Origin of the sequence: Rhodococcus sp. NPDC078407 (assembly GCF_044542515.1) — a bacterium.
Taxonomy (GTDB): Bacteria; Actinomycetota; Actinomycetes; order Mycobacteriales; family Mycobacteriaceae; genus Rhodococcoides.
Genome location: NZ_JBITUQ010000010.1, coordinates 54,319 through 110,874 on the forward strand (window position 1 = coordinate 54,319; position 56,556 = coordinate 110,874).

The 56,556-nt window shown below is 64.8% G+C and carries 56 protein-coding genes (2 of these 56 cut by a window edge); 31 read left to right on the plus strand and 25 right to left on the minus strand.

Going from position 1 to position 56,556, the window contains the following annotated elements; translation table 11 throughout:
- Both ACIGGF_RS12530 and ACIGGF_RS12535 read right to left on the minus strand, forming a co-directional pair.
- Positions 1-207, minus strand: the beginning of a protein-coding gene (locus ACIGGF_RS12530) for an ABC transporter ATP-binding protein (protein ID WP_397521637.1). Its footprint begins 729 nt before the window's first position; only the first 207 of its 936 coding nucleotides appear in the window; its start codon is at positions 205-207; its stop codon lies off the left edge, out of view.
- Positions 204-431, minus strand: a complete 228-nt coding sequence (locus ACIGGF_RS12535; RefSeq protein ID WP_397521638.1) for a hypothetical protein — start codon at positions 429-431, stop codon at positions 204-206. Before ACIGGF_RS12535 ends, ACIGGF_RS12530 begins: the two co-directional genes overlap by 4 nt.
- Before the next feature lie 122 nt (positions 432-553).
- Here ACIGGF_RS12535 and ACIGGF_RS12540 point away from each other — a divergent pair, with 122 nt between their 5' ends.
- Positions 554-1,867 carry an MFS transporter gene (locus ACIGGF_RS12540; protein WP_397521639.1) on the plus strand — a complete coding sequence of 438 codons (1,314 nt, stop codon included), beginning with the start codon at positions 554-556 and terminating at the stop codon, positions 1,865-1,867.
- Here ACIGGF_RS12540 and ACIGGF_RS12545 read toward each other — a convergent pair.
- Positions 1,864-3,063 carry a GNAT family N-acetyltransferase gene (locus tag ACIGGF_RS12545; RefSeq protein ID WP_397521640.1) on the minus strand — a complete coding sequence of 400 codons (1,200 nt, stop codon included), beginning with the start codon at positions 3,061-3,063 and terminating at the stop codon, positions 1,864-1,866. The genes ACIGGF_RS12540 and ACIGGF_RS12545 overlap by 4 nt on opposite strands.
- A gap of 76 nt (positions 3,064-3,139) precedes the next feature.
- Here ACIGGF_RS12545 and ACIGGF_RS12550 point away from each other — a divergent pair, with 76 nt between their 5' ends.
- Both ACIGGF_RS12550 and ACIGGF_RS12555 read left to right on the plus strand, forming a co-directional pair.
- Entirely contained in the window at positions 3,140-3,943 is an 804-nt protein-coding gene (locus tag ACIGGF_RS12550; protein ID WP_397521641.1) for a TrmH family RNA methyltransferase, read from the plus strand.
- Entirely contained in the window at positions 3,940-4,209 is a 270-nt protein-coding gene (locus ACIGGF_RS12555; protein WP_397521642.1) for a DUF2537 domain-containing protein, read from the plus strand. Before ACIGGF_RS12550 ends, ACIGGF_RS12555 begins: the two co-directional genes overlap by 4 nt.
- Before the next feature lie 107 nt (positions 4,210-4,316).
- Here the strand turns inward: ACIGGF_RS12555 and ACIGGF_RS12560 are convergent, their stop codons facing one another.
- The 4 genes from ACIGGF_RS12560 to ACIGGF_RS12575 form a co-directional block, all read right to left on the minus strand.
- Positions 4,317-5,063: a DUF6928 family protein gene (locus ACIGGF_RS12560; protein WP_397521643.1), complete on the minus strand. Its 747-nt coding sequence runs from the start codon at positions 5,061-5,063 to the stop codon at positions 4,317-4,319.
- A gap of 84 nt (positions 5,064-5,147) precedes the next feature.
- Positions 5,148-6,029, minus strand: a complete 882-nt coding sequence (gene sepH, locus ACIGGF_RS12565; RefSeq protein ID WP_397521644.1) for a septation protein SepH — start codon at positions 6,027-6,029, stop codon at positions 5,148-5,150.
- Positions 6,030-6,302: 273 nt separating this feature from the next.
- Positions 6,303-7,424: a phosphoserine transaminase gene (gene serC / locus ACIGGF_RS12570; protein WP_397521645.1), complete on the minus strand. Its 1,122-nt coding sequence runs from the start codon at positions 7,422-7,424 to the stop codon at positions 6,303-6,305.
- A 69-nt stretch (positions 7,425-7,493) separates the two neighbouring features.
- A complete protein-coding gene (locus ACIGGF_RS12575) occupies positions 7,494-8,612 on the minus strand; it encodes a citrate synthase 2 (RefSeq protein WP_397521646.1) in 1,119 nt (372 codons plus the stop codon).
- Positions 8,613-8,690: 78 nt separating this feature from the next.
- Here ACIGGF_RS12575 and pdxH point away from each other — a divergent pair, with 78 nt between their 5' ends.
- The 5 genes from pdxH to ACIGGF_RS12600 all read left to right on the plus strand — a co-directional run bounded on the left by pdxH (position 8,691) and on the right by ACIGGF_RS12600 (position 13,871).
- A complete protein-coding gene (gene pdxH, locus ACIGGF_RS12580; RefSeq protein ID WP_397521647.1) occupies positions 8,691-9,365 on the plus strand; it encodes a pyridoxamine 5'-phosphate oxidase in 675 nt (224 codons plus the stop codon).
- Between the two features lie 5 nt (positions 9,366-9,370).
- Complete coding sequence (locus ACIGGF_RS12585) at positions 9,371-10,654, plus strand: MFS transporter (protein ID WP_397521741.1); 1,284 nt, start codon at positions 9,371-9,373, stop codon at positions 10,652-10,654.
- Positions 10,638-11,567: an aldose 1-epimerase family protein gene (locus ACIGGF_RS12590; protein WP_397521648.1), complete on the plus strand. Its 930-nt coding sequence runs from the start codon at positions 10,638-10,640 to the stop codon at positions 11,565-11,567. The genes ACIGGF_RS12585 and ACIGGF_RS12590 overlap by 17 nt, the downstream gene beginning before the upstream one ends.
- Entirely contained in the window at positions 11,564-12,502 is a 939-nt protein-coding gene (locus ACIGGF_RS12595) for a carbohydrate kinase (protein ID WP_397521649.1), read from the plus strand. The genes ACIGGF_RS12590 and ACIGGF_RS12595 overlap by 4 nt, the downstream gene beginning before the upstream one ends.
- 70 nt (positions 12,503-12,572) lie before the next feature.
- Positions 12,573-13,871 carry a citrate synthase gene (locus tag ACIGGF_RS12600; RefSeq protein WP_082521158.1) on the plus strand — a complete coding sequence of 433 codons (1,299 nt, stop codon included), beginning with the start codon at positions 12,573-12,575 and terminating at the stop codon, positions 13,869-13,871.
- 167 nt (positions 13,872-14,038) lie between these two features.
- On the opposite strand, the gene ACIGGF_RS12605 is transcribed toward ACIGGF_RS12600, so the two are convergent.
- Complete coding sequence (locus ACIGGF_RS12605; protein ID WP_397521650.1) at positions 14,039-14,674, minus strand: TetR/AcrR family transcriptional regulator; 636 nt, start codon at positions 14,672-14,674, stop codon at positions 14,039-14,041.
- 47 nt (positions 14,675-14,721) lie between these two features.
- Here ACIGGF_RS12605 and ACIGGF_RS12610 point away from each other — a divergent pair, with 47 nt between their 5' ends.
- Positions 14,722-15,561: an alpha/beta fold hydrolase gene (locus ACIGGF_RS12610; RefSeq protein WP_397521651.1), complete on the plus strand. Its 840-nt coding sequence runs from the start codon at positions 14,722-14,724 to the stop codon at positions 15,559-15,561.
- A 49-nt stretch (positions 15,562-15,610) separates the two neighbouring features.
- Here ACIGGF_RS12610 and ACIGGF_RS12615 read toward each other — a convergent pair whose 3' ends face one another.
- Positions 15,611-16,411: a carbon-nitrogen hydrolase family protein gene (locus ACIGGF_RS12615; protein ID WP_397521652.1), complete on the minus strand. Its 801-nt coding sequence runs from the start codon at positions 16,409-16,411 to the stop codon at positions 15,611-15,613.
- 168 nt (positions 16,412-16,579) lie between these two features.
- Here ACIGGF_RS12615 and ACIGGF_RS12620 point away from each other — a divergent pair, with 168 nt between their 5' ends.
- Positions 16,580-16,939, plus strand: coding sequence for an FKBP-type peptidyl-prolyl cis-trans isomerase (locus ACIGGF_RS12620; RefSeq protein WP_032377394.1), 360 nt, complete (start codon positions 16,580-16,582; stop codon positions 16,937-16,939).
- 60 nt (positions 16,940-16,999) lie between these two features.
- On the opposite strand, the gene ACIGGF_RS12625 is transcribed toward ACIGGF_RS12620, so the two are convergent.
- Genes ACIGGF_RS12625 through ACIGGF_RS12635 form a run of 3 tightly spaced genes read right to left on the minus strand, consistent with a single transcriptional unit; the run spans position 17,000 to position 19,243 of the window.
- Positions 17,000-18,301 carry a sensor histidine kinase gene (locus ACIGGF_RS12625; RefSeq protein WP_397521653.1) on the minus strand — a complete coding sequence of 434 codons (1,302 nt, stop codon included), beginning with the start codon at positions 18,299-18,301 and terminating at the stop codon, positions 17,000-17,002.
- Positions 18,298-19,026: a response regulator transcription factor gene (locus tag ACIGGF_RS12630; protein WP_397521654.1), complete on the minus strand. Its 729-nt coding sequence runs from the start codon at positions 19,024-19,026 to the stop codon at positions 18,298-18,300. The genes ACIGGF_RS12625 and ACIGGF_RS12630 overlap by 4 nt, the downstream gene beginning before the upstream one ends.
- 10 nt (positions 19,027-19,036) lie before the next feature.
- Complete coding sequence (locus ACIGGF_RS12635) at positions 19,037-19,243, minus strand: hypothetical protein (protein ID WP_397521655.1); 207 nt, start codon at positions 19,241-19,243, stop codon at positions 19,037-19,039.
- A 139-nt stretch (positions 19,244-19,382) separates the two neighbouring features.
- Between ACIGGF_RS12635 and ACIGGF_RS12640 the strand changes: the two genes are divergently transcribed.
- Positions 19,383-20,711, plus strand: coding sequence for a cryptochrome/photolyase family protein (locus tag ACIGGF_RS12640; RefSeq protein WP_397521656.1), 1,329 nt, complete (start codon positions 19,383-19,385; stop codon positions 20,709-20,711).
- A gap of 6 nt (positions 20,712-20,717) precedes the next feature.
- Here ACIGGF_RS12640 and ACIGGF_RS12645 read toward each other — a convergent pair whose 3' ends face one another.
- Together ACIGGF_RS12645 and ACIGGF_RS12650 are read right to left on the minus strand one after the other, a co-directional pair.
- Positions 20,718-21,620, minus strand: a complete 903-nt coding sequence (locus tag ACIGGF_RS12645; protein WP_397521657.1) for a DMT family transporter — start codon at positions 21,618-21,620, stop codon at positions 20,718-20,720.
- Positions 21,621-21,756: 136 nt separating this feature from the next.
- On the minus strand, positions 21,757-23,613 hold the full coding sequence (locus ACIGGF_RS12650) for a propionyl-CoA synthetase (protein ID WP_397521658.1): 1,857 nt from the start codon (positions 23,611-23,613) through the stop codon (positions 21,757-21,759).
- A gap of 193 nt (positions 23,614-23,806) precedes the next feature.
- On the opposite strand from ACIGGF_RS12650, the gene ACIGGF_RS12655 reads away from it, so the two are divergent.
- Complete coding sequence (locus tag ACIGGF_RS12655) at positions 23,807-24,238, plus strand: hypothetical protein (RefSeq protein ID WP_397521659.1); 432 nt, start codon at positions 23,807-23,809, stop codon at positions 24,236-24,238.
- A 17-nt stretch (positions 24,239-24,255) separates the two neighbouring features.
- Here ACIGGF_RS12655 and ACIGGF_RS12660 read toward each other — a convergent pair whose 3' ends face one another.
- The 7 genes from ACIGGF_RS12660 to ACIGGF_RS12690 all read right to left on the minus strand — a co-directional run bounded on the left by ACIGGF_RS12660 (position 24,256) and on the right by ACIGGF_RS12690 (position 29,727).
- Positions 24,256-25,746, minus strand: a complete 1,491-nt coding sequence (locus ACIGGF_RS12660) for a carboxyl transferase domain-containing protein (RefSeq protein WP_397521660.1) — start codon at positions 25,744-25,746, stop codon at positions 24,256-24,258.
- Between the two features lie 9 nt (positions 25,747-25,755).
- On the minus strand, positions 25,756-26,955 hold the full coding sequence (locus ACIGGF_RS12665; RefSeq protein ID WP_397521661.1) for an ABC transporter permease: 1,200 nt from the start codon (positions 26,953-26,955) through the stop codon (positions 25,756-25,758).
- Entirely contained in the window at positions 26,952-27,845 is an 894-nt protein-coding gene (locus ACIGGF_RS12670; RefSeq protein WP_397521662.1) for an ABC transporter ATP-binding protein, read from the minus strand. Before ACIGGF_RS12670 ends, ACIGGF_RS12665 begins: the two co-directional genes overlap by 4 nt.
- A gap of 47 nt (positions 27,846-27,892) precedes the next feature.
- Complete coding sequence (locus ACIGGF_RS12675) at positions 27,893-28,405, minus strand: hypothetical protein (RefSeq protein WP_397521663.1); 513 nt, start codon at positions 28,403-28,405, stop codon at positions 27,893-27,895.
- 4 nt (positions 28,406-28,409) lie between these two features.
- Positions 28,410-28,937 (minus strand): hypothetical protein, encoded by a 528-nt coding sequence (locus ACIGGF_RS12680; protein ID WP_397521664.1) that lies wholly within the window; start codon positions 28,935-28,937, stop codon positions 28,410-28,412.
- Positions 28,934-29,206, minus strand: coding sequence for a helix-turn-helix transcriptional regulator (locus ACIGGF_RS12685; RefSeq protein WP_222092278.1), 273 nt, complete (start codon positions 29,204-29,206; stop codon positions 28,934-28,936). Before ACIGGF_RS12685 ends, ACIGGF_RS12680 begins: the two co-directional genes overlap by 4 nt.
- A 65-nt stretch (positions 29,207-29,271) precedes the next feature.
- A complete protein-coding gene (locus tag ACIGGF_RS12690) occupies positions 29,272-29,727 on the minus strand; it encodes a MarR family winged helix-turn-helix transcriptional regulator (protein WP_397521665.1) in 456 nt (151 codons plus the stop codon).
- A gap of 80 nt (positions 29,728-29,807) precedes the next feature.
- On the opposite strand from ACIGGF_RS12690, the gene ACIGGF_RS12695 reads away from it, so the two are divergent.
- On the plus strand, positions 29,808-30,638 hold the full coding sequence (locus tag ACIGGF_RS12695) for an alpha/beta fold hydrolase (protein WP_397521666.1): 831 nt from the start codon (positions 29,808-29,810) through the stop codon (positions 30,636-30,638).
- Positions 30,639-30,698: 60 nt separating this feature from the next.
- Here ACIGGF_RS12695 and ACIGGF_RS12700 read toward each other — a convergent pair whose 3' ends face one another.
- On the minus strand, positions 30,699-32,330 hold the full coding sequence (locus ACIGGF_RS12700) for an ABC-F family ATP-binding cassette domain-containing protein (RefSeq protein WP_397521667.1): 1,632 nt from the start codon (positions 32,328-32,330) through the stop codon (positions 30,699-30,701).
- A 53-nt stretch (positions 32,331-32,383) separates the two neighbouring features.
- On the opposite strand from ACIGGF_RS12700, the gene ACIGGF_RS12705 reads away from it, so the two are divergent.
- Together ACIGGF_RS12705 and ACIGGF_RS12710 are read left to right on the plus strand one after the other, a co-directional pair.
- Positions 32,384-33,232, plus strand: coding sequence for an aldo/keto reductase (locus ACIGGF_RS12705; RefSeq protein ID WP_397521668.1), 849 nt, complete (start codon positions 32,384-32,386; stop codon positions 33,230-33,232).
- Positions 33,233-33,272: 40 nt separating this feature from the next.
- Positions 33,273-34,094, plus strand: a complete 822-nt coding sequence (locus tag ACIGGF_RS12710; protein ID WP_397521669.1) for a uroporphyrinogen-III synthase — start codon at positions 33,273-33,275, stop codon at positions 34,092-34,094.
- Here ACIGGF_RS12710 and ACIGGF_RS12715 read toward each other — a convergent pair.
- Positions 34,091-35,158 (minus strand): NAD(P)-binding domain-containing protein, encoded by a 1,068-nt coding sequence (locus ACIGGF_RS12715; protein WP_397521670.1) that lies wholly within the window; start codon positions 35,156-35,158, stop codon positions 34,091-34,093. The two genes, ACIGGF_RS12710 and ACIGGF_RS12715, sit on opposite strands and share 4 nt — an antisense overlap.
- Before the next feature lie 62 nt (positions 35,159-35,220).
- On the opposite strand from ACIGGF_RS12715, the gene ACIGGF_RS12720 reads away from it, so the two are divergent.
- The 3 genes from ACIGGF_RS12720 to ACIGGF_RS12730 all read left to right on the plus strand — a co-directional run bounded on the left by ACIGGF_RS12720 (position 35,221) and on the right by ACIGGF_RS12730 (position 38,139).
- On the plus strand, positions 35,221-35,952 hold the full coding sequence (locus ACIGGF_RS12720) for an enoyl-CoA hydratase (protein ID WP_397521671.1): 732 nt from the start codon (positions 35,221-35,223) through the stop codon (positions 35,950-35,952).
- The gene (locus ACIGGF_RS12725; RefSeq protein ID WP_397521672.1) at positions 35,949-37,283 is read left to right on the plus strand and encodes an ammonium transporter; all 1,335 of its coding nucleotides are present in this window, start codon (positions 35,949-35,951) and stop codon (positions 37,281-37,283) included. Before ACIGGF_RS12720 ends, ACIGGF_RS12725 begins: the two co-directional genes overlap by 4 nt.
- 181 nt (positions 37,284-37,464) lie before the next feature.
- Positions 37,465-38,139, plus strand: coding sequence for a hypothetical protein (locus ACIGGF_RS12730; protein WP_397521673.1), 675 nt, complete (start codon positions 37,465-37,467; stop codon positions 38,137-38,139).
- 63 nt (positions 38,140-38,202) lie between these two features.
- On the opposite strand, the gene ACIGGF_RS12735 is transcribed toward ACIGGF_RS12730, so the two are convergent.
- On the minus strand, positions 38,203-39,150 hold the full coding sequence (locus tag ACIGGF_RS12735; protein ID WP_397521674.1) for an alpha/beta fold hydrolase: 948 nt from the start codon (positions 39,148-39,150) through the stop codon (positions 38,203-38,205).
- 196 nt (positions 39,151-39,346) lie between these two features.
- On the opposite strand from ACIGGF_RS12735, the gene shbA reads away from it, so the two are divergent.
- Both shbA and ACIGGF_RS12745 read left to right on the plus strand, forming a co-directional pair.
- Positions 39,347-39,928, plus strand: coding sequence for an RNA polymerase sigma factor ShbA (shbA, locus tag ACIGGF_RS12740; protein ID WP_397521675.1), 582 nt, complete (start codon positions 39,347-39,349; stop codon positions 39,926-39,928).
- 113 nt (positions 39,929-40,041) lie between these two features.
- Complete coding sequence (locus tag ACIGGF_RS12745) at positions 40,042-41,688, plus strand: purine-cytosine permease family protein (protein WP_397521676.1); 1,647 nt, start codon at positions 40,042-40,044, stop codon at positions 41,686-41,688.
- Between the two features lie 70 nt (positions 41,689-41,758).
- On the opposite strand, the gene htpG is transcribed toward ACIGGF_RS12745, so the two are convergent.
- Positions 41,759-43,684 (minus strand): molecular chaperone HtpG, encoded by a 1,926-nt coding sequence (gene htpG, locus ACIGGF_RS12750; protein WP_397521677.1) that lies wholly within the window; start codon positions 43,682-43,684, stop codon positions 41,759-41,761.
- 94 nt (positions 43,685-43,778) lie between these two features.
- On the opposite strand from htpG, the gene ACIGGF_RS12755 reads away from it, so the two are divergent.
- From ACIGGF_RS12755 to ACIGGF_RS12805, 11 genes are all read left to right on the plus strand, one after another.
- Entirely contained in the window at positions 43,779-44,894 is a 1,116-nt protein-coding gene (locus ACIGGF_RS12755) for an MBL fold metallo-hydrolase (RefSeq protein ID WP_397521678.1), read from the plus strand.
- A gap of 57 nt (positions 44,895-44,951) precedes the next feature.
- Positions 44,952-47,348, plus strand: a complete 2,397-nt coding sequence (locus tag ACIGGF_RS12760) for an HAD-IC family P-type ATPase (protein WP_397521679.1) — start codon at positions 44,952-44,954, stop codon at positions 47,346-47,348.
- 43 nt (positions 47,349-47,391) lie between these two features.
- On the plus strand, positions 47,392-47,580 hold the full coding sequence (locus tag ACIGGF_RS12765) for an antitoxin (protein WP_032395803.1): 189 nt from the start codon (positions 47,392-47,394) through the stop codon (positions 47,578-47,580).
- Between the two features lie 77 nt (positions 47,581-47,657).
- Complete coding sequence (locus tag ACIGGF_RS12770; protein ID WP_397521680.1) at positions 47,658-49,286, plus strand: Na+/H+ antiporter; 1,629 nt, start codon at positions 47,658-47,660, stop codon at positions 49,284-49,286.
- A 31-nt stretch (positions 49,287-49,317) separates the two neighbouring features.
- Complete coding sequence (locus ACIGGF_RS12775; protein WP_397521681.1) at positions 49,318-50,496, plus strand: lipase family protein; 1,179 nt, start codon at positions 49,318-49,320, stop codon at positions 50,494-50,496.
- Positions 50,497-50,509: 13 nt separating this feature from the next.
- The gene (locus tag ACIGGF_RS12780; protein WP_397521682.1) at positions 50,510-51,682 is read left to right on the plus strand and encodes a sensor histidine kinase; all 1,173 of its coding nucleotides are present in this window, start codon (positions 50,510-50,512) and stop codon (positions 51,680-51,682) included.
- On the plus strand, positions 51,679-52,479 hold the full coding sequence (locus tag ACIGGF_RS12785) for a LytR/AlgR family response regulator transcription factor (RefSeq protein WP_397521683.1): 801 nt from the start codon (positions 51,679-51,681) through the stop codon (positions 52,477-52,479). The genes ACIGGF_RS12780 and ACIGGF_RS12785 overlap by 4 nt, the downstream gene beginning before the upstream one ends.
- 67 nt (positions 52,480-52,546) lie before the next feature.
- Positions 52,547-52,852 carry a hypothetical protein gene (locus ACIGGF_RS12790; protein ID WP_397521742.1) on the plus strand — a complete coding sequence of 102 codons (306 nt, stop codon included), beginning with the start codon at positions 52,547-52,549 and terminating at the stop codon, positions 52,850-52,852.
- 6 nt (positions 52,853-52,858) lie between these two features.
- Positions 52,859-54,601, plus strand: coding sequence for a cation acetate symporter (locus ACIGGF_RS12795; RefSeq protein WP_397521684.1), 1,743 nt, complete (start codon positions 52,859-52,861; stop codon positions 54,599-54,601).
- 200 nt (positions 54,602-54,801) lie between these two features.
- Complete coding sequence (locus ACIGGF_RS12800; RefSeq protein ID WP_397521743.1) at positions 54,802-55,101, plus strand: DUF485 domain-containing protein; 300 nt, start codon at positions 54,802-54,804, stop codon at positions 55,099-55,101.
- Positions 55,101-56,556, plus strand: the 5' portion of a protein-coding gene (locus tag ACIGGF_RS12805; RefSeq protein WP_397521685.1) for a cation acetate symporter. Its footprint extends 212 nt past the window's final position; 1,456 of the gene's 1,668 nt are visible here — the first part of the coding sequence; its start codon is at positions 55,101-55,103; its stop codon lies beyond the right edge, outside the window. The genes ACIGGF_RS12800 and ACIGGF_RS12805 overlap by 1 nt, the downstream gene beginning before the upstream one ends.

Consider the following 56,556-nt stretch of genomic DNA (forward strand, 5'->3'; position numbering starts at 1 on the left):
CATTCCCATGATCCGTACCGTGCCCTTACTGGGCCGCGAAAGTCCTTGAATCACTTCCAGAGTGGATGTTTTCCCGGCACCGTTGGTGCCCAACAGCCCGAACAGCTCACCCTCGGCGACCTGCAGATCGAGGGACTTGACGGCCTCGTAGGCGTTCTTACCCGAACCATAGCGGCGAGTCATCCCGCTGACGTCGATGATGGTCATGAGCGCTTCTCCCAGTGCCTCAGTCCGATGACGAACCGGACGCCCATGAAGGCGACGATGACGCCGAGTGCGACGAACGCCGGAAGCGACGTACCGACGATCGCGAACAGCACGGCGACAATGGCGACGCTGATGACGATCACGACGATCTCCCGCGCCATTGTCGGGGCCGGTCCGATCTCCATCAGATCGGTGAACAGGTTTCCTTCGTCTGGTTGCTTCATGACTACGAGTCTGCTGCGCCGGAACCACCGAAAACAGTGCAGCGCATCATGACCTGAAGTGACACCGTCACGGTTCGACCATGACAAACGTCATGACAACGAAGTTCGGGTACCTTCAGCACGTGAATCGCGCAGAGTCGGCGAGCTCCGACCGTCGTACCCAGGTGCAGGTCATCCTGATGGGTTCGGTGCCGAACCTCGTGCAGTGGTTCAATCTGTACCTCTATGCGACCTTTGCGCCGTACTTTCGGACCGAGTTCTTCGATGCAGACTCGGCGAACTCTCTGGTCTATGTCTACGGACTCTTCGCGTTGACCTTCGTCGTACGCCCCCTCGGCTCGTGGCTGTTCGGCAGGCTCGCGGACGTACGGGGTCGACAGTTCGCGCTCGTCGCAGCAGTCACGCTGATGTCGGTCGGATCGGCCGCGTTGGCGGTGACTCCGACTGCGCACTCGATCGGTGCTTGGGCCGCGGTGATCCTCGCGGTCGTGAGCATCGTGCAGGGCATCGCGACCGGTGGTGAGTACGCGGCGGCCACGGTGCTGCTGTCCGAGTCCGGCACGCGGGGGCATCGCGGCTTCTTCGCGTCGTTCCAGGCCGCGACGATCGTAGGCGGGCTCGTACTCGCGCAGACGTGTCTATTGGTGCTGCTCGCGAGCACCGACCGCGCGGCAATCTCCGAGTGGGGTTGGCGGTTGGCGTTCGCCGCAGGAGGCGTGGCCGGCCTGGCATCTCTGTGGTGGGCGCGCGGACTCGATCGAGCCCCGCAGAAAACGACAGTGCCACAAGCAGACCGGGAGGCCACGATGCACGCGCTGTTTCGCGATCACTGGCGTCCGCTGGTGTGGGTGTTCCTGCTGACCGCAGGCGGGAGCGCGGCGTTCTACACCTATACCGTCACGGTTCCCTCGATCGTTCGCGAGACGTTCTTCGCTGCCGACGGGTCTAGGGGGGAGCTCACCGCGTCCGGTCTCGTGCTCGCCGCGTTCGTGGTGCTGATGGTTCTGCAGCCGGTCGGCGGCGCGCTGAGCGACCGCGTCGGGAGGAAAAATCCCCTCGTTGTCTTCGGCGCACTGGGATTGCCGGCCACCGGATCGCTGGTGCTGGCGACGGGCAGGGTGACGTCCCCGATTGCAGTCTTCGGCATCCTGGTGACCGCGTTCGTCGTACTCACGTGCTATCTGTCGGTGAACGGCATCGCGAAGGCGGAAGTGTTCCCCGCTCACATCAGGGCGCTCGGCGTCGGATTCGGTTACGCCGTCGCGAACTCCCTCTTCGGGGGCACAGCACCGTTGATCTACCACGCGACGAGCGCCGAACACAGTGTGGAATTCGTCGCGTACATGACAGTGCTGGTCGCGGTGACGCTGGGTGCAGCCCTCTGGATGAAGGGCGGCTCCGCCACCGCGCTCGATGCGCCGAACAACCCGCGCTAGAAACCCCAACCCATAACGGCGGGACGGTCCGTACCGAATGTCTGATCCAATGCATGCAGCGATTCTTCGTTGCGGGCGGTGAGGCGGCTCGCTGCGGCGAACAGGCGAGCCCGATGGGTGCCGAAGTAGATGCTGGCGAGGACGTCGATGTCGAGTTCGATGTCCGGTTCCGATTCGACCTTGGTGCAGGTCGCTCTGCCGTCGGTGACGGTCAGCGAGTACGTGCCGCCGGCATCGAGGAACGGATCTCGAACGGCGAGCACCAGCGACGTGTCCAGAGCGTACGTTCTGGCCTCGAGGGCGGCTTCGACATGCATGATCCGAGCCCACAGGGTGTCGTGGTGAGCGGTCACTTTCGGCAGGCGGTAGTCGGTCAGGAGGAACGGCAACGCCTCGTCCAGAGACTGCTGCACCTCGATGGTGTCGGCCAGATCCACACCGACGAGAACCTGCCACAGCGACGAATATGCCTCGTCGGTGATCGCGATGAATTCCTGCACCACGACGCGGTTGGGGTTCCGGCCGCGCCGATAGGCGACGTACCCGTCGGGATGAACCATGAAGAACAACGCCGTCAATCCGCCCCGCCGATTTTCGCGATCTGCGAAGAAGCGCTCCCACCGAATCGGCGGCTTGGGCTGCGCTCCCGCAGTCTGCTGCTGCCACCGGTGGTAGATGTCGGGAAGCAGTCCAGGTGCCTCGGCCGTTTCGATGAGGCGTACTCCGGTAGTCGGCGCAACTTCTGGTCGGAAGCGCGCGAACCGACGGTCGAGCGAGATGCTCACTTCCTCGGTCACGGGCCCATATCCGAAGCGTCCGTAGATCGTCGCTTCGCTCGCGGTCAACAGTGACAGCGGTGCTCCTGCGTCGTGCAACGCCCGGTGCTGCTGGGTGAACATCGAGCGCAGGATGCCACGCCTGCGATGAGTGGGAGCCACCGATACCCAGGAGACCCCGGACGCGTCGAGCTGCGCGCCCCCGGGAACGGTGACCGACATCGGGAAGTGCATGGCCACGCCTACGGGGGTCTCACCGTCCCACGCCAGGTAGAAATGCTCGGAATTGGTCAGAATCTGCGTCTCGGCCAGGTCCTCGGCGTTCTGGTGTTCACCGAACGCATGAGCGTCGAGCAGCGCGACGGCATTCCAGTCGTCGTCTGTGGCAGTGCGGATGGTGATCGATTCGTCGGTAGTCATCGCTCTTTACTTTTCCATATAGAAGCAGGCCTTCGCCGAGGGAGTCTCGAAATCGTTCGGGTGACAAGATGAGCGCGTGGTTCATGTAATCGACGTCGACGATCCCCTCGACCCCCGGCTGGACGATTTTCGCGACCTCAACTCCTCGGATCGTCGACCCGACCTACCCGAGGGCAAGGGATTGGTGATCGCCGAGGGTGTGTTGGTGGCGCAGCGCCTGTTGACCTCGCGTTTTCCGATGATCAGCCTGCTCGGTGTGGATCGACGCCTCGACGCCTTGCGCGAGGACCTCGCGGATTCGGATGTCCCGTTCTATCGGACGTCGGCGGAGGTGATGGCCGAGGTCGTCGGCTTCCATCTCAACCGTGGAGTCTTGGCGGCGGCGAACCGGCCCCCTGCCCTCGATTTGGACGAGGTGCTGGCAGGTGCAAGCACGGTCGCGATTCTCGAGGGCGTCAACGATCACGAGAATCTCGGGTCGATGTTCCGCAACGCGGCCGGCCTCGGCGTGGACGCCGTGCTCTTCGGTGCCGCGTGTGCGGATCCGCTGTACCGGCGCTCGGTGCGAGTGTCGATGGGGCATGTGCTCCGCGTGCCGTTCGCGAAAGTGCCCGAGTGGCCGCGTGGCCTCGATCGTGTTCGCGCGCACGGTTTTCAGCTGATCTCACTGACGCCGAATCCGGAGGCTGTGTCGCTGGCCACCGCAATGACGGGGGACAAGGTTGCCCTGTTGCTCGGCGCGGAGGGCCCCGGCTTGACCGAACACGCGATGCGCGCCACCGACATTCGCGCTCGGATACCGATGGCACCGGGCACCGACTCACTCAACGTGGCGACGGCCGCAGCAATGGGATTCTACGAACGCGTGCGCCTGACGTGAGCAACGTCGACCCGGGCGTCCGCTGGACCGGCATTCCGGTTGCCGTGATCTCGGCGATACTGGTGGCAGTGGCGTTGACGGCGTTCGGGCTGGAGTTGGCACGAATACATCCACTGCTCGCGATCGGCCTGAACATCGTCATCGTGGCAGGCGCAGCCCCGACAGTCCTGCGGTGGCTCGTCGCCCCGGTGTGGCGTTGGGCCGTCTACGGCTCGAGTGCCGGCGCGTTGTTGAGCTTCGTGGCATTGGCTGCACTGGCTTTCTGAAGCTCGCCGGGCATCAACTGCGGGCAAGGTTGCACGCTACAGGCGACGATCGGCGGAAACCCGTCGACCGGCGATCGTTGTGTGCAACGGTGCCCACACCGAGCCAACTATTTGCGCGAGAACCAACGCTTCTTCGGTCGCGGCGCCGGCTCGGTCGATTCCGGGGCGGGCGGGTTCATGGCCTGCATATTCCGAGGCTGCGGTTCCTGCCCGGGAACGTACATCGTGAAGCCGCAGACCGGGAGCGAGGCCGGATCGAACTCCTCGGCGTGCGGAGCACCGGTGTAGCGAAATCCGAGCCATTCGGCGTTGGCGGCCTCGGCGAATTCCTGCGGGTGAAACGGCAGAGACTGCGGATCCGGCATCACGCCGGGGGGATAGACCAGCGGATGCTCGCCGGCCCAGAAAGATCGCTCCCACACCAGCGGTAGGCCCGCATCTTCGTAGATGTAGACCGGAGTGGCGCTGAACGAACGCCGGAATTCACCGCGTTCCCAGTAGGCGAATGCGCCCCACGCGTGCTGGGGATCGGAGGCGACGAGGTAGGTGTGCTCCGACGCGAGGGGACGAGTGATCGATTCGGGCAGCGTCGACGGTGTGGGCACCGACAGATTGGACCCGCACACCACGGTGACGCCCGGGTAGCAGCCGATGAAGACATGATCGTCGTCCACCCCTGCGGATGTCGATATCGGTGCCTGGTCGAAGGGCACCGCGGTCAGGTGGGGGTACAGACGGCCGACGAGGGCTGTCGCAGCGTTCCAGTCCGAGGTGGTTGCCTCTCGGAGGACAGAAATTGGATCAGGTGTGTCCACGTACCAGATCGTTGACGCTTTGGCCCCCACTACCGGCACCTCTCTCTCCGTAAGCTCCGTCGAAAGCCTACGGTGTGAGCGTCGGCGATTTGTCACCGAGCGGTGAATCGGTCATCGGTGGAGTCAGTTGTGACCGCTGCTGCGTACGCCGAGCAGGACGTCTTCCCAGGATGGCATGGCCGGCTTGCCGCGCTTGTCCTTGCCGCCCTGATGAGGTGCAGCCTTGGGTGCAGGCTTCGGTTCTCTGGCCGCCGGCTCGCGTGGCTGCTCGACTTCGGGGGCCGGAGCCTCGTCCACCTCGATGGTCTCGGACTCCAGCTCGCTGTCGGAGGTGGTGCCGTAGTACTCGTCGAAGCTCTGCTGAGAGGCTTCGTCGTCTGCGGACGTCAGGGCCCGCACCGGAGCCAGACCGCGTAGTTGGCGTCCGAAGTCGGGATCGATCAGTTCGTGTGCGGTGTCGTCGAGCGGTGCGATGGTGCCGCCGTGCCCGTCGGGCAAAAACTGCCAGTGGGCCTTGTTGGTGGTGCGTCCGGCCTGCCACTTGAGCTGCGCGACCCACTTGTTGTCCTCGTCGCGCCAGGCGTCCCACTCGGCGTCGTCGAGGTTGTGGCCCCGAGCGCGGAAGGCAAGCGTGACGATGTCTAGCAAAGTCTGAACGGCGGGACCGTCGTGGCGCAACGGATGGCCTGCCTGAGCCATCGACGCGGCCTGCGAGCGCTCGAGCAGAACGGGGTGAGCGAACACCTCGACGCGGCTGACGGCCATTCCGGAGTCGGCGGCGACCTGTTCGATGGTCGCTCCACTTCGGATTCGAGCCTGGATTTCTTTCGGACGAAGCAAGCTGTCCATTTCGATCTCAATCTGTCCTAGTCGAGCGATGTCGCCGCGGGAGGCTGCGCGGAGTTTGTCGTCGGCTGGAAGCCGGAATCTGTCGCCGGTCTTGGGATCTGCGCACACGACGAACTTTCCGTCGGCCTCGAGACCCACCACATGTAAGTCTCGCACTGTGACCTCCTCATCGCGCCGGCTCGCGATACCGTCGCCTTCGACCCTAGTTCACCGGCCGCATCCGGTGGGTGTTCGACACGCATCGCGTCCGCCGGTGATCGTTTCTCTCTCAGAGAGTAGACAGCTGCGCGCCGGGCTGCACCCGATCGGTCGAAGTTCAACCGAATCGATTGCGAGACAACCTCATTGCACGAACGCTCCCTCCGAGTCCGTGATGCTTGCTCGACAAACGGCAAGTGCAGGACTCGAAGGGAGCGCGAGAGCGGCAAGCTAGCCCAGCGTGGAGACGACCCAGTCGATGCTCTTGGTCAGCGCGGTGATGTCGTCCGGCTCGATGGCGGGGAACATACCGACACGAAGCTGATTGCGTCCGAGCTTGCGGTACGGCTCGGTGTCGACGACGCCGTTGGCGCGCAGGATCTTCGCAACCTGGGCCGCGTCGACCTTCTCGTCGAAGTCGATGGTTCCGACGACCTGGCTGCGGTGATCCGGGTTCGTCACGAACGGCGTCGCGAACTCGCTCTTCTCGGCCCAGTCGTACAGGCGTGACGAGGAATCGGCGGTGCGCGAGGTGGCCCAGTCCAGGCCACCCTTGCCGTTGAGCCACTCGATCTGGTCCGCGAACATCAGCAGTGTCGCCAACGCCGGGGTGTTGTAGGTCTGGTCCTTGCTGCTGTTGTCGACCGCGATCGGCAACGACAGGAAGTCCGGTACCCAACGTCCGCTGGACGCGATCTCGTCGACGCGAGCGAGCGCGGCCGGGCTCATCAGTGCGACCCACAGCCCGCCGTCGGCGGCGAAGCATTTCTGCGGAGCGAAGTAGTAGACGTCCGAATCGGCGACGTTCACCGGCAGACCGCCCGCACCGGACGTGGCGTCGATCGCGATGAGGGCGTTCTCCGAGCCGGCCGGACGGCTGACCGGAATGGCCACGCCCGTCGAGGTCTCGTTGTGGGCCCAGCCGATGAGGTCGACGGACGGGTCGGAGGTGGGCTCGGGTGCACTGCCCGGCTCGGCCTTGACGACGATCGGGTCACCGATGAACGGGTTGTTCTTGGCCACCGAAGCGAACTTGGAGCTGAACTCGCCGTTCGTCAGGTGCAGCGACTTCTCGCGAATGAGGCCAAACGCTGCGGCGTCCCAGAACGCCGTGGTGCCACCGTTGCCGAGAACGACCTGGTAGCCCTCGGGCAGCGAGAACAGGTCGTTCAAGCCGCTGCGGACGCGGCCGACGACGTCCTTGACGGGCTTCTGGCGATGGCTGGTGCCGAACACGGACGCACCGACGTCGACCAGGGACTGCAGCTGCTCGGGGCGAACCTTGGACGGGCCGCAACCGAAGCGTCCGTCGGCGGGCAGGAGATCGGCGGGAATGTTCGGCAAATCGGCCATGGAGTAGCGCGTCCTAGCGTCGAGGGAATATGGCATCCACAGGCTAGTCGGGTGTCATGACACCGTCGACTACCGGATCTGGTCCCAGCCGTCGACAGAGTCCGGGGTGCGCGGTTCTGGTCCGGTGTAGAGGGCGGCGGGGCGTACCAGCTTGCCCAGGCGCTTCTGCTCGAGAATGTGAGCGCACCAGCCGGCCGTGCGCCCGCAGGTGAACATCGCGGGCATCATGTGTGCGGGGACCTCGGCGAAGTCGAGGATCACCGCGGCCCAGAACTCCACGTTGGTCTCGATGGCTCGATCGGGGCGGCGCTCACGAAGTTCGGTCAAGGCGGCTTGTTCGAGAGCAGCGGCAACCTCGTAGCGGGGTGCGTTCAGCCGCTTTGCAGTAGCCCTCAGCACTCGGGCACGCGGGTCCTCGGCGCGGTACACGCGGTGCCCGAAGCCCATGAGCTTTTCCTTGCGGTCCAAGATGCCGGTGATCAGCGCGCGGGCGTCGCCTGTCTTTTCGACTTCCTCGATCATCGGCAGCACGCGGGCGGGCGCACCGCCGTGCAGCGGCCCGGACATCGCACCGATGGCTCCGGAGAGGCAGGCTGCGACGTCGGCTCCGGTAGAGGCGATGACGCGGGCGGTGAACGTCGATGCGTTCATGCCGTGCTCGGCGGCCGAGACCCAGTAGGCGTCGATTGCGGCGACGTGAGCGGGGTCGGGCTCACCCTTCCAGCGGACCATGAAGCGCTCGGTGACGGTGGCTGCCTGATCGATGCGGCTCTGCGGCACAGCGGGTTGGTAGATCCCGCGAGCGGACTGGGCAACGTAGGACAGTGCCATCACCGACGCGCGAGCAAGGTTGTCTCGTGCGGTGGAGTCGTCGATGTCGAGCACCGGCTGATACCCCCAGATGGGAGCGAGCATCGCCAGGCCGGCTTGGACGTCGACGCGGACGTCGCCGGTGTGGATGGGGAGGGGAAACGGCTCGGCCGGGGGCAGACCGCGTCCGAACTCGCCGTCGACGAGCAGGGCCCACACATCGCCGAAGGTGACGTTCTGCGCGACGAGTTCCTCGATGTCGACGCCGCGGTAGCGCAGTGCGCCGCCGTCCTTGTCGGGTTCGGCGATATCGGAGGTGAAGGCGACGACACCTTCGAGACCGGGCACGAAATCCTCGGGAACGTGTTGAACAGCCATGGCCTGTGGACTCCCTCGTCGCGTTTGCGCCCGGCTCTGCGCCGCATCCGGGCGTACTGTGCCAGAACCATAGCGAGCATGTACGCGGGAGTAGCGTCTGGGTTCGTGTCTGCAGATGAACAGCGCCTGGCGAATATGCGGGTCGATTACGGCGAGCCCGAAGACCTCGATGTCGACGCTCTGTCCGGCGGGTGGTTCCCGCTGGCACAGCAATGGTTGGCCGACGCGGTCGCGGCAGATCTGCCCGAGCCCAATGCCATCGTGTTGGGCACCGTCGACGAGGCAGGACGCCCCGCCACCCGCACCGTGCTGTGCAAGGGCCTCGACGCGGACGGCGTGGTGTTCTACACCAACTACGACTCGGACAAGGGCCGTGCGCTCTCGGTCAATCCCTACGCATCGGTGACCTTCCCGTGGATCGCCAGTGCCCGGCAACTCACGGTCCGCGGCTCGGTGGTCAAGGTCGACGCCGAGACCACCGAAACCTATTGGCGCACCAGACCGCGAGGCTCCCAGCTGGGGGCATGGGCGTCGGAACAGTCGCGACCCGTCGGCTCGCGAGAAAACCTGGCGGCCAAACTGGCCGAGGTCACCGCAACGTTCGACGGCGTCGACGTACCAGTACCGCCGAACTGGGGCGGCTTTCGCGTCGTACCGGACACGGTCGAATTCTGGCAGGGCCGAACCAGCCGCATGCACAACCGAATCCGCCTGACGGTGGCAAGTGGTGTGATCGAGCGCCTGCAACCGTGAGCGGATTGCGCGGCATTCTTGCCGACACGACGCCGCTGAAGACCCCGGCCTATCGCCGGTTGTGGTTGGCGAACATCGTCACGGTCATCGGCGCTCAGCTCTCCATAGTCGCTGTGCCGCAACAGGTATTCCAGATCACGCTGAGCTCGGCCTACGTGGGGCTGACGGGCGTGTTCGCTCTGGTTCCGCTCATCGTGTTCGGTCTGTGGGGCGGCGCGCTGGCCGATGTGATGGACCGCCGCACTCTGCTGATGATCACCACGTGCGGTCTGATCGGAACATCGGCACTGTTCTGGCTGCAGGCGTTCCTCGGCCTGAACAACGTGTGGATCATTCTGGTGCTCTTGGCCGTTCAGCAAGCCTTCTTCGCGGTGAATCAGCCCACCCGTAGCGCAATTCTCCCCAGAATTCTGCCTGCCGAACAGTTGCCCGCGGCGAACTCGCTGAACATGACGGTGTTCAACTTCGGTGCCATCGCCGGCCCGCTCAGTGCCGGCATTCTGATCTATTACATCGGGCTCGAAACCCTCTATCTGATCGACACCATCGCACTGTTCGCAACCCTGTGGGCCGTGATCCGACTGCCAGGAATTCCGCCGGCGACATCGGGGCAACGAGCCGGATTGCGTTCGGTGTTCGACGGTTTCGCCTATCTGGCCACGCAGAAGGTACTGCTGGCATCGTTCGTCGTCGACATCATCGCGATGGTGTTCGGCATGCCCCGTGCGCTCTTCCCGCAGATCGCACACGAGAGTTTCGGCGATCCGGTGTCGGGCGGGCCGGTGCTGGGCATGCTGTTCGCAGCGATGTCCGCGGGCGCGGTGGTGGGTGGAGTGTTCTCCGGTTGGCTCCCACGGGTGCGCAGGCAGGGCCTGGCGGTACTGATCTGCATCGTCGTGTGGGGTGCGGCGATGATCGGATTCGGCCTCGCAGTGGGCGCGGCGACCGCCGGGGCGACCTCGGTGGCCCTGTGGTTCGCGCTGGCGTTCCTGGCCCTCGGCGGCGGAGCCGACATGATCTCGGCGGCGTTCCGCAGCACGATGTTGCAGACGGTTGCCACCGACGAGATGCGCGGCCGACTGCAGGGTGTCTTCATCGTCGTCGTCGCGGGAGGACCCCGTATCGGCGACGTGCTGCACGGTGCCGCGGCCGCCTCGGTGGGGACGGCAGCCGCCGCGGCAGGCGGAGGCGTGCTGGTCGTCATCGGTGTCTCGATCGCTGCGCTGGCTCTTCCGGCATTCATCCGGTATCGAGTGGGTGCCGTAGTAAAGAATGGCTCCCATGGCTGACGCGCAGACCTACTCGTTGACGAGCGGCAAATATCGGGCAGACATCGCTGCCGTCGGAGCGGGCCTGCGGGTTCTCGAGTACGACGGCTCGCCGCTCACCGAGACCTGGGCGGCCGGTTCGAAGCCGCCGCTCTCGGCGGGGCTGGTGTTGGCCCCATGGCCCAATCGGACGGCCGACGGCACGTTCACGCTCGAAGGCGTCGAGCATCGGATGGAGATTTCCGAGCCGTCGCGTAACAACGCCAGCCACGGTTTCGTCCGACGCGCGTCGTGGACGCTGGTCGACCACACCGACAGTCGCGTCGAGCAGAGCGTCGAGGTGGGGCAGCACCCGGGATGGCCGTTCTCGTTGACCGTGACCGTGGTCCACGAGCTGTCGGCGGACGGTCTCACCGTGACCGCGACGGCCACCAACACCGGTGACACCGCCGCGCCGTACGGAATGGGTTTCCACACCTACGTCCGAGTGGGCGACGTGCCGCTCGACGAGTGCACGCTCGAACTGTCTGCGGGTACGCGGCTGCCGCTCGATCCGGAGCGCAACCTGCCCGTGGGCAATTCGGTGCCGACGGCCGATACCGAGTACGACTTCCGGGAGCCGCGCACGCTGCAGGGCGTGCAGTTGGACACCCCGTTCAGCGCGTCGCTGCCCGAGGCCGACGGGCGTGCGACGCACACTCTTCGGGGCCCCGATGGCACCGCGACGGTGCTGTGGACCGACAACAACTTCGGCTGGGTGCAGGTGTTCACCGCCGATCCGGCCAACGATCAGGCCTACCCGGACCGTGGGCGGGCGTTGGCGATCGAGCCGATGACGTGTCCGCCCGATGCGTTGAACTCCGAGATCGATCTGATCGTGCTTGGCCCGGGGCAAACCTGGTCCGGCACGTGGGGAATGAGGTACGAGAAGTGACGATTCTGGTGTGCGGCGAGGCATTGGTCGATCTGGTTCCGGTGCACGAGGGCCCGCTGCTCTCACCCAAGCTGGGCGGTGGACCGTTCAACGTGGCGGTGTCCATCGGCCGGTTGGGTTCTCCCGTGGCGTATCTGTCGCGCATCTCGCGCGACGGTTTCGGTGAGCAGATTCTGGCGAGTCTGCGCGATGCAGGCGTCGACACCTCCTGGGTGCAGCGCGGCGACGAGCCGACGACGCTGGCCATGACCACTCTCGCGGACGACGGCAGCGCCGAGTACTCGTTCTACGCCGACGGCACCGCCGACCGCCTCGTCGCCGACCCCGGTGACCTGCCCGACGAGATCAGCGTTCTGTCCTTCGGCACGTTGTCGTTGCTCTACGAGCCGGGTGCATCGATGTACGCGGGCTTGCTGCACCGGGCTCGGGCGGCGGGCAAGCTCACGATGCTCGACCCCAACATCCGACCGGCCGCCATCGACAGCACCAGTGGAGACATCACCGCCGACGGCTTCCGTGACCGCTTCCGCTCGTGGCTCCCGAGCATCGACATCCTCAAGGTGTCCGAGGACGACTCGTACTGGTTGGGGCTCGGAACCCAGGGCACCACGGTCGACGACTGGCTTGCTGCCGGAGTCACCGCGGTGGTGATGACCCGCGGCGGCGACGGCATCTCGGTGTTCACCTCGGCCGACGAAATCTCGGTACCGGGTGTGGCCGTCGACGTGGTCGACACGATCGGCGCTGGTGACACCGTGCACGGCGCATTGTTGAGCTACTTGGAAAAAGAGACCATCGTCACATCGAAAGCGGTACGCGGGATGACCGGGGAAGATTGGCGACACGCTCTTTCGTTCGCCGCAAGGGCTGCGGCAATCACGGTTTCGCGCCCCGGTGCCGACCCTCCCTGGGCGTCCGAGGCGTCGAGAGACTAGTTTCACTATCGACGTAAGAACTGTCCGTTTTAAGTACGTGTCCGTTACACGAGTTCGAGAGGGACCATTCGTGCCCGCTGAGAATGATGCCAAAGCCACCCTCACCTATCCCGGTGGCGAATACTCCATGTCGATTGCCGAGGCCTCCGAAGGCAACAACGGCATCGAACTGGGAAAGTTGCTGGCTACCACCGGTTATACGACGCTGGACGGCGGGTTCGTCAACACCGCGTCCACCAAGTCGGCCATCACCTACATCGACGGTGACGCGGGCATCCTGCGCTACCGCGGGTACCCGATCGAACAGCTTGCGGGCAAGTCGTCGTTCATCGAGGTCAGCTACCTGTTGATCTACGGGGAGCTGCCGTCCGCAGATGAGCTCGAGACGTTCACCGACCGCATCCGTCGCCACACGCTTTTGCACGAGGACCTCAAGCGGTTCTTCGACGGCTTCCCGCGCAACGCGCACCCGATGCCGGTGCTGTCCAGTGCGGTCAACGCACTGTCGGCGTACTACCAGGATTCGCTGGAGCCCAACGATCCCGAGCAGGTCGAGCTCTCCACGATTCGTCTGCTGGCAAAGTTGCCGACCATTGCGGCCTACGCCTACAAGAAGTCGGTCGGTCAGCCGTTCCTGTACCCGGACAACTCGAAGAGCCTGGTCGAGAACTTCCTGCGCATGACGTTCGGCTTCCCGGCCGAGCCGTACGAGGTCGATCCCGAGATCGTCAAGGCACTCGACATGCTGCTGATCCTGCATGCCGATCATGAGCAGAACTGCTCGACCTCGACGGTCCGCCTCGTCGGATCCTCGCAGGCCAACCTCTTCACCTCGATCTCCGGCGGCATCAACGCGCTGTGGGGCCCGCTGCACGGCGGAGCCAACCAGGCCGTGCTCGAGATGCTCGACAAGATCAAGGCCGAGGGCGGCGACGCCACCGACTTCCTGCGTCGAGTGAAGAACAAGGAAGACGGCGTCAAGCTCATGGGCTTCGGACACCGTGTGTACAAGAACTTCGATCCGCGCGCGACGCTGGTCAAGGAAACGGCGCACACGATCCTCGGCAAGCTGGGCAACGGCGACGAGCTGCTCGAGATCGCCCTCAAGCTCGAAGAGACCGCTTTGACCGACGACTATTTCGTCGAGCGCAAGCTCTACCCCAACGTGGACTTCTACACCGGCCTGATCTACCGCGCGATGGGCTTCCCGCCGCGCATGTTCACGGTGTTGTTCGCGATGGGCCGTCTCCCGGGTTGGATCGCGCACTGGCGCGAGCAGAACGAGGACACGACCGGCAAGATCGGCCGTCCCCGTCAGATCTACACCGGCTACACCGAGCGCGACTACCAGGACGTCAGCTCCCGCTAGCCTTCGCTTCACGACAACGCCGCCGAGCCCATCAGGGTTCGGCGGCGTTGTTGTTTCCGTTGCCCCGCCGAACTCGAAGTTATGGACGTAATTCGGCCGGAATCCATCCCCAACTTCGAGTTCGCGCACCGAGTTCGCAGTTACGCGGGCGATCTGGCCACATTCGGCTACGTAACTGCAATCTCGGGATTTGCGGCCCGCGGCCAGAGTTCTGTCCGAGCGTGCGCGATGAACCACTGCTCCCATTGCTCGGAGGTCCATCCGCGCTCGCGGGTCAATCTCAACCACACCGAACGAGCCGTGAGCAGCCACATGGCGTCGACCACCGCGTCCGGCGGAGGGCTGCCGAGGATGAGCCCGGCTGCCCACCGGTTCTCGTCCCATCGCGTCTGCTCTCGGACCGTGAGTCGTTGCGCAGCAACAGGATCCACCACTGCAGCCTCGTCGAGCACATGTTGGATCGCCGCGGATCGTTCGTGGGCGCCGCGGAGCCAGGCCGCGCCCGCGGCGAGTCGTTCGTCGAAGGTTCCGGTGCCCATCTTCTCGTAGTCCGGCATCTCGCGGACGGGCGAGTCCAGGCCGTTCGAGAGCGCACTGTCGATGCATCCGTCCAACAATGCGAGTTTTCCGTCGAATTGCTGATAGACGGTCTGCCGGGTCAGGCCGGCCGCCGATGCCACGTCGGCCATCGTCGTGGCGACCCACCCTCGGCTCAGGAACATCGTGTGGGCAGCGTCGATCACTGCTGCGCGGTTGAGTCGAGCGCGCTCGGTGCGCACGTCCGACGAGTAAGTCCTGGCCATGAAGTGCAGTCTAGACAGAATTGAAATTACACTGTGTAATGTCAAATATGAACGGACTCCACATCGATACGCGTCTCGGTCGGCTGCACGTCAGGGTCACGGGAACAGGACCACCGGTTGTGCTGTGGCACAGCATGTTCGTCGACTCGTCGAGCTGGGACCGCGTGGTGCCGATGCTCGCCGCCGACCGCACGCTGTATCTCGTCGACGCACCGTCCTGCGGGTCGCGCGATCCGCTGCGTGCGGCCACGGACATCTCCGGTTGTGCAGATGCGGCTGTCGACCTACTCGAAGAGATGCAGCGACGATGGGGAATCGGCAGCGTCGACTGGGTCGGTAACGCCTGGGGCGGTCATGTCGGCATGGAGGTCGCTGCCCGACGGCCGGATCTGATCGCGAGCCTCGTCGCGATCAGCGCGCCGACGCATCCGATCGATACGGCGTTGCGTCGCAAGGTTCGAATGCTGCTGCCGCTGTACCGCCTCATCGGTCCTCGCGGCCCGGTGCGATCGGCCATCGAGGAGACGATCTTCACCGATCACGCGCGGGCACACGACCCCGAGGCCGTGCAGTTGTTGCGCGATGCGCTCGGACGCGCAGGCCGACGAGCGACGATACTGGCCATCGAGACGGCGATCCTGAATCGAACGGACTTGAATTGGGCTGCACAGGCTTTGATGTGCCCGACGCTGTTCGTCACCACCGACGACCGGGGTGAGTGGACGCCGGAGGAAGCGCGTGCCGTCGTGGCCACGATGACAGATGCGCGCGAGGCGACGGTCCGAGGTGCGCGAGTGATACCGGCATTGGAGCAGCCCGAGCAAGTGGCCGAAGTGGTCCACCAATTCTGGTCCACCCGCGCAGATCTTCGCCGAGCTCGAAGTTAGGGACGTTTTTCGGTCGGAATCCATCCCCAACTTCGAGTTCGCGGCTGCGTCAGGCGTCGAAGTGCTTGCGATTCTGCAGCACCGGCAGGCTTTTGCGCACGGCGTCGACCAACTCGGTGTGGATGTCGATGGTCAGCATGCCGGGCGTGGCATCGAGTTGACCGAGGATCTGGCCGGTGGGGGAGCACACGATGCTGTGGCCCACGCCCAGGGGTGCACTGCCCTCGGCGGCAGCGGGTTCGGCCTGATCGCAGGCCGCAACGAAGGTGGTGGAATCCAACGCGCGGGCGCGGGCCAGCAGGGTCCACTGATCGATCTTTCCGTCACCCGATCCCCACGATGCCGGAATTACGACGAGTTGCGCGCCGAGGTCGCCCAGTTTCTGGAACAGCGCCGGGAATCGAATGTCATAGCAGGTCGCGAAGCCCACTCGTACGCCGGAGATGTCTACCATCAGCGGGTCCGAACCCGGTGCGACGGTGTCGGATTCGGCGAACCCGAAGGCATCGAACAGGTGAATCTTGTCGTAGCTCGCCTCGACGCCGGGTCCGGTGACGAGCAAGGTGTTGGTGATCTTGTCGTTCGCGGCGGGAGTGAACATGCCTGCGACGACCGTGATTCCGACATCCGACGCGATCTCTCGGACGGCGTTCGCCCATTCGCCGTCGAGGGGTTGGGCGAACTTTCGGATCGGCCCGCCGAAGCACCTCATCGTTGCTTCGGGAAACACGACCAGACTCGATCCTGCGTCGGCGGCAGCGCGGGCATGAGTATCGATGAGTTCGAGATTCTCGGCGGGGTCTTCGCCGCTGGTGATCTGGGCGAGACTGACGCGGATGGTGTCGCTCATGTATTACATCGTATGCCCCGCGCTGTGGGCCTCTCCGACCAGCGGATATGTGTCATTTTCGGGTGCCAGCGCCCGTCGGCCCCCGTCTACGACGTAAAGTCGGGCTGGAACATGCCCAGAGCACCACAGTCGGCGTCGGCGGGCCGGCATCAACCGCAGGAGACTTCAGTGACGAAGCCAGTGATCGAATTTCAGGCCGGACCGGCTCCCTTGGACTTGGTGACGGTCGACCTCGTCGAGGGTGACGGCGCAGAGGCAGTAGCAGGCGGCACCGTCGAGGTGCACTACGTCGGCGTCGAGTTCGATTCGGGCGAAGAGTTCGATTCGTCCTGGAACCGCGGCGAGTCCATTCAGTTCCCGCTGCGGGGTCTGATCCAGGGATGGCAGGACGGCATTCCCGGAATGAAGGTCGGCGGACGTCGCCAGCTCACCATCCCGCCGGAGCTCGCCTACGGTCCCGCCGGCGCAGGTCATCGCCTCTCCGGCAAGACGCTCGTGTTCGTCATCGATCTGCTCGACGTCAAGTAATCGCGCGAGCGACTTCGCGGGACCCCGCGAGGTCGGTGCGGCTGGGCCGGGAGCCGCTGGTCAGCGTGTCTGCAACTCCAGCACCAGGCGCGCGCCGCCCAGTGGACTGTCGGTCAGATAGACACGGCCACCGTGCAATTCGGCTTGCTGCGCTACCAGGGCCAGGCCGAGGCCGGAACCGCCCTTGGCTGCTCTGGTGCCGCGCTCGAAGCGGCCGAACACCGTTTCGCGCTCCTCGGCGGGAACCCCGGATCCGTTGTCGTCGATCAGGATTCGCACAATCGTGTCCATCCGCTCGGCGGTGATGACGATCGAGGTTGCGTTGCCGTGCCGGACGGCATTACCGATCACGTTGTCGACGGCCAATCGCAGTCCTGTCGGCAGTGCGCGCATCGTGATCTCGCAGTCGGCGGCGGATTTCACTCGTATGTCGAGTTCGGGGTGCTGACGTTGCGCATCCTGGGCAGCGACGTCGCAGATGTCGATGATGTCGGTCTCGACTCTGTCGGCGTCACTGGACAATTCGCCCGACGCCAGCCGTTCCAGCGCAGTCAGCGTCGTCTCCACTCGTCCCTGCGTTCGTTCGAGGTCGACCAAGATCTCCTGCTGCTGGGCGGGTTCGAGGTCGAGGGTTCGCAGGACCTCGATGTCGGTACGCATCGCCGTCAGCGGGGTCCGCAGTTCGTGGGCAGAGACGGCCGCGAAATCGCGTGCGGTGTCCAGGGCAGCATTGGTGCGGTCCTGTGCCTCGTTGAGTCTGGTGAGCATGCCTCCGATCGCGACGGCGAGGGCGTCCGCTTCGGTGACGCCGGTGCGGGTTTCGGGAGCGGTCGGCGGTTGAGCACTGACCTGCTTGGTCAACGTCACGAGCGGCCGGACGGCTCGGCCGCCGAAGAGCCATCCCAAACCGGTGGATACGGCGACTGCAGCGAGCCCCAACAGGAGTACTTGCCTCTGTTGTTCGTCGGTTACCTGTTGCGCTTCGATGGCCGGCACGCCGACGGAAATGGAGATCGACGAGACCACTGTCGAGACCGCGGTGTAGACCCGGAAGCGTTGACCGTCCACCGCGACGGTCTGCGACCCGGTCTCGAGCGCGGGCAGCCGCGTCGGTGTGGATGCGACCACGATGTCGCCGCTGCGAATGGTGACGGCGAATGCGCCGGACAGCTGATCTATGAAAGCTTCCAATGTCGACGAGTTCGGCACCAGCACCTGCGATGCCGTCGTCAATCGCTCGTCGAGCTGGTTGACGTTGTTGCGGGAAATGGCCACCGAGGTGACCACTGCGAGTGCCGCAACCACCAGGGTGGCACCGAGGGCCGTAGCGGCAGCGACGCGGGCGCGCAGCGAAAAGCTCATGCGGCGTCCCTCACGACGAACCCGACGCCGCGGACGGTGTGCAGGATTCGCGGTGAACCGTCGGATTCCAGTTTGCGACGAAGATAGCCGACGAACACGTCGACGACGTTGGTGTCGGCGACGAAGTCGTAGCCCCATACCAGTTCGAGTAGGCGCTCACGTGTGAGCACCACGCCCTTGTTCCGTGCCAGGATGGCCAGCAGCTCGAATTCACGTTTGGTGAGGTCGATGTCGACTCCGCCGCGATGCACGCGATACCCGGGAATGTCGACCACGAGGCTCCCGATGGCCACCGCCGAGTTCGGTACTCCCGAATCAGCTGCCGGCACAACCGGATTGGTGCCGCGGCGACGGAGCATCGCGCGAATCCGCGCAACCAGTTCGGCCAGCACGAAGGGCTTGGTGAGATAGTCGTCGGCCCCCGATTCGAGGCCCGCGATGCGATCGTCCACCGAGCTGCGGGCGCTGAGCACGCAGATGGGGATGTCGTTCCCCATCGCGCGCAACGCGGTCACCACGCTGGCCCCGTCGAGCACCGGCATGTTGATGTCGAGCACGATCGCGTCGGGCGAGGTTCTCGACACCACGCCGAGCGCCTCCGCGCCGTCGGATGCCGTGATGACGGTGAACCCGGACAGGCGCAGTCCGCGTTGTAACGACGACAACACGTCGGCATCGTCGTCGACGACGAGGACGGTGGCGGGGGCACTCGACGATTCGGTCACCGGGCCAATGCTAGGCAACCCAGCTGTCGACGGTGCTGCGGCGTTCCTCGGGTGTCTTGGCGAAGAACTCCTCGAGCGCACTGCGTCGGACGGTGTCGGCATCGAGTGACCAGGCGAGCGCCGGTGCCTTGGCATAGAGCTGCTCGTAGTACTTCTCGAAGGTGCAGGTGCTGTTCACCAGGGAAAGAGCGCCGGGGAAGGGGCGGATGTTCGTCATGATGTTCTCCTTTTCTCTTCTGTGTTTCCCAAGCTAGGGCACCATGTTGCGGCCTTGGTGAGTCGTCGTTGGCGGTTCTCTGAGAATCGAACGGACGCGCCGGGGGTTGCTCGGGGCGGGGGTGGGTAAGACTGAACGCATGTCGATCGTCTGGTTTCGCCGTGATCTCCGTCTGGGGGATCTACCCACACTCAGCGCCGCTGCCGAGTCCGAAGATCCGGTACTCGGCCTGTTCGTACTGGACGACCGTTTGTTGAAGCCGTCCGGCGGTCCGCGCAGGGACTTTCTGTTCAGGTCGCTGGAGGCACTGAACGAGCAGCTCGACGGCAGGTTGATGGTGGTGCACGGCGACCCCGAGACCGTGGTTCCGAAGGTGGCGAAGGCAATCGATGCCGAGGACGTTCACATCAGTGCCGACTACGGTCCCTACGGGCGCGAGCGAGACAGGGCCGTCGGAGAGAAGGTCAATCTGGTCGAGACCGGTTCGCCGTATGCCGTTGCGCCCGGGCGGATCACCAAGAACGACGGCGAGCCGTACAAGGTGTTCACGCCGTACTCACGGCAGTGGATGGAGCACGGCTGGCGCGGACCGGCCGACACCTCTGCGAAAACCGCGACGTGGATCGATCCCGACGACGTGACAGGCGTGAAGCGCGCGAAGGTTCCGAGCGAGGAGGAGACATCCGACGCCGACGCGGGCGAGAAAGCCGCGCTGGCGCAGTGGAAAGACTTTCTCGACGAGGTGTCTGCTTACGACGACGAGCGCAACCGCCCCGATCTGGATTCGACGAGCCGAATGTCGGTGCATCTGAAGTACGGCACCATTCACCCGCGAACGATGTTGGCCGATCTGGGCAAGCTCCGCAACGAGGGTGCCTCGTCGTACCGTCGGCAGATCTGTTGGCGAGACTTTTACGCCGACATACTGTTTCAGCGTCCCGACAGTGCCAGGGAGAACTACGTCAAGAAGTTCGACAAGATCGAACTGGACTCCGGCAAGCACGCAGACGAGCTGTTCGATGCCTGGTGCAAGGGCGAGACCGGCTTTCCGATCGTCGATGCCGGTATGCGGCAATTGAACTCGGAGAAGTGGATGCACAACCGGGTGCGGATGATCGTCGCGTCGTTCCTCGTCAAGGATCTGCACCTGCCCTGGTGGCGGGGAGCGCGCTACTTCATGCAACATCTCGTCGACGGCGATCTGGCGAACAATCAGCACGGGTGGCAGTGGACCGCAGGAACCGGTACCGACGCCTCGCCGTACTTCCGAGTGTTCAACCCGATCACCCAGGGCGAGAAGTTCGACCCCACCGGCGACTACGTGCGACGTTGGGTGCCGGAGCTACGCGGCGAAGAGGGCAAAGCCGTGCACACGTTGAAGTTCGGCCGACCCAAGGAGTACGTGGAGCCGATCGTCGACCACAAACACGAGCGGGAAGTGGCGATCGCTCGTTTCAAGGCCATCTAGCGACTGCTATCTCCTGCGGGACAGCCCGACTCCTACCAGGCAGATGACGCCGCCGACCACAGCGAGGACGTGCGGAATCTCGCCGAGCAACAGCCAGGCCAGAACGATGGTGATCGGCGGTACGGCATAGGTGGTGATGCCGAGCTTGCCCGCGTTCATGCGAGTCAACGCATAGGCCCAGGTGCTGAACGCCAATGCGGTCGGCACCAGGCCGAGATAGACCAATCCGCCGGTGGCACCGGCCGAGGCCGTCGACAGGTCGTCGAGCAAGGCCGGAGCGAAAGGCAGTGTGCACACCGCGCCGATCGTGCAGGCCATCCACGTGACCTGCAGGCCGGGGATCGTGCGCAGCACCGGCTTCTGGCTGAGCACGCCGATCGCGTAGGTCACCGCAGACACCAGACACAGTGCGATGCCGAGGAAGCCGGGGTCGGTTCTGGTGGTCGTGGTCGTAGTGGTGGCCGTGACGAGGCCGACCATGACCGCGCCCGCGAACGCTATGCCCGCACCGATCACCAGCCACTTCGGAAAGCCCTCGCCCAGAAGCAGTCCCGCGAACAGGGCAACGAGAATCGGCCCGATCTGAATGATCATCGACGTGGTGCCGGCGTCCACGCGTTGCTCGGCGGCATTGAGTGAGACGTTGTAGATGCCGAACCAGAACACGCCGATGCTGATGATCTGCAGCCACTGTGTGCGGTTCGGTCTCACCCACTCTCTTCTGATCAACACGATCGCGCCCAGTGCGAACGATCCGATCAACAACCTGCCCAAGGCCAGGGGCCCGGCACCGAAGGATTCGCCGACGCCGCGAATGGCAACGAAGGCCGAGGCCCACGAGACCACCGTGACGGTGATGGCCCCGAGGGCGAGCCAGTCGACGGCGAAACGGGTGCCGAGATCTGTCATGAGGAGGACGCTACTGTGCGGGAGTGCCCCATGGCGCGCGGTTTTCGGCCATGGTTGCACCGATTTCCGCCGGGAGCGTCCCCACCCGTCGTGCGCGTTGTGCATACCTGGGTATACGCACAACGCGCACGACCGGTCAGCGGCCGAGCAACTTCTCCAGCGCATCGAGGACGGCCGGATCTTCGATGGTCGACGGCACGCCGTACTCCTCGCCGGCGACGATCTGGCGCATCGTCTTACGCAGGATCTTGCCCGATCGGGTCTTCGGCAGCGCTCCGACGATCGTCACGTCGCGGAACGTCGCCAGTGCACCGATCTGGTCGCGCACCATGGCCACCAGTTCGGTGCGCAGTTGCTCCTCGGTGATGGTCTCCCCGGCTTTGAGCACCACATAGCCGCTGGGACGCTGGCCTTTCAGGTCGTCGTGAATGCCGATCACGGCACATTCGGCGACGGCAGGGTGGCCGGCCAGCACCGCCTCCATCGACCCTGTCGACAGGCGATGGCCGGCAACATTGATGACGTCGTCGCTGCGGCCGAGGACGTAGACGTACCCGTCGGCGTCGATGTATCCGGAATCTCCGGTGAGGTAGTAGCCGGGGAAGGTATCGAGATAGGAACGCTGGAAACGTGATTCGTCGTTCCACAAGCCCACCAGAGCGCCCGGAGGTAGGGGCAGCCGCACGACGATGTTGCCCTCGGTGCCGGCGTCGACGGGATTGCCCGACGCGTCGAGGATTCCGACCTGGAACCCCGGTACCGGTACAGTCGGCGATCCGGGTTTGATCGGAAGTGGTTCCAACCCGCGAAGATTGGCGCAGATCGCCCACCCGGTCTCGGTCTGCCACCAATGGTCGACGACGGGCCGATCGAGCGTGCGTGAACTCCATTCGTAGGTATCGGGATCGAGGCGCTCGCCGGCGACGAACAGGGTCTCGAGCGAGGAGGTGTCGTATTTCTCGAGCTCGGCGGCATGAGGATCGACCTTGCGGATGGCGCGCAGCGCGGTCGGAGCGGTGAACAGTGCGCGGACTCCGTGATCCTGGATCACCCGCCAGAACGCGCCGGCATCGGGAGTGCCGACAGGCTTACCCTCGTACAGAACTGTCGTGGCACCGGCGAACAGGGGCGCGTAGACGATGTACGAATGTCCGACGACCCAGCCCACATCGGACGCGGTCCACATCACCTGGCCGGCCCCGACGTCGTAGATGTTGCGCATCGACCACGTCAACGCGACGGCATGACCGCCGTTGTCCCGCACCACGCCCTTGGGCTTCCCGGTGGTGCCCGAGGTGTACAGGATGTACAGCGGATCGGTGGCCAGGACTGAAACCGGTTGGGCGGCAGTGGCGTCGGCGATGAGGGTGTCCCAGTCCAGCCAGTCGTGGTCGCCGGGAATTCCCTCTCGTGATTTCACGATCACCGACGGTGTGTTCGCGGTGGTGAGAGTCAGCGCGCGTGCCACCAGAGGCAGATACTCGATGACGCGACCCGGCTCGAAGCCACCGCTCGCGGTGATCAGCAGCACCGGCTCGGCGTCGTCGATGCGGGCTGCGAGTTCCTTGGCCGCGAAGCCGCCGAACACCACCGAGTGCACCGCGCCGAGCCTGGCGCACGCGAGCATCGCGATGACGGCCTCGGGAATCATCGGCAGGTAGATCACCACCCGGTCGCCCGGGCCGACTCCCTGCGCCCGCAGCACTCCGGCGAAGCGCGCGGTTTCGTCGAGGAGTTCGGCGTACGTGTAGCTGCGGGTGAGTCCGAGCATCGCGGAGTCGTAGATCAACGCGGTCCGGTTGCCGTTCCCGGCGTCGACGTGCCGGTCGAGCGCGTTGAAGCAGGTGTTCAGGCGGGCTGCGGGAAACCAGTGCGAGCCGTCGAACGCGGTGGTGGGAGGGGTGTCCCAGTCGACTCCCGCGGCGGCGTCGAGCCAGAATTCCTCGCGCTGGTCGATGCTGCTGTCGAACGCCTGCCGATACTCGCCACTCATGTCAGCGAGCGTAGTTCGAGGGTGGATGGTGCGGGCGAGGTTGCGCACTACCGACGACGACCGGCGCAATCCCGTCGACCGGCGGTCGTTGTGTGCACTGGTGCCCGAAGCGGCGTCAATATTCACCGGCGGGGCGTCAAGATTGCGTCAACACCTCTGCCCGACGCCACCGCGCGGCGCAAGACTTCTTCTCATGACTCTTCTCGACATGCTTCCGTCTCTCGGTGCCGCTTATGTTGCGCGGTGCGACCCAGCGCTGTGGCCCGCCGATACGCACTGTGTGTGCGGCCGCGTCACGGTCGACGGCATTGCGCTGGAGGATCTGGCCGACGCGCAGGGCACTCCGGTGCAGTACGGGCGGGTTCTGGTGACCCGGGTGCGTTCGGTCATCGCCGGCGAGGTGGGCGTCGACGCGGAGTTCGGTGACCTGCTGCAGGCCGTGGTGGTCAACCGGCATTCTGTGGGGCCGGTCGTCAAGGTCGATGTGCACAGCCCGGGACGCAGCTGTGTCGCTCCGGTGGAGCTGCCCGGGGACCTGCGTGCGGGTGATGTGCTGGCGCTCGTAACCTCGCAGGTGCACGGCGGAGCCTGCGGTCGTTCCGCAGGCTCCACTCCGGTCTCGTAGCAGGGGTCGAGTTCCACTCACACAACCCCGAGAGTGCGGTAGCGGCCGAGTCTCGCACTGGTCCGAGCGGCGGCGTCGACTGTCGACAGCGCGTGTAATTCTCCGGCGATGGCATCGGCGATACGCACCGAGAAGGCAGCGGGCTCGTCGGCCGCATCGGGGAGTTCGGGAACGATGGCGTCGACGATGCCGTCACGCAGCAGATCGACCGATCGGATGCCCTGCGCCTCGGCCATCTGCGCGGCGTGAGCGGTGTCTCGGTGCACGATGGCACTGGCCCCCTCGGGTGGAAGTGGTGCGAGCCAGGCATTCTGGGCGCACAGCACCCGATCGGCCGGCAGCAGCGCGAGTGCCCCGCCGCCGGTGCCCTGACCGAGCAGGACCGAGACCGTCGGGGTATCCACCGTGACCAGATCGGCGATCGAGCGTGCGATCTCGGGTGCCAAGCCACCTTCCTCGGCTTCCTTGGACAGTGCTGCACCGAACGTGTCGATCACCAGCACCAGCGGTAACCGCAATTCCTCGGCCAGCCGCATGCCGCGTCGGGCTTCGCGCAGCGCCGCCGGGCCCATTGTCGCGGTGGCGGTGCTGCTGCTGCGGTCGTTGCCGAACAGCACACAGGAGACACCGTGAATACGGCAAAGGGACAACAGAATCGAGGTATCTGCCTCGCCTTGACCTGTACCGCTGAGTGGAACCTGTTCGGTGGCAGCATGTTCGATGAGTTGCCGGATGCCCGGTCGGTCGGTGCGTCGAGACGACAGAACCGAATGCCACGCAGTCCGCTCCGGTAGGACGGGCTGATAATCGTCGGCGAGATCCGGCCACACGGGGGCGTCGAGGATCACGCGCAGCGCTCGGGTGAGCAGGTTTCGCAACTGATCGACGGGTACCACGCCGTCGAGGACGCCATGTTGGTACAGGTTCTCGGCGGTCTGCACGCCATCGGGAAAAGGCTTGTCGTACAACGCCTGATAGACGCGTGGGCCGAGGAATCCGATGAGCGCTCCGGGTTCGGCGAGGGTGACGTGGGCCAACGATCCCCAGGACGCGAACACGCCGCCGGTCGTCGGATTGCGGAGATACACCAGATAGGGCAGGTGCATTGCTTTGTGGGCAGTGACGGCGGAGGCAATCTTGACCATCTGCACGAAGGCGAGTGTGCCCTCCTGCATTCGCGTTCCGCCGGAGGTAGGCGAGGCGATCAGCGGCAACCCTTCGGCGGTCGCGCGTTCGACGGCGGAGGTGATGCGCTCGGCCGCCGCGACACCGATGGAGCCGGCGAGAAAGCTGAACTCGCAGGCGATCAACACAACTCGTCGGCCGTCGATGGTGCCCTCGCCTGTCACCACCGACTCGTCGACTCCACTTTTCTCACGAGCCTTGGCCAGGTCCTTGCGATAGGACTCGCCAGGATGGACGTCCACCGGCGTGGAGTCCCACGACACGAACGATCCGCCGTCGAGAACGGAATCGAGAATCTCGGCGGCGGATGTCCGTGGGCTCATGGAAGAACCCTAGCGAGCAAACGCTTCCTTCCACGAGACGGTCTTGCCGATCCGAAGAATGGAACGTTGGTAGATCTTCGCTGCGCCCATCGCCAGGATCGCGGTGGTGATGATCATCAGGACTGCGGTGCCGATGATCTGCACCGGTGAGGCGACTCCCGCGGCGATGCGTAGCGGCATCATGATGGCGGAAAACGGCGGGATCCAGCTCAGTGTGTTGCTCAACGTGCTCTCGGGATCGCCGATGGACGCGAACGCCGCGTAGAACATCGCCAGGATCAGGATCAGCAGCGGCATGGTCGTCGAGTTCACGTCTTCCTGTCGCGAGACCATCGAACCTCCTGCCGCGTAGAGCACCGCGAAGAAGGCGAAGCCCAAGATGAACCACGCCATCGTTGCTGCGAAGACGCTCAACGCGGCACCGGTGACCGTGAGGACGCCCGTGCCCAATCCTGCTCCGACACCTGCTATTCCGTACAAGGCAAGCTGCAAGATGCCGACCGCTCCGATGCCGAGGATCTTCCCCCACAGCAATTGCAGGGGACGTACGGTGGACAGCAGCAGTTCGACGACACGCGAGGACTTCTCCTCGACGACGCCCATCGCCACGTACATGCCGAATCCGATGATCTGGGCGTACAGGAGGAACACGGAGGCTGCAGCCAACGCAATGCGCTGCCCTGCCTCGGGGTCGGGCGGATCGATCGCGTCGACGGTGACCGTCGCGGCACCCGTCGTCGCCGCGAGCTCGTTCTGGTCGACGCCCTGTTGTGCCAGTGCGGTATTCGTGGCCTGTGTCGTCACACTGCCCTCGACGACGGCGCGCAGTGTCCCGGTGAGATCGGATTCGGTGACGGCGGTGTATGCGCCTGCGGTGCCGTCCGGAACCAGTGCCACATCGAGATCCCCGGATTCGACGCCGCTGCGCGCGGCTGCTGCGTCGGCGATCTCACGAACCTCCACCGGAGAACCGACGGCGTCGCCGGTGGCTACCATGACGGCCGCGATGGACTGATCGCCCGCGACGCCGACGACGTCGCGCTCCTCGTCACCGCTGCCGGAGAAGATCGAGAACGCGATGATGCCGCCGACGATGACGGCCAGAATGATCACGTTGCTGATGATGAAGCTCTTCTTCATCACCTGAACGGTGAACTCGCGCTTGGCTATCAGGGATACTGCGCTCAAAGAATTCAGTTGGGAGCTCATGCCACTACCGCCTCTCGGAACAGATCGCTCAGGGAAGGTTTCTGGATGGAGAATTCGTGTACCGGTCCGGTCGCCAGGGCGGCCCGCAGGATCTCTTGGTCGTCGGCCCCGGCTTCCAAGCCCAGGACCGTGACTCCGTCGCTGTGGCCGAGGGTGCTCACTCCGGCGATGCCCGACGCCCATCCTGGGGCCGCGTTCGGTGCGTGGACGTGGAGGTGCGAATCTCCCGATCCACGAAGTTCGTCGACGGTTCCGACGGCTTTCATCGAGCCGGCGGCGATGATGCCGACGCGGTCGCACAGGCGTTGCACCAGATCGAGTTGGTGGCTCGAGAAGACCACCGGCACTCCGGCAGCGGCCTTTTCGCGGAGGACCTCGCTCATCACGTCGACGGCTATCGGGTCGAGACCGGAGAACGGTTCGTCCAGCACCAGAACGGCGGGGTCGTGCACCAGTGCTGCTGCCAACTGCACGCGCTGCTGGTTGCCCAGGCTGAGTGCGTCGACGGTGTCGTTCACTCGCTCGTCGATACCGAGGCGTTCGGTCCAGCGGATCACCGCGGCCTTGGCATCTTTGGACGACAGGCCGTGCAATTCGGCCATGTAGGCCAACTGCGGGCCGACCTTCATCTTCGGGTAGAGGCCACGCTCCTCGGGCATGTAGCCGATGGTGCGTCGGACATCGAGGTTGACGGGCTTGCCGCCCAACAGAACCTGGCCGGAATCTGCGGACAGTACGCCCAGTGCGATGCGCATCGTGGTGGTCTTGCCTGCGCCGTTACTACCGACGAAGCCGAAGAGCTCGCCCGGCCTTACGTCGAAGCTGAGGTTGTCGAGGGCGATCTTGTCGCCGTATCTCTTGGAAACGGAGTCGATCGTGAGGGTGCTCATGGTGCCCTTTCGGTCGTTACTGCTGGTCGAAATCTTCGGGTTCGGGGTCAGGGGGTGATCCAGGCGAGAATGATTGCTGGAGTCGATATTCCGGTCATCAGCGCGGCGAGGGTCCAACCGCCACCGGCGTATGCGAGTCGAGGGAGATCGGGGAAGGTCGTGGACAGGACGATCAGCGCGAAGGCCGCGGCCATGACGAGACCCTGCGTGACGGTGAGGCCAATGGATCGAGCTTCGTTGCGCTGCTGCACTTCCCATTCGTCCAGTGCGCCGACGGGCGCGTCACTGTGGCGGCTCGAGACCGTTTGCAGAGCGGTCCAGATCGGGATGAAGATAATTGCGGCGGGAATCCAGACAATCGCGGCCCACGAGAAGAACAGCGTAGAGATGCTGATTACGAGGAACGTCAGGTCGGCGACGATCACGGCTACGGCGAGAATCCGGCGTCGTCGCTGCGTGCGCCACTTCGTAAGCCAATGTCTGGTGTTGGCATCGTTCTCCAGGAATCGTCTGGTGCGATAGGCCTGGTAGCGGGTGAGTATGTCTGGTTGCGGAGTCATGACGTCAGCCGTCCTCGGGGTCGGGGTCGGGGGTGGTCCATGCGAGAAGCATTGCGGGGGTAGCTCCTCCAGCGCTCAACGCGGTCAGCATCAGTGCGCCGCCGGAGATTCCGAGATTTGTTGCCCCGAAGATCGACCCGAGAAACAGGTACGCAGCGGCTGCGGTGCCCAAGACCTGAGTAACCGTCAGGCCGATGGATCGGGCCTCGCTGCGAAGCTGCACTTCGAGCTCGTCGAGCGCGTCCACCGGTGCTTCGGCGCGCCGATTGGACACGATGCCGAGGACTATCGTCGCGAACGCGAACACGATGTAGCAGATTCCCCAGAATCCGATGGCCCAGTCGAATGCCGGTTCCAAGAGTGCGAATCCCGCAGATGCTGCGAGCAGTAACAGGAGGAGCACCACGAAGCCTCGGCGTCGTTTCTGGACTCGCAGTCCCGGTAGCCAGTTGGCATAGGTCTTTTCGTTCTCCAGGAATACTCTCGTCCGGGCTTCCTGATATCTGCTGAAGATGCTGGTGCTGGTCTTCATCGATCCTTCTCCCTTCGGAAGAGTTCGGCCGAGAGTGGTCCGAGTTCTTCTCGTGAGAACACTGCTTCGATCGGCAGATCGAAGACGTCGCAGATGCGCATCGCGAGATCGAGGCTCGGGTAGTGGTCGCCTCGTTCGAGGGCACCCACTGTCTGGGGATTCACTTCGACGAGTTCGGCCAGTTGCGCGCGGCTCATCTTTCGTTCTGCCCGCAGAACGCCCACCCTGTTGAAGATCGGGAGCGCGGTACCGCGCTTGATGGGGCTCATGACAATGAAGTGTTGTATAAACCCAACGATCTGTCAACGGTTGATAACAGATTGCTTCAGGTCGTCTACATTTCCTGTTGCTCTCGGGCATCGGTGACGATGGAGCGCATCGTCGTCAGGAACTCGTCGATCGTCGCGCGCTGATCGGGTGTGAAACGGGCCAGCTCCGTCACTGCTCGGCCGATGACCGGACCGAAGAACGTGGTACCGAGTTCGGACGCATGAGAGGTGACGCGCAGCAGTACGCGTCTGCGATCGGAGGGGTCAGGTTCGCGTCGGACCAAGTCGCGCTTGGTCATTCGATCGATCAGGGCTGTGATCGACGCAGATTCCAGTCCCAGCTGTCCGCCGAGCCAGCCGGGCGTGGCGCGCGCTCCGGCTCGGTCCGCATCCAGCAGGCAGATCAGCGCTCGGATATCCGTCGGGTGGAGCGTATGTCTCTGCGCGAACTCCGCACCCAGCAGGTCGAGGTCGACGGTCAGCGCGCGGAGTTGATGGACGGCAGAGGCGGGCTCGGTCATGTGCTGATCCCTCGGGAGATGCTGGACGTGAAGTCCTTCTATTGTCTACTATCTCGATCATCGAGAGAATAGAGGGACCAGTGACGCTCGACGGATTTTTCGCCGCCTACGACCGAGTGCTGCGTAAGTGGCCCGCAGATACCCACGCCATCGAGGTGAACGCCGCGCACGGCACGACGCGAGTCAATGCCTGCGGACCCGTCGACGGTCCACCGATGGTGCTGCTGCCGGGCGCGGGAGCAACCTCCACGGTCTGGTTCGCCAATGTCGGGGCACTATCGAAGCACTACCGGGTGTACGCGGTGGACTTGATGGGAGACGTCGGACGGAGCGAGCCGAAGGGACGGTCCATCGACTCCGTGGACGAGCTGCTGAACTGGGTGTCGGCGGTGCTGGACGAGCTCGAGCTGCCCGCTGTGGCACTCTGCGGCCACTCGTACGGTGCGATGATCGCTCTGGCTTACGCCCTGCGAAGCCAAGGCCGCGTCGATGCGCTCACGCTGCTCGATCCCAATTCGTGCTTCGGCTCCATGAGTCCTCGGTACCTCCTGCACGCCCTGCCGATATTGCTGTCTCCCAATGAGAAACGGCAGCGCAGCTTCGTACGGTGGGAAACCGATGACGCGCAGCTGGATTCCGACTGGCTCGACGTCCTCGCCCTCGGTGCCGCATATGCCCCGACCACAAAAACCATCGTCCCGAAACGGCCGAAACCCGCTGCGTTCGAGAACTTCGGTGTGCCCACCACCGTGGTTCTTGCAGGGAAGGGCAAGGTGCACACCGCCGCCCGCATCGAAGCGGCTGTGCATGACGTGCTGCCGTCGGCGAGGACAGTAGTGCTCGAGGACGCCACGCACCACGGACTGCCGATGCATCCTGCCGCCGAGGTGAACGAAATTCTGCTGAGTTGACGTGAATCGTGTGCAGCCAACCGCGCTCAGCGCGGTCAGTTGCACCCGATTCGGTGCGACCTACCTCTCGCTCAGCCGTCCATCGTTCATCGTCCAGTGCCGAGTGCTGCGAACGGTGTCGAGCATTCTGCGGTCGTGCGTCACCAGCAACAGGGTTCCCTCGAAGTTCTCCATCGCACGTTCGAGTTGTTCGATGGCGGGCAGGTCCAGGTGGTTGGTGGGCTCGTCGAGCACCAGCAGATTCACTCCGCGGGCCTGCAGCAAAGCGAGTGCGGCTCTGGTGCGCTCACCGGGCGAGAGCGACGACGCCGGCCGTAGTGCGTCGTCGCCGCGCAGACCGAACTTGGCCAGCAGGGTGCGCACCTCGGCGTCGGGCCACTCGGGAACTGCGGCACTGAGGGCGTCGGACACCGTGCCCTCGCCGACGAAATGTGCGCGCGCCTGGTCGATTTCGCCGACAGCGACACCGGAGCCGAGCGAGGCCGTGCCCTCGTCCGGCTCCAACCGGCCCAGCAGTACCGACAGCAATGTCGTCTTGCCGGAGCCGTTGGGCCCCGTGATGAGGACTCGATCGCCCCACTCGATCTGCGTCGTCACCGGGCCGAACGTGAACCCGGATCGCCGCACAAGAGCACCGCTCAGAACCGAGACGACGGTTCCACTGCGGGGAGCTGCCGCGATCTCCATGCGCAGTTCCCACTCCTTGCGCGGTTCCTCGACCACCTCGAGTCGCTCGATCCGGCGTTGCGTCTGACGGGCTTTCGCGGCCTGCTTCTCGGTGGACTCGGCGCGGGTCTTGCGGGCGATCTTGTCGTTGTCGGTGGCCTTTCGGCGCGCATTGCGGACACCTGATTCCATCCAGTTCCGCTGCATCTGCGCCCGGGACTCCAAAGCGGACTTCGTGTCTGCGAACTCGTCGTACTTTTCCCTGGCATGCTGGCGCGCGATTTCCCGCTCCGCCAGATACGACTGGTAGCTGCCGTCGTAGACGTCGATGCGACGCTGAGCCCGATCGAGCTCGACGACGCCCGTTACCGTCCGCGCCAGGAACTCTCGATCGTGACTGACGACGACGATCGCGGCCCGCGTCGCGACGACGAACTGCTCGAGTTGCTCGAGTCCCGCCAGATCGAGATCGTTGGTGGGCTCGTCGAGCAGCAGGATGTCGTAGCGGGCAAGCAGAATCGCAGCGAGACCGGCGCGGGCTGCCTGCCCACCGGACAGCGCCGTCATGAGCGCAGACCCATCGACATCCAGACCGAGATCCGCAAGCACCTTCGCAGTGCGTTCCGCCAGATCCGCCCCTCCGAGGGCCAACCACCGCTCGAGCGCAGGGGTGTACAGGTCTTCGTCGCTGCTACCCAGGGCCTCCGCGGCCGAGTTCATCGCAGATTCTGCCTCGGTGACCCCGGTGCGCCGCCCGAGAAATTCCAGCACCGTCTCCCCAGCGATACGTTCCGGCTCCTGCGCCAAGTAGCCGACGGTCGCGTCGGGCGGGCTGGTGTAGATGTCACCCTCGTGATCGGCCGTGCCCACCCCCGCGAGCAGCGTCAACAGCGTCGACTTGCCCGCCCCGTTCGCACCGACCAGTCCGATCACGTCCCCCTCGGTCACCGTCAGATCGAGGCCGGAGAACAGGGTTCGATCGCCGTGAAAAGCGGCAAGGTCATCGATACGAAGCGTTGCGGTCACACCGAACAGTATGATGCGGGAACAACACCACCCCACTCACCGTTGGCATTCGTATGACGTATTCAGCGGAGACCAGCACTGTCCCGACCATCGTGCTCAACGACGGCACGTCCATTCCCCAGCTCGGGTTCGGCGTGTGGCAGGTCCCTGACGACGGTGCCCAGGCCGCAGTGACCGAGGCGCTGAAGGTCGGTTACCGCAGCATCGACACCGCCAAGGTGTACGAGAACGAGGCCGGCACCGGCAAGGCGATCGCGGAGTCCGGCATCGCCCGCGACGAGCTGTTCATCACCACCAAGTTGTGGAACGACGATCAGGGCTACGACTCCACCCTGCAGGCATTCGACGCCAGCATGGATCGCCTCGGGCTCGAGTACCTCGACCTCTACCTCATCCACTGGCAGCAGCTCGATCGCGACAAGTACATCGATACGTTCAAGGCATTTCAGAAGCTCAAGGCCGACGGCCGAATCGGTTCCATCGGTGTCTCCAACTTCACCATCCCCACCCTCGAGAAGCTGATCGATGCGGTCGGCGAGACGCCGTCGGTCAACCAGATCGAGCTGCATCCGCGCCTGATCCAGGAAGAACTGCGCGCGTTCCACACCTCGAAGGGGATTGCCACCGAGGCCTGGAGCCCGCTCGGCTCGGGCACCATTCTCGACGAGCCGGTGTTCGCGAAGATCGGTGACGCACACGGAGTCACCCCGGCCCAAGTCATTCTGCGGTGGCACATCCAGCTCGGCAACGTCGTGATCCCCAAGTCGGTCACCCCCGAGCGGATCGCCAGCAACTTCGACGTGTTCGGCTTCGAGCTGAGCAACGACGAGCTTCAGCAGATCAGTGCGTTGGATTCCGCCGACGGTCGCACCGGCCCGGACCCGGACAAGTTCAGCAGCTGACCTGTCAGGTGCAGGCACGTCGGGGGCCTAGTCTGTACCCATGTCGGAACCGCTCGTAGGCAAGACCGTTGCCCTCACCGCCGAGCGGCGTGCAGACGAATTGGCCACCATGCTCGAACGCCGCGGCGCGAACATCGTTCACGCCGCGGCGATTCACGTTCTGCCCCTCGTCGACGATTCCGAATTGAAGTCTGCCACCGAGGGCATCGTCGAACGTCCACCACAGATCGTCGTCATCAGCACCGGCATCGGTTTCCGGGGCTGGCTCGACGCGGCCGCCGACTGGGGTATGCGCGAGAACCTTCTGACCGCCTTGGGACACACCCGCATCATCGCCCGAGGCCCCAAGGCGCGTGGGGCAATTCGCGGTGCAGGTCTTCGAGAAGAGTGGTCGCCGGCCACCGAGGCCTCTCAGGAAGTAGCCGATCACCTTGCCGCCGAGGGTGTTTCCGGAGTGGACATCGCAGTTCAGCTGCACGGCGTCATCACCGAATGGGAACCGACGATTCATCTGAGCGATGCGTTGAGCGAACTCGGCGCGCAGGTCCGGCCGATCCCGGTGTACCGGTGGATTCGGCCCGAGGATCAGACCCCGCTCATCGATCTGCTGACCAGCATCGTGGAGCATCGAGTGGATGCGGTGACGTTCACCAGCGCCCCTGCCGCCGCGTCCCTGCTCTCCACGGCCAAGGACAACGGCCTGCTCGACGCCTTTCTCGACGCGCTGCGAGGCCCCGTCGCCGCGATCTGTGTCGGACCGGTGACGTCCGCCCCTCTCGACGCATTGGACGTGCCGACATCGATGCCGAGCCGAGCGCGATTGGGCGCGCTGGCGAAGTTCGTGACCGAGCAGCTCGGTTAATCCAGAGTCTCGAGCAGTTCCGTCACCGCCGCACGCCCGGCCCGGTTCGCCCCGATCGTGCTCGCCGACGGCCCGTAGCCCAGCAGATGGACGCGATGATTCGCGGCCACTCGGGTGGCGAGCCGCCCGTCCATGACGATTCCTCCGCCGTGCTCACGTAGGCGCAACGGGGCGAGGTGATCGAGGGCGCTCCGAAATCCCGTGGCCCACAGTATGACGTCGGCGTGCTGGCTCGAACCGTCCTCCCACACCACCGAATCGGCGGTGATTCTGGAGAACATCGGCTTACGTTCGAGCGCACCGCGCTCGCGTGCGGCGGCCAACGACGGCGTGAGCAACAGGCCGGTCACCGATACGACCGACCCGGGTGGCAGGCCCGCCCGTACGCGTTCTTCGACCATCGCGACGGCCCTGCGGCCGGCATCGTGATCGAATTCTCCGTCTCGAAACACCGGAGGTCGACGCGTCACCCACGTGGTGGTCGTCACCTGCGATATCTCGTCGAGTAGCTGAACGGCTGAGATCCCGCCACCGACCACCACGACGTGCTTGCCGGCGAACTCGTCGGCCGTCCGGTAGTCCTTGGTGTGCAGTTGCCTGCCCGCAAAGGTCTCGGCTCCGTCGTAGTGCGGGAAGAACGGCTTCTCCCACGTCCCGGTGGCATTGATCAACCCCTCGGCCATGACGACCGTCTCGCCGGCCTCCACCCGGAAGCGGGAGTCGCGATCGCACACGACGGTCACCGCGACGGGGCGTCGAACACGCAGTTCGAAGCGTTCCTCGTACTCGCGGTAGTAGCGGGGGACGGCGACGGCGGCCGGAACGGTCTCGGCGGGTTCGTCGTCCAGCGTGTCGGCGAATGTCATCCCGGGCAGGTCGTGGACCCCGTTGACGGTGCTCAGCGTCAGGGAAGGCCAGCGGAACTGCCAGGCGCCACCGGGGCCGGGAGCGCTGTCCAGCATCACAAAACCTTCGCCTGCGACGAGGCCGGCTCGATGTAGGTGGTACCCGGCCGAGAGACCGGCCTGGCCCGCGCCGATGACGGCAACTCGAGTATCGATCACGGCTACCAGTAGATCAGCCACCCAGTAGGTAAAACCGATACCGGTCGGTAACCTCTGCTCTCGTGATCGGACTCTCTCGTGACGGCGACGTCGTCACCCTCGAACTTCAGCGCCCGGAACGACGGAACGCGTTGAACTCCGAGTTGTGCCTGGCGGTGCAGCGTGGAATCGAACAAGCCGAACGCGACGGCGCGCGGGTCGTCGTCATCACCGGCGAGGGAACCGTGTTCTGCGCGGGCGCCGATCTGACCGGTGACGCATTTCCCGAGCATTTCGGGCAGACGCTCGAGGACATGCTGTTTGCCGTCGAGTCTGCGTCCATTCCGGTGGTGGCGGCGATCAACGGCCCGGCCGTGGGGGCGGGCACGCAGCTCGCCATCGCCTGCGACCTGCGGGTTGTCGCGTCCGATGCATTCTTCGAGATTCCGTCCACCCGTCTCGGCTTGGCGGTGAGCAACTGGACCATCAAGCGTTTGGCTGCTCTCGCAGGCGGAGGAGTTGCGCGCACGATTCTGCTGGGAGGGGAGCGGGTCTATCCCGAGCAGGCCTACACCTCTGGGCTGGCCAACAAGCTCGGCGATGTCGGTGCGGCGGATGAGTGGGCCCACTCGATCACCGCACTCGCGCCCTTGGCGCTGAAGCATCTCAAGCTTGTGTTCAACGACGATGGAGCACATGATGTTCCGACGCCGGAGCAGCATGCCGCGTTCGAGGCAGCGTGGAGCAGCGAAGACATGAAGGAAGCGCGGCGGGCACGTACCGAGAAGCGCGCACCGAAATTCGTGGGCAGATGATCACCGGAGCGCCCGACGCGGGCGATACCGCGTGGCTGCTGGCGAGCACCGCACTGGTGTTGCTGATGACGCCTGGCCTGGCCTTCTTCTACGGCGGTATGGTGCGCTCGAAGAGTGTGCTCAATATGATGATGATGAGCTTGTCGGCCATCGCCGTCGTCTGGCTGCTGTGGTTGGCGTTCGGATTCTCGATGGTGTTCGGCGACAACGTGATCGGTGGCTGGATCGGAAACCCGTTGCAGTATGCCGGTTTCGAAGGCTTGCTGGGCGGGGTGTACACCTCGGCCGCAGGCACAGTGTCGATTCCGTTGGTGGGAACTGTTCCGGCACTGGTGTTCGCGGCTTTCCAAGCGGGATTCGCCATGGTGACCGTGGCGCTGATCTCCGGAGCCGTCGCAGATCGAATGCGGTTCGTTCCATGGGTGCTGTTCGCGGCGCTGTGGTCCACGCTGGTGTACTTTCCGGTGGCGCACTGGGTGTTCTCGCTGGACGGTCTCACCAGTGAATTCGGTGGGTGGATCAGCAATCGGCTCGGGGCGATCGATTTCGCCGGCGGCACGGCGGTGGAGATCAACGCCGGCGTCGCCGGGCTGGTACTCGCGCTCGTGGTCGGCAAGCGGAGTGGGTGGCCGCGAGATCCCATGCGCCCGCACAACCTTCCTGCCGTCATGCTCGGAGCCGGATTGCTGTGGTTCGGCTGGTTCGGCTTCAACGCGGGATCGTCGTTGGCCGCGGACGGCGTCGCCGCAGTGGCGCTGGTGAACACGATGGGTGCCGGAGCCTTGTCCATGGCGGCGTGGCTGGTCGTCGAAAAGCTGCGCGACGGTCGTGCGACATCGTTCGGCGCGGCCTCGGGTGTGGTGGCCGGCTTGGTGGCGATCACGCCGTCGTGCACCGCAGTGACGCCCATCGGTGCCGCCGCGATCGGCATCGTCGCAGGCGCGCTGTGTGCCTTGGCGATCGGTCTCAAATACCGCTTCGGCTACGACGATTCGCTCGACGTCGTAGGCGTGCACCTGGTGGGCGGTGTCGTCGGCACGCTGATGATAGGACTGGTTGCCAGCGCACAGATGCCGGCCGGAGTGGACGGTCTGTTCTACGGCGGCGGTCTGCATCAGCTCGGGGTACAGGCGGTCGCGGTGGTTGCGGTGTTCGTCTACTGCGCGGTCGTCACCACCGGCATCGCGTTCGCGATCAGGGCAGTGATGGGCGTGCGCGCCGATGCGCAGCACGAAGCCGACGGCCTCGACGAGCACGAGCATGCCGAGTCCGCATACGACTTCGGGGTGGGCCACGGAGGCAGTGGCAAGCCTGGTCTTTTCGGTAAGTAGGGGTAGAGTTTACGAACCGCCTGGTACTTGAAAGCTGTTGTGTCCCTTTTGGGTTGATGTGCTCGATCGTTGTTCGGATCGGCCCCGTTCGTTCATCTCGGGTTCGCTCGGCACGCGTGTTCCACCCATAGTTTTTCGCTGCTCGGCATCGAGTGATGGACACGACGAAAGACTGAGGAACATGAAGCTGACTCGATTCGCGGCAACGTCCGCATTGGTCATTGCAGCGATGACGACCGCCATGGGCACCGCCTATGCGGACCCGGCACCGGCTCCCGCCGCTGCCGTCGGGTGGAACGTCACCCAGTCCGGCAACCAGGTCCTCGTCGATACCTCGGCAGGCACCCTGAGCAACGAAGACAACCAACTGGTCGTCCGGGACGCCAACGGCATACTCGTGGAATCGGTTCCGCTGGCCATCGCAGCCGACGGATTCTCGCACCCCGTCGCCGCTGTCATCGACGGAAACCACGCCACCCTGACCGCCGATGTCTCGCCCGCCGCGGCAACCCCGGTCTCCACCTCCCTCCCCGGCCTGCAGCAGGTCGACCTGCCCGCCGCAGTCGCAGGCGTCAAGGACAACCTCAGCCTCACTGCTTCTGTCGGCGGATTCCTCGGTGCTGCAACCGGGATCGTCGGCGGATGCATCCTGGGAATCATCACCGGAGTCGTCGTGACTGCCCCGGTCGCAACTCTCCTCGGAATGGGCCCCATCGGCGGGTGCGTCATCGGCGCAATCGCTCTCGGTTCCATCGGATCCCTCGCCGGTACCGCCGGCGGTGGCCTGGGTGCCGTCGCCGCCAACGCCGGACAGTTCATTCAGCTGCTCAACGCTCCCCCCGCCGTCAAGAAGTAGTCGCCGACGGTAGAACTGTGGCCCGCATCGGATCTCCGGTGCGGGCCACAGTCGTCGGGACGCCTAGCGGGCCAGCGCGAGATCTCCCACGTGTGCCCGTCGAGCTGTCGCCACGAGTTCGACGACCGCGTCGGCCACCTCGTGGGCTCGTTCCAGAATGACCATGTGTCCGGCGTGCTCGACGCGTACCAGCCGGGTCTGCGGCAGATGTGCGGCAAGGGTTTCGGAGTGGCGCATCGGAGTCATCAGGTCGTCCGACCCGCACAGAACGAGTGTCGGGATCGTGGCCAACGCCGCGAGGCCCGCGACCTCGTCGAGACCACGGAACGCTCCGAGGAATCCGGCCATCGTGACGATGGACGTCTCGCCGAGCATCGCCGTCGCCAGCGTCACCACTCGCGGACTGACTTTCCTGGATCCGCACCCGGCGGTTCGGACTATGGGCGCACAGACGCCCCGGCTGAGTTTCTTCACGCCCGACATCACGCGCGGGGCTCGACGGACCGCGGCCTGGAACGCCGATACGGCCGGGTGGGCGAGGCAGCTACCGAGGCCGTCGTCGGTGATTCCGCCCGCCGACGTCGCGATCAACGCGACGCCCACCAGGCGAGTGCCGATGGCGTCCGGATACAGACGGGCGTAGGACAGCGCCGTCATCCCGCCCATCGAATGGCCGACCAGAACGAACGGGCCCGACGGGACAACCGAGCGAACGACGTCTGCGAGATCCTCGCCGAGACGGTCGATGGTGCAGCTGTCCGGCGTGGCCACACCGGATTCACCGTGGCCGCGGTGGTCGTAAAGAACGATCCGCGTGTCCTCACCCCAGACGGCCTCGACGTGGGTTCGCAGGTCCGTCCACGACTGCATCCGCAGGCAGTGTCCGTGCACGAACACCACGGTCAGCGCCGCGTCCGGGTTTCCGAACTCGCGTACTGCGAGCGCGGTGCCGTCCCCGGTGGCGACCGTGCTGCGGCGACCGACCTGATGGTTCTGCTCGCTGGTGTTCATGGACGCTCCGCAGGCTGAGGGTCACGTGACGCGACGTGGATGTTGTCCGGTACGTCGTTCCAGCGACACGCCGTGTTACCTGAGTCACAAATTTCTCGATTGTGGTAGCGGATTCGACCAAGCCGATCGGCGATCTGCCTCGAAGTACTGGTGAGCGTTCAGGTGAGGGCGCGCGTTGCCAAGAAGGAGATCGGCCGTGAGCACTTCCATGGACACGCTCGAAGATGTCGTACCGCGGGCCGTCACAGGCGACCGTGCCGCACTCGAACGCGTACTGGTGTTGATCCAACCTCCCGTTCGCCGCTACTGCGCATCGCGCATCGGCAATCTGGACGTCGCGGCCGACGACGTGGTTCAGGACGTCTGTCTCGCGTTGGTCACCGCGATTCCCAAGTACCGCGATATGGGCAAGCCCTTCATGGCTTTCGTGTACGGAATCGCTTCCCACAAGTTGGCCGACGCCGGACGCAAATCGGTACTACGGCAGACGTACTCCATCGACGAGATGCCCGAGGAGCAGTCGTCTGATGCCGGGCCGGAACAACTCGCTCTCGGCGGCGAACTGCGCAGTCATGCACAGGCTCTGATGGACACCCTGCCGGCCAAGTACCGCAAGATCATCCTGATGCGCGTGGTGTGGGGTCTGACCGCACCGCAGACCGGCGAGGAACTCGGAATGACCGCAGGAGCCGTGCGAGTGGCCCAGCATCGGGCGATGAACATGCTCCGCGCCGAGCTGTCGAACTTCTCGCTGCTGGACACCCGCGCGGTCGCCTGACGACGTCCACAACGGACATTCGTGACCCCGATGTCCGATACGTCGGATTGAGTTACATCAGCTACATCACCGTAAGACACGTCGGCAACCTGGCAGTCCTACGTTACTGAGCCATGACCGCCGTACAGTCCGCGCCGAACGACACCGCGCTGAAAGAGACGCTCGAGGACTACACGCTGCGCTTCGCGCCGCGTAGCTACCGTAAGTGGGGAACCGGTGTTGTCGCGACGTCCGCGCTCGGCGGCATCGCCTATCTCGCGGACTTCGCCATCGGTGCCAACATCGGGATTTCGTACGGAACCGGCAACGCACTCTGGGGCATCCTGGTGTTCGCCGTTGTGATCTTCCTGACCGGGCTTCCGCTCGCCTACTATTCCGCCCGCTACAACATCGACCTCGACTTGATCACGCGGGGAAGCGGTTTCGGCTACTACGGATCGGTCGTCACCAACGTCATCTTCGCGACGTTCACGTTCATCTTCTTCGCGCTCGAAGGTTCGATCATGGCGCAGGGACTCGAATTGGGGCTGAGTATTCCGTTGCCCATCGGGTACGCGGTCTCGACGATCATGGTGATACCGCTGGTCATCTACGGCATGAAAGCTCTTGCCAAACTTCAGGTCTGGACCACGCCGCTGTGGCTCGTCCTGATGGTGCTGCCGTTCGTCTACCTGGTCGTCAGCAATCCCGACTCGGTGGGAGAGTTCTTCGCGTACGGCGGTCAGGACGGAGCCGACGGTAAGGGCGTCAACGTCGGATCCGCATTGCTTGCCGCGGGCGTGTGTCTCTCGCTCATCGCGCAGATCGCCGAGCAGATCGACTACCTGCGCTTCATGCCGCCGAAGACTCCGGAAAATTCGCGGAAGTGGTGGACAGCAGTGCTTCTCGCCGGTCCAGGCTGGGTGATATTCGGGGCGCTCAAGCAGGTCGTCGGCCTCTTCCTCGCCGTGTATCTGATCGCCAATGTCGTCGACGGATCGACGATTGCCAACGAGCCGGTGCACCAGTTCCTGGAAATCTACGAGAACTTCATGCCGGGTTGGCTCGCGATGACCCTCGCGGTGATCCTGGTCGTCATCAGCCAGATCAAGATCAACGTGACCAACGCCTATTCCGGATCGCTGGCATGGACGAACTCTTACACCCGCCTCACCAAGACGTACCCCGGCCGCATGGTGTTCGTGCTGTTCAATCTCGCGATCGCGCTGATCCTGATGGAAGCCAACATGTTCGACTTCCTCAACAGCATCCTCGGGTTCTACGCCAACTGCGGTATCGCGTGGATCGCGGTGGTGGCCTCGGACATCGTGTTCAACAAGTACATCCTGAAGCTCTCGCCCAAGGTGCCCGAGTTTCGACGCGGCATGCTCTACAACATCAACCCGGTCGGCTTCGGATCGATGGCGGTGTCGGCGGTCCTGTCGATCCTCGTGTTCTTCGGGGCCTTCGGATCGGCAATCAAACCGTATTCGCCCATCGTGGCTCTCGTTCTCGCACTTGTGCTTCCGCCCATCCTGGCGGTGGCGACCAAGGGCAAGTACTACCTGCGCCGCACCGACGACGGCATCGATCTGCCGATGTTCGACGAGCACGGGAACCCGTCGGACGAGCTGGTGATGTGCCACGTCAGCGGCATGGAATTCGAGCGACCCGACATGATTGCGTCCAACGTGCCGGGACCCAACGGGGAGAAGCAGTACATCAGTTCGCTGTCACTGAGTACCGACAAGACGGGGGAGCACATTCTCCCTCCGCAGTAAGTGCGGCTGCGCCGCAGTGGTGTGGTTATGTGCCGCCTGGGGCACCTAACCACACCACTGCCGCAGGCACTCAGATCGTGCGGGTGAGGCGATCGGCGAGCAGCTTGGAGAACTTCGCCGGGTCCTTCAGTTCCGTTCCCTCGGCCAGAAGTGCCGTCGCGTAAAGCAGTTCGGCAGTCTCGGCGAGGTGCGGATCGTCGCTCCGATCCTCGCGGGCCTTCTTCAATCCCGTCACCAGATCGTGTGTCGGGTTGAGTTCGAGGATGCGCTTGGAAGTCGGCACGAACTGTCCCGACGCCTTGTACATCTTCTCGAGCTGCGGGGAGAAGCTGAATTCGTCGCCGACGACGCAGGCCGGTGACGTCGTCAGGCGCGTCGACAGACGTACCTCCTTCACGTCCTCACCGAGGGTCTCGGTCAGCCAGGTGAGCAGGTCCGCGAATTCCTTGTCCTGCTCCTCGCGCTTGGCCTCGGAGTCCTTTTTATCCTCTTCGGTGTCGAGGTCCACCTCGCCCTTGGCGATGGACTGGAACGACTTTCCGTCGAAGTCGGTGACGTTGCCGACCCATACCTCGTCGACCGAGTCGGTGAGCAGCAGCACTTCGAGGCCGCGAGCCTTGAAAGCCTCCATGTGCGGCGAGCTCTCGATCTGCTGACGCGATTCGCCCGTCATGTAGTAGATCTGCTGCTGGCCGTCCTTCATCCGGTCCACGTACTCGGCGAGCGTCGTCACGCCCTCGTCGGAGTTGGTGGACGCGAACGACGCTATGCTCAGCAGGGTTTCGCGGTTGTCGTTGTCGGAGATCAGGCCCTCCTTGAGGACCGTGCCGAACTGCGACCACAGCGTCTTGTACTTGTCGGGCTGCTCGCTCTGCAGTTCCTTGACGGTCGAGAGGACCTTCTTGGTCAGGCGTCTACGGATTGCGCGAATCTGCCGGTCCTGCTGCAGGATCTCGCGAGAGACGTTGAGCGAGAGGTCCGCTGCGTCCACGACACCCTTGACGAAGCGCAGGTACTCGGGCAGCAGTTCCTGCGAATCGTCCATGATGAACACGCGCTTGACGTACAGGTGGACGCCGGCCTTGCTCTCGCGCATGAAGAGGTCGAACGGTGCCTGCGACGGAATGAACAGTAGCGCTTGGTATTCGAACGTGCCCTCGGCCTTGAACGGGATAACCTCGAGCGGCTCGTCCCAGGCATGGCTGACGTGCTTGTAGAACTCCTTGTACTCGTCCTCGGACACCTCTTCCTTGGAGCGAGTCCACAGCGCTTTCTGCGAGTTGATCGTCTCGGTCTCGATGGTGACCGTGTCCTCGCCGCCCTCCTCTTCGCTCTTGACGCACTTCTCGACGTCGATGCGAATGGGCCAGGCGATGAAGTCGGAGTACTTCTTGACCAGTTCCTTGATCTTGCGCTCGGACGCGTAGTCGTGGAGGTGGTCTTCCTCGTCGGCGGGCTTGAGCGCCAACGTCACCGAGGAACCCTGCGGGGCGTCGTCGACGTCGGTGATCTCGTAGGTGCCCTCTCCGGTGGACTCCCACTTGGTCGCCGTGCTCTCCCCGGCCTTGCGGGTAAGCAGCGTGACCTTCTCGGCCACCATGAACGTGGAGTAGAAACCGATGCCGAACTGGCCGATCAGTTCCTCCGAGGCCGCAGCGTCCTTGGCTTCCTTGAGCTTCTTGCGGACCTCGGCGGTGCCCGACTTGGCGAGGGTGCCGATGAGGTCGATGACCTCCGAGCGCGACATGCCGATGCCGTTGTCGCGGATCGTGAGGGTGCGGGCGGCGGAGTCGATGTCGATCTCGATGTGCAGATCCGAGACGTCGACGTCCAGATCCTTGTTGCGGTACGACTCCAGGCGCAGCTTGTCCAGCGCGTCCGAGGAGTTCGAGATCAGTTCACGGAGAAAGCTGTCCTTGTTGGAGTAGATGGAGTGCACCATCAGATCCAGGAGCTGGCGCGTCTCCGCCTGGAATTCGAGCTGTTCGGTACTCAATGTCTCCCCTTCTAGCAGCAAAACCGACGCGAATATTCTACGGCAAGGTTACGGGTGAGCTGCGCAGACGCCGGCGCCGCCTACTGTGGTGGCCGTGACGAAGACGAAGTTCGTACTGGGAGCCGCTGCGGCACTGAGCGGGGCATGGTTGGCGCGTGCGCTGTGGGGTCTGCCGTCGGCCATCGGTGCCCGACGCGTGCACATCACCCCGTACGCCGCTGGGTCACCGCGCTATCGCGATCGCCGGTTCCACAATTCGGACCCGAGCTCGAGTTACGTGCCGGGTCGCGGCGACAAGGGTGAGAAGAACATGTTCGTCTCCCTGCTCACCGAGCGAGGAAAGGGTAGGCCGCAGCGGCCGATCCCGTTGGCCCCGCCCATCGCGCCCGTGGACGCGGGCGAGTTGGCAGTCACCTGGTACGGACATTCGAGTGTGCTCGTCGAGGTCGACGGCTATCGCGTCCTGGCCGATCCGGTGTGGAGCAACCGGGTGTCCCCGTCCTCGGTCGTCGGGCCCGCGCGGCTGCATCCGACGCCGGTCGAGCTGATCGACCTGCCGCGGGTCGACGCCATCGTGATCTCCCACGACCACTACGACCACCTCGACAAGGCGACGGTGCAGAAGCTGGCGAGCACGCAGTCTGCACCGTTCGTCGTGCCGCTGGGAATCGGCGCTCACCTGCGCAAGTGGCGGGTGCCCGAGGATCGCATCATCGAGCTGGACTGGGACGAGCAGACGAACATCGGCGGCCTCACCGTCACGTGTACCGAAGCGCGGCATTTCTCCGGCCGTGGTCTGACCCGGGACTCGACGCAGTGGGCGTCCTGGGCCTTCGCCGGCCCGGTGCGACGCGTCTTCTTCGGTGGCGACACCGGTTACACCCCGAAATTCGCCGAGATCGGCAGCAACTACGGGCCCTTCGATCTGACGCTGCTGCCGGTGGGGGCCTACGACGCGCGGTGGCCCGACATTCACATGAATCCGGAGGAAGCGGTCACGGCCCATGCCGATCTGACGGCGTCGGGCATCTTCGTTCCTATTCACTGGGCCACGTTCAACTTGGCCTTCCACCCCTGGTCCGAGCCGATCGTGCGGCTGCACGCCGCCGCCCAGGACGTCGGAGTGCAGGTGGCGGTGCCGATGCCGGGGCAGCGAATAGACGGCACGCGAACGCTGCACGACGATCGTTGGTGGGCTCGGCTGGGCTGACCGACCGGGTTTAGGCAGGAGTGGAGCCTGCAGGAACGACCCAACTAGGCTGCACGCATGTCTATCGACGCCGATGCGCAGCGGGATACCGGGCTGACCGAGGCGGACGTTGCCACCCTGAAGGCCGAAGGGAAGTCGAACGATGTTCCGGCCCGCGCTTCTCGGTCGGTTCGCGACATCGTCCGCGGCAACGTGTTCACCCGGATCAACGCGATTCTCGGTGTGCTGCTGATCATCGTGCTGTCGACCGGCTCGGTGATCGACGGCATGTTCGGGCTGTTGATCGTGGCGAACAGCGGCATCGGCATCATTCAGGAGATCCGAGCCAAGCGCACGTTGGATCGATTGGCCATCGTGGGGCAGAACAAACCCCAGGTGCGACGCGACGGCGTATCGCAACAGATCCCGCCCGACGAGGTCGTCCTCGGCGACGTGGTCGAACTGGGCCCCGGTGATCAGATCGTCGTCGACGGCGAGGTGATCGAAACGGCGAGCCTCGAGATCGACGAGTCGCTGCTCACCGGTGAAGCCGACACCGTGCACAAACTCGAAGCAGCGCAGGTGCTTTCGGGCAGTTTCGTGGTCTCGGGCAGTGGGGCTTACCGGGCCACCAAGGTGGGGCGCGACGCCTATGCCGCCAAACTCGCGGAGGAGGCCAGCAAGTTCACGTTGGTCAAGTCCGAGCTGCGTGCCGGTATCGACAAGATTCTGAAGTTCATCACGTACCTGATGATTCCGGCCGGTGCCCTGATCATCTACAACCAATTGTTCTCCAGCGGGCAGGCTTTGGGTCCGGCTCTGAACGGCATGGTGGCCGCGCTCGTCCCGATGGTCCCCGAGGGTCTGGTGTTGATGACCTCGATCGCGTTCGCGGTCGGTGTGATTCGGCTCGGTCAACGCCAGTGTCTGGTGCAGGAGCTGCCCGCGATCGAGGGCCTCGCCCGCGTCGATGTGGTGTGCGCCGACAAGACCGGCACGCTCACCGAGAACGGCATGCGACTGTCCGAGTTGGTGCTGATCGACGAGCGCGATGTCGATTCGGTCCCACAGGCTTTGGCATCTCTGGCGTACGACGATCCGCGGCCCAATGCCAGTGTGCAGGCCGTGGGCGAGGCGTATCCCGACGCGCCGGGGTGGACGCAGACCGCGGTGGCACCGTTCTCCTCGGCCAAGAAGTGGAGCGGTCTGTCGTACGGCGAACACGGCAACTGGCTGCTCGGTGCTCCGGATGTGTTGCTCGACCCGAGTTCGGAGACGGCTCGACGAGCCGAATCCGCCGGATCCCAGGGCTTGCGGGTGCTGCTGCTGGCGAGCTCCGACCACTCGGTCGACGACGTGAATGCACCCGGTGTCGTCACCCCGCGGGCGCTGGTGATTCTCGAGCAGAAGGTGCGCGAGGACGCCCGAGAGACGCTGGAGTACTTCGCTAGTCAACAGGTGCAGGTCAAGGTCATATCCGGGGACAACGCGGTGTCGGTCGGCGCGGTCGCCGGTTCACTCGGACTCCCCGGCGGTGATGCCCCCGTCGACGCGCGGGACCTGCCCGAAGATTCCGAGCACTTGGCCGACTCCCTGCAGAACTCGACGACGTTCGGACGTGTGCGGCCCGACCAGAAGCGGGCAATGGTGGGCGCGTTGCAATCGCGCGGCCACACGGTGGCGATGACCGGCGACGGCGTCAACGATGTGCTGGCTCTCAAGGACGCCGATATCGGGGTCTCGATGGGCTCGGGAAGTGCGGCGACGCGAGCCGTCGCGCAGATCGTGTTGTTGGACAACAAGTTCGCCACTCTGCCCTACGTCGTGGGGGAGGGGCGACGCGTCATCGGCAACATCGAGCGCGTGTCCAACCTGTTCCTGACCAAGACCGTCTATTCGGTGCTGCTGGCGTTTCTCATCGGACTCTCGGGTGTGCTGTCGCAGGTCTTCCACTTCGAGCCCATTCCGTATCCGTTCCTGCCGCGGCACGTGACGATCGCGGCGTGGTTCACCATCGGCATTCCGGCGTTCGTGCTCTCGCTCGCACCCAACAACGAGCGGGCGCGCAGCGGGTTCGTCTCGCGAGTGATGCGGCTGGCTGTTCCGTCCGGACTGATCGTCGGCTCGTGCACGTTCGTCTCCTACTTACTGGTCTACGCGGGCCCGAACGCTTCCGAGACTCAGGTGACGCAGGCCAGCACTACGGCGCTGATCACCCTGATCATGATCGCGCTGTGGGTGCTGGCCGTCGTCGCTCGGCCGTACAACTGGTGGAAGATCCTGTTGCTCGCCGGGTCGGTCGGCGGCTACCTGTTGCTGTTCGCAATCCCGTTCTGCCGCACGTTCTTCAAGCTCGATCCGTCCAACATCGGAGCGACCACCACGGCGTTGATCATCGGCGGCATCGGCATTGCCCTGGTCGAGGTGGCCCATCGTTTCGGATCGGTACTACGCAACCGGCAGTACAAAACGTAAGCTGCCCAGTGTTCGGTTGCACCCCGAGAGGTAGGAGTGAGTCATGGGCTTTGCAGACAATCTGAAGGGCATCGTCGACAAGGGCAAGGACCTTGCGGCCGAGAACTCGGACAAGATCGACGATGTCGTGGAGAAGGCCGGGGACTTCATCGACAACAAGACCGGCGGTAAGTACTCCGACCAGATCGACAAGGTTCAGGAAGCCGCCAAGAAAGCAATTCCGGACAAGTAGGGCGTATCGATCGTCCGACGCCCACAATCGTGCCGTCGGTCGCGCCATAGGGCACGGCTGACGGCACAATTGTCTCGGTGGACGGACCGATTCTTCTTCTCGTAGTCATCTTCGCAGTTGCCGTGTCCGGTTTCGCCAAGCGTCTGGACCTCCAGGTCCCGCTCGTGCTGGTCACCGTCGGTTCCATCGCGTCGTTCGTTCCCGGCGTGCCGCATGTCAGCCTGTCGCCCGAGTTGATACTCGGTGTGGTGCTGCCGCCGCTGTTGTACTCGGCTGCGCTCGATTTCTCGTTCGTCACCTTCCGGCGGAACCTCGGCCAGATCCTCCGGCTCGGCCTGGTCATGGTCATCGTGACCACTGTCGTCGTCGGCTGGTTCGCGAATCTGCTGATCCCCGAGCTGACCTTGGGAGCGGCCCTGGTGCTCGGTGCCGTGGTGGCCCCACCCGACGCGGTCTCCGCCATCGCTGTCGGCCGCAAGCTCGGCCTGCCCTCGAAGATGATGGCCATCCTCACCGGCGAGTCTCTGGTGAACGACGCGGCCGCCCTGACCCTGTTCACCCTGGCTGTGGCGTCGGTAACGGGTAGCCGCATCGAGCTGGGTTCGCCGGTGTTGTTCTTCGGCTACGAGATCGTCGGAGGCGTGCTCGTCGGTCTGGTCCTCGCGCGCATCGTCCGATTCGTGCGCAAGCACATCGCAGACTCGGCCCTCGAGACCGTGCTCGGTCTGGTCTTGCCGTTCGCGGCGTACCTCGCGGCCGAGGAGATTCACGCATCCGGTGTGCTTGCCGTTGTCACCGCCGGCTTCGTACTCGGCCGCATCACCGCCGACGTCTCGGTCTCCACTCGGGTCCAGGAACGGCAGGTGTGGCCGACGCTGGAGCTGCTGCTCGAGGCATTCGTGTTCGCCTACATGGGTTTGCAACTGAAGTTCGTCATCGAGGAGGTGCAACGCGAGGGGTTGCCGGTCCATCATGTCTTCGCATATGCCCTCGTGGTCCTGCTGGTGGTCATGTTCGTCCGTCCGGTCTGGATTTTTGCCAATTCCGGGCGAGACATGTTCTTTCGCAGGTTGTTTCGTCGACGAGCCCCGCGTGAGACCGGTCTGACCTGGCAACAGAATCTCGTGCTCTCCTGGGCCGGGATGCGCGGGGTGGTAACCCTTGCCGCGGCGGCCGGTGTGCCGTTGACGACAGTGGTGGGAGACGAATTCCCCGGTCGCGCAGTGATTCAGGCCGTGGCCTTCGTCGTTGCGGTCGGTACCTTGCTGTTCCAGGGGTTGACGCTTCCGCTGTTGATCCGCCGACTCGACGTCGCCGATCCACTCGAGCAGCAGCGCAACGACAATCAGCGTCTGCTCGCACAGGCCATCGCTCGCACGGCCGCCGAGGGGTACCTGCAACACGCAGCGAAGGAGGGCGTCGCCGGGGTGGACCGCGAGCGAGTGGCCGACGTGATCGAGCGTGTCCGCCGTTCCGTTCTCGCTCGCCTGACTGCCGACGAGACCGAGGAACGGGAGAAGCGAATTGCCGCGGCGGGAGCGTTGTTCGACTCGTTACGTCACAACGTCCTGGTCGCGCAACGAGCTGCACTCATCGCGGCCCGCGACTCGGGGGAGTTGGAGGACGAGGCACTGCGGGCAGTGTTGAATGGTTTGGACGTGGAAGAAATCGCGGCGCAGGCCCGCATCGCACGACGCAAGATGTAGCCGTCCGACGACAATCCAGGAGCGCAGAGAAGTGAGGTCGACCGGGCTGGTGGCGGCTGCGGCACTGGTGCTTGTGTTCGCCGGCTGCAGCACGCCGGTGGTGCCACCCGCCTCGTCCGGCCCGGCGGCCGTTTCTGCGCCCGAGGGGTCCGATCGCGGTGCGATCGTGACGGCGACAGAGCTGGGCCAGGTCGACGTCGGTGTCGCCTTCCTCGGTGCATCCGCAACGAAGATCGTCTATCGCACCACCGACGGGATCACCGGGGGCGGTACCGAAACATCGGGAACGGTGTTCGTGCCCAGGGGTTCTGCGCCTCCGGGCGGCTGGCCGATCGTATCGGTGGGGCACGGCACCACCGGCGTCACCGACGAATGCGCACCCTCGCTGTACCCGAATCTGTTGGGCACCATCGGATTGGTGACGCCGTTCCTCGAGCGCGGCACCGTGGTCGTGGTGACGGACTATCAGGGACTCGGGACGCCGGGAGATCCCGCATACCTCGACCCGGACGCTGCCGCCTACGACGTCATCGACGCGGTGCGTGCGGCGCGCACCGTGGTTCCCGACGTCGGAACCAGATGGGGCGCGGTCGGTACTTCTCAGGGCGGACAAGCAGTCTGGGCCGCAGCCGAACGGTCCACGGAGTACGGTGACGGCCTCCAGTTGATGGGAGCTGCGGCTCTCTCGCCGACGGCCGATCTGACTCGATTCTTCGCACCGGATACCGACCGCAACCTCGGGCGTCAACTGCTGATCCCGTTTCTGTACGAGGGTGTGCACGCAGTGCAACCGGCCGCCGAGCTCACCGACTACGTTCGCGGTACGTTCGCCGACAACGTGACCGCATTGACGGCGTGCAGCGATCTGCTGGGCTTCACCAAGGCCGACGCCGGAGCGGTCATCGCTCCTGCAGATGCAGGACCGGCCACCGCGGAAGCGGAGCAGCGGATGACCGACTGGCTCGAGTCCGTGACCGTGCCGACAACTCCCACGGGGGTACCGCTGCTCGTCCAGGTCGGTGAGCAGGACGACCTCGTCGACCCGGCATGGACCCGCGCTGCCGTGGACCGTGCCTGCGCGATGGGGGAGAACGTGGAACTCGTCGTGGACCAGGACCAGGGCCACGCGGATCTCGCTGCCAACGCGCCTGCCGTCGACTGGCTCGTCGAACGCTTTCTGAACGTACCGACCTCGGGCACGTGCGCGTGATGAGGTGCGCACGATGACCGGGGCGCTGGCCTGGCTTGCGGTGATCGTGGCGGTGATCGTCACGGTGATCGCGGTCATCAGCCTGCGTGGTCGACGCGATCTGACCACACCGGCCGAGCGGGCCGTCCATTCCACCCTGCACACCGCCTCCCTTGCTGCCAGGCCGCTGCGCGACGGTCTCGACGCCCGCTCGGCAACGGTCGCCGCGCCGCACCTACGGGTACTCACCGCGGCGGACGCGCTCGGCATCTGCGATCCCGACGGTTCCCTCCTGGCGTGGGACGGACCCTGGGACGAGCTGAGACCGGCGTTCGTGGAGGCGGCGAAACGGGCCGTCGACGGGCAACGTCGAGTGCTGGTGCGCTTGCCTCTCGGCTCGATCCATCCGGTGAAGGCGCTGGTGGCGCAGCCTTTGGTCGTCGACGATTCACCGGTGGTGGGTGTGCTGGGTGCCGCTCTGGTGACCGAGCCGGGGCCGGGCGTGCTCGGTGCCATCGCCGAGGTGGCGCGCTACGCCTGTGGGCAGATCGAACTCGCCGAACTCGATGCGTCGAGGGCTCGGCTGGACCGCGCCGAGGTTCGGGCGCTCCGGGCGCAGATCAGCCCGCACTTCATCTACAACGCGCTGGGCACGATTGCGTCGTTCGTCCGGACCGATCCCGATCGGGCCCGGGAACTGGTACTCGAGTTCGCCGATTTCACCCGGTACTCCTTCCGCAACGCGGGGGAATTCACCGTGCTCGCCGACGAACTGCGCAACATCGACCGGTACCTGACACTCGAACGCGCGCGGTTCGGTGATTCCCTGCAGGTCACTTTGCAGGTGGCACCCGAGGTACTCGGAGTGGCCCTGCCTTTTCTCGCATTGCAGCCGCTGGTCGAGAATGCCGTCCGGCACGGTCTTTCGGGCAAGGCCGACGGTGGCCGCGTGACGATCATCGCCGCCGACGAGGGTACCGACGCAGTGATCAGCATCGAGGACGACGGTGTGGGGATGGACCCCGAGGTATTGCGTTCGGGCAGCCTGCACACCGAGGACGCGGCCCATGTCGGGTTGGCCAACGTGGACGATCGGCTGCGGGCGGCCTTCGGAAACGATTACGGTCTCGTGGTGGACACCGCACCGGGCGCAGGCACCAAAGTGAGCATGCGCGTGCCGAAATTCAGGCCGGGGGTGCGAGCATGACGCAGGCCGGAACTGCGGGCGGACGCGGATTGGTGGTCCTCGCCGTCGACGACGAGCGCCCGGCACTGGACGAACTCGCCTTTCTGCTGCGTCGGCAGGACACCGTGGCCGAGGTCCACACCGCTCAGGACGCGACCACTGCCCTGCGACAGCTCAAGCAGACGACGGGACAGTCCGTCGTCGACGCCGTCTTCCTCGACATCAACATGCCCGGGCTCGACGGTCTCGAGCTGGCCGGCATTCTGTCGGCGTTCGCTCGGCCACCCGCCGTCGTGTTCGTCACCGCCCACGACGATCGGGCACTGGCCGCCTACGACCTGGGTGCCGTCGACTATCTGCTCAAACCACTGCGCGAGGATCGGCTGGCCGAGGCCGTTCGACGCGTCCTGGTGGCCCGTCGGCGACCGGAGCAGTCCACCGAACCCTCGGCCGACGAGGTCATCCCCGTCGAACTGGGTGGAACGACGACGTTGGTGCAGCGGTCCTCGGTCGCGTGGGTGGAAGCCGACGGCGACTACGCCAGATTGCACACCGCCACCGGTTCGCATCTGGTGCGGATACCGATCTCGGCTCTCGAAAGCCGTTGGGCCGAAGCCGGATTCCTGCGGGTGCACCGTTCGTATCTGGTCTCGCTGCGGCTGGTGACGGGGATCCGCAGCGTCGGTTCGGGTCTGGTGGTGTGCCTGCGCGGCAGCGGCGATCTGGCCGCCTGTGAGTTGCCGGTGAGCCGCAGGCATGCGAGGGAACTCAAGGACAGGCTGGTCCGCGGGCCGCTGCAATCGTGGTCGTCGCGATGATCGGGGGTGCGCGGTGAGCCAACCTCATCGGGAGCGCGTCGTACTCTCGCAACGTCGCGGCGCACGAATGGTGCGGACCCGCGTCGAAGTGCAGGAGCAAACCGAGGTGGGCGACGCCCTGGTCCGCAGCCTGGTTCGCGCGCAGCTGTTGCTGTCGGTCCGCCTCGCTGTGATGACGTTGTCGATTCTGTTCGCAATTCCGTTGCTGGGCATGCTGTTCGCGCGATTCGACGACGTCACGCCGTTCGGCATCGGCCTGCCGTGGTTGGTGCTCGGGGTGGCCGTCTATCCGTTGCTGTTCGGGGTCGGCTGGGCGTACGTGCGCCGGGCCGAGCGCAACGAGACGGAGTTCGTCGGCCTGGTCGAGGACTAGGCGCACGTGAACGAGTCCATTCCGATCGCGACGGTGATCGCACTGCTGGTGGCCGCCGTGGCCACGGTCGCCATCGGCATCTACGGAGTTCGGCTGGCCCGCACCACCTCCGACTTCCTGGTGGCCTCGCGTACCGTCGGGCCACGCTGGAACGCCGCCGCCATCAGCGGTGAATACCTTTCTGCCGCATCATTTCTCGGAGTTGCGGGGCTCATCGCCAAGTACGGGGCGGACGCGCTGTGGTACCCGGTCGGATTCACCGCCGGGTACCTGGGTCTGCTGCTGTTCGTCGCCGCGCCGTTGCGCAGGAGCGGCGCGTACACGGTGCCCGATTTCGTCGAGTTCAGGCTCGGCGCACCATGGTTGCGAACCGTGGCCATGCTCGTCGTCGTGGTGATCTGTGCGCTGTATCTGGTGCCTCAGTTCCAGGGTGCGGGTCTGACCCTGAACATTCTTCTCGGAGTGCCGGGCTGGGTCGGAGCACTGGCTGTCGGGCTCATCGTCATCGCCAACGTGGTCGGCGGCGGGATGCGCTCGATCACGTTCGTGCAGGCGTTCCAGTACTGGCTCAAGCTCACCGCGATCGCGATTCCGGCCCTGGTGCTGGCCGTGCACTTCTTCGCCGACGACCGTAGCGTCGGCAGTCCCGCCCCACCCACGGTGAGCGAACAGACCGTGGTCGACATCACCACCGATGTTCTCGTGCAAGTGGACTCGCCGATCGTCGTCTCGGTGGCGGGCACCCTGGACGAGCAGAGCGTCGACGGGCGCGTGAATCTCGACGCCGGCGAACACCGACTCGGGTCCGGCACACTACTGACCCTCGACGCAGGCTCTCCGGTTCCCGTGGTTGCGGGCGCGCCGACGACCGATCGGGCGTGGGCGATGCCCGGCGGGGGACTGGGCGGCGCGCATCCGCTGTATCAGGTGTATTCGCTGATCCTGGCCACGTTCCTCGGAACCTTGGGCCTGCCGCACGTGCTGGTGCGCTTCTACACCAACCCCGACGGGCGAGCCGCGCGACTGACCTCGCTGACCGTGCTGGCATTACTCGGCATGTTCTACTTGTTCCCCACGGTGCTCGGTGTCTTCGCCCGCCTGTACGTGCCGCAACTGCTGATCACCGGAGCGTCCGACGCAGCGGTACTGCTGCTTCCCGGCTCGGTGCTGTACGGAATTCCGGGCCAACTGCTCGCCGCACTCGTCGCCGCCGGTGCCATCGCAGCCTTCCTGTCCACCTCGTCCGGGCTGCTGGTCAGCATCGCCGGAGTGCTGAGTACCGATGTGCTCTCGGGCAAGGTCCGAGACTTCCGCGTCGCGGCCGTACTCGCCGGCGCGGTACCGCTCGCCCTGTCGATCGGCGTGGTCTCACTGGACCTCTCACGCACCGTCGGGCTCGTGTTCGCCGTCGCTGCGTCCACGCTGTGCCCGCTGCTGGTGCTCGGAATCTGGTGGCGCGGACTCACCGCAGCAGGAGCGGCAACCGGACTGTTCCTCGGCGGCGCGATCTCCCTTGTGGCCGCGTCGATCTCCGTCGTCACCCCCATCTCCGACGACATCCTGGGTGGATGGCCAGCCGCCATACTCGGCTATCCGGCCGCGGTCAGCGTTCCCGTCGCGTTCGCCGCGATGATCCTCGTCAGCCTGGCCACCCGACAGTCGGTGCCGTCGGACATCTCCCGCATCTTCGCTCGACTGCACCTCCCCGAAGGCTTGGACATGGGCAAGGACCGAGAGCGCGAACTGTAGCGAGCGTGGGCCGCTCAGCTGTAAATCTCGACCGTTCGTCGCACACACCCGCAGCCCATCGTGTGATCGGCACCACCTCCTGATTTTGTGACGTGACTCTCATTAATGTTCCGGTTCAGCCAGAGTCACATCTACTTCAGGAGTCCAAGGTGACCGCACCGGAAACCAATTCGCCACCGGACGCGCAAGCGTTCGTCGACATGCAGGCCAGTCCCGAGTTCCAGGAACTTCGGCGTCGCCTGCGTAGCTTCGTGTTCCCGATGGCCGGGTTTTTCCTGGTCTGGTACGTCCTCTACGTGCTGCTGAGCACCTACGCCGTGGACTTCATGTCCACCAAGGTGTGGGGCAACATCAACGTCGGACTCTTGCTCGGCCTCGGCCAGTTCGTCACGACGTTCGCCATCACCGGCATCTACGTGAAGTTCGCCAACCGTGAACTCGATCCTCGCGCCGCAGCCCTGCGCGCCGAGATGGAAGCCTCCCAGGGAGCGAAAAGCTGATGATTGGTCATTCCGCAGGCTCCACTCCCTCCGTGATAACACTCGCCCAGGCCGCCGACACCACCGTCGGTGAGCCCCTCGTCAACATCGCGATCTTCGGTGCGTTCGTTCTCGTGACGATGTTCGTCGTCATCCGCGCATCCAAGAAAAACGCGACCTCTGCGGATTTCTTCACCGCAGGTGGCGGCTTCTCCGGTCCGCAGAACGGCGTCGCCATCGCTGGCGACTACCTTTCGGCGGCAAGCTTTCTCGGTATCGCCGGTGCCATCGCCGTTTACGGCTACGACGGTTTCCTGTACTCCATCGGCTTCCTCGTCGCCTGGCTCGTCGCGCTGCTCCTCGTCGCCGAATTGCTCAGGAACACCGGCAAATTCACGATGGCCGACGTGCTGAGCTTCCGACTCAAGCAGGGTCCGGTTCGTACCGCGGCCGCGTTGTCCACCTTGACCGTCTCGCTGTTCTACCTGCTGGCTCAGATGGCAGGCGCCGGCGGACTCGTCGCACTGCTGCTCGACATCTCCGATCGCACCGGTCAGTCCATCGTGATCGCAGTCGTCGGCGTGCTGATGATTGCGTACGTGCTCATCGGCGGTATGAAGGGCACCACCTGGGTGCAGATCATCAAGGCCGTGCTGCTCATCACCGGCGCAGCATTCATGACCGTCCTCGTCCTCGCCAAGTTCGGCCTGAACTTCTCCGAACTGCTCGGCAGTGCACAGGCCATGGTGTCCGGATCGGCGAGCGATGCAGTGAACGCCCGCAACGTCATCGAGCCCGGTGCGCAGTACGGCGGCAGCGCCACCTCGAAGATCAACTTCCTCTCGCTCGGTCTTGCCCTCGTCCTCGGTACCGCGGGTCTGCCGCACGTGCTGATGCGCTTCTACACCGTGCCCACCGCCAAAGAAGCTCGTCGCAGCGTCGTCTGGGCCATCGCGCTCATCGGTGCGTTCTACCTCTTCACCCTCGTGCTCGGCTACGGAGCCGCCGCGATCGTCGGACCCGACCGCATCCTGGCCTCGGCCGGTGGTCAGAACTCCGCTGCTCCGCTGTTGGCCTTCGAGCTCGGTGGCGTGATTCTGCTCGGCATCATCTCGGCGGTCGCCTTCGCGACGATCCTCGCCGTGGTCGCCGGTTTGACCATCACCGCCTCGGCGTCGTTCGCTCACGACATCTACGGCAGCGTCATCAAGAAGGGCAAGGTGGACGACAAGAAGCAGGTCAAGGTCTCGCGCATCACCGCAGTCGTCATCGGTCTCCTGGCCATCGGCCTCGGCATTCTGGCGAACGGTCAGAACATCGCCTTCCTGGTGGCCCTCGCCTTCGCCGTCGCGGCGGCCGCGAACCTGCCGACCATCCTGTACTCGCTGTTCTGGCGTCGATTCACCACCACCGGCGCACTGTTCAGCATGTACGGCGGCCTGATCTCCACGATCGTGCTGATCGTCTTCTCCCCGG

Bases quoted from the DNA above. Each gene is read 5' to 3' on its own strand.
- ACIGGF_RS12535 (WP_397521638.1), bottom strand. From the start codon at position 431: ATGAAGCAACCAGACGAAGGAAACCTGTTCACCGATCTGATGGAGATC.
- ACIGGF_RS12545 (WP_397521640.1), bottom strand. From the start codon at position 3,063: ATGACTACCGACGAATCGATCACCATCCGCACTGCCACAGACGACGAC.
- serC (WP_397521645.1), bottom strand. From the start codon at position 7,424: ATGGCCGATTTGCCGAACATTCCCGCCGATCTCCTGCCCGCCGACGGA.
- ACIGGF_RS12575 (WP_397521646.1), bottom strand. From the start codon at position 8,612: ATGGCTGTTCAACACGTTCCCGAGGATTTCGTGCCCGGTCTCGAAGGT.
- pdxH (WP_397521647.1), top strand. From the start codon at position 8,691: ATGTACGCGGGAGTAGCGTCTGGGTTCGTGTCTGCAGATGAACAGCGC.
- ACIGGF_RS12590 (WP_397521648.1), top strand. From the start codon at position 10,638: ATGGCTCCCATGGCTGACGCGCAGACCTACTCGTTGACGAGCGGCAAA.
- ACIGGF_RS12605 (WP_397521650.1), bottom strand. From the start codon at position 14,674: ATGGCCAGGACTTACTCGTCGGACGTGCGCACCGAGCGCGCTCGACTC.
- ACIGGF_RS12610 (WP_397521651.1), top strand. From the start codon at position 14,722: ATGAACGGACTCCACATCGATACGCGTCTCGGTCGGCTGCACGTCAGG.
- ACIGGF_RS12615 (WP_397521652.1), bottom strand. From the start codon at position 16,411: ATGAGCGACACCATCCGCGTCAGTCTCGCCCAGATCACCAGCGGCGAA.
- ACIGGF_RS12625 (WP_397521653.1), bottom strand. From the start codon at position 18,301: ATGAGCTTTTCGCTGCGCGCCCGCGTCGCTGCCGCTACGGCCCTCGGT.
- ACIGGF_RS12635 (WP_397521655.1), bottom strand. From the start codon at position 19,243: ATGACGAACATCCGCCCCTTCCCCGGCGCTCTTTCCCTGGTGAACAGC.
- ACIGGF_RS12640 (WP_397521656.1), top strand. From the start codon at position 19,383: ATGTCGATCGTCTGGTTTCGCCGTGATCTCCGTCTGGGGGATCTACCC.
- ACIGGF_RS12645 (WP_397521657.1), bottom strand. From the start codon at position 21,620: ATGACAGATCTCGGCACCCGTTTCGCCGTCGACTGGCTCGCCCTCGGG.
- ACIGGF_RS12650 (WP_397521658.1), bottom strand. From the start codon at position 23,613: ATGAGTGGCGAGTATCGGCAGGCGTTCGACAGCAGCATCGACCAGCGC.
- ACIGGF_RS12655 (WP_397521659.1), top strand. From the start codon at position 23,807: ATGACTCTTCTCGACATGCTTCCGTCTCTCGGTGCCGCTTATGTTGCG.
- ACIGGF_RS12660 (WP_397521660.1), bottom strand. From the start codon at position 25,746: ATGAGCCCACGGACATCCGCCGCCGAGATTCTCGATTCCGTTCTCGAC.
- ACIGGF_RS12665 (WP_397521661.1), bottom strand. From the start codon at position 26,955: ATGAGCTCCCAACTGAATTCTTTGAGCGCAGTATCCCTGATAGCCAAG.
- ACIGGF_RS12670 (WP_397521662.1), bottom strand. From the start codon at position 27,845: ATGAGCACCCTCACGATCGACTCCGTTTCCAAGAGATACGGCGACAAG.
- ACIGGF_RS12675 (WP_397521663.1), bottom strand. From the start codon at position 28,405: ATGACTCCGCAACCAGACATACTCACCCGCTACCAGGCCTATCGCACC.
- ACIGGF_RS12680 (WP_397521664.1), bottom strand. From the start codon at position 28,937: ATGAAGACCAGCACCAGCATCTTCAGCAGATATCAGGAAGCCCGGACG.
- ACIGGF_RS12685 (WP_222092278.1), bottom strand. From the start codon at position 29,206: ATGAGCCCCATCAAGCGCGGTACCGCGCTCCCGATCTTCAACAGGGTG.
- ACIGGF_RS12690 (WP_397521665.1), bottom strand. From the start codon at position 29,727: ATGACCGAGCCCGCCTCTGCCGTCCATCAACTCCGCGCGCTGACCGTC.
- ACIGGF_RS12705 (WP_397521668.1), top strand. From the start codon at position 32,384: ATGACGTATTCAGCGGAGACCAGCACTGTCCCGACCATCGTGCTCAAC.
- ACIGGF_RS12710 (WP_397521669.1), top strand. From the start codon at position 33,273: ATGTCGGAACCGCTCGTAGGCAAGACCGTTGCCCTCACCGCCGAGCGG.
- ACIGGF_RS12725 (WP_397521672.1), top strand. From the start codon at position 35,949: ATGATCACCGGAGCGCCCGACGCGGGCGATACCGCGTGGCTGCTGGCG.
- ACIGGF_RS12730 (WP_397521673.1), top strand. From the start codon at position 37,465: ATGAAGCTGACTCGATTCGCGGCAACGTCCGCATTGGTCATTGCAGCG.
- ACIGGF_RS12735 (WP_397521674.1), bottom strand. From the start codon at position 39,150: ATGAACACCAGCGAGCAGAACCATCAGGTCGGTCGCCGCAGCACGGTC.
- ACIGGF_RS12745 (WP_397521676.1), top strand. From the start codon at position 40,042: ATGACCGCCGTACAGTCCGCGCCGAACGACACCGCGCTGAAAGAGACG.
- ACIGGF_RS12760 (WP_397521679.1), top strand. From the start codon at position 44,952: ATGTCTATCGACGCCGATGCGCAGCGGGATACCGGGCTGACCGAGGCG.
- ACIGGF_RS12765 (WP_032395803.1), top strand. From the start codon at position 47,392: ATGGGCTTTGCAGACAATCTGAAGGGCATCGTCGACAAGGGCAAGGAC.
- ACIGGF_RS12780 (WP_397521682.1), top strand. From the start codon at position 50,510: ATGACCGGGGCGCTGGCCTGGCTTGCGGTGATCGTGGCGGTGATCGTC.
- ACIGGF_RS12785 (WP_397521683.1), top strand. From the start codon at position 51,679: ATGACGCAGGCCGGAACTGCGGGCGGACGCGGATTGGTGGTCCTCGCC.
- ACIGGF_RS12790 (WP_397521742.1), top strand. From the start codon at position 52,547: ATGGTGCGGACCCGCGTCGAAGTGCAGGAGCAAACCGAGGTGGGCGAC.
- ACIGGF_RS12800 (WP_397521743.1), top strand. From the start codon at position 54,802: ATGCAGGCCAGTCCCGAGTTCCAGGAACTTCGGCGTCGCCTGCGTAGC.